The sequence below is a fragment of the Salinibacterium xinjiangense genome, from assembly GCF_014645015.1.
In the GTDB taxonomy this organism is placed as follows: domain Bacteria; phylum Actinomycetota; class Actinomycetes; order Actinomycetales; family Microbacteriaceae; genus Rhodoglobus; species Rhodoglobus xinjiangensis.
In genome coordinates this window covers 460,084-517,754 of sequence record NZ_BMLC01000002.1, presented here as the reverse complement: position 1 = coordinate 517,754, position 57,671 = coordinate 460,084, and the positions used below count along the sequence as shown (strand labels likewise).

Here is a 57,671-nt window from a genome sequence, read left to right as displayed (position 1 = left end):
CGTGATCACTCTTGCCCTGGGGATCAACTACGTCGTCTGGCGCTGGATGTTTTCTCTCAACTTCGACGCGTGGTGGATCGCCATTCCTCTCGTGCTCGCCGAAACTTACAGCCTCATCGACGTCTGCTTGTTCGGTATGACCGTGTGGCGCTCCCGCATCCGGCCAGCGCCCCCGCAGCCTGCCGAGGGTGCCACGGTGGACGTGCTCATCACCTCGTACAACGAACCTGTCGAGATGGTGATGGACACCGCCCTGGCAGCGCAGGCCATCCGACACCCGCACAATACGTGGATCCTCGACGACGGCTCGCGCCCCGAGCTGCGCGCCGCGGCCGAGGACGCCGGGGTCGGCTACATCACCCGGGGCGATGAGTGGATCGGCCAGCCCCGGCACGCGAAAGCCGGCAACGTCAACAACGCGCTGATGCAGACGTCCGGGGCGTACATCCTGATTCTCGACGCCGATCAGATTCCGCGGCCGCAGATTCTCGACAACACCCTCGGGTACTTCACTGATGACAGGGTTGCCCTCGTGCAGACGCCCCAGGTGTTCAAAAACGTGCCGCTGACCGACCCGCTGGGCAGCCAGGCCCCCCTGTTCTACGGTCCGATCCAGCAGGGCAAAGACGGTTGGAACGCGGCGTTCTTCTGCGGGTCGAACGCCATCCTGCGCCGGGACGCCCTCATGCAACTGGGCATCATCGATTACGTGAAAGAGCTGGACGGGTCTATCCGGGCCACGCTGCGCACGGCTGCCAGGGTAGTGCGGCGGGCCCGTGCCCATGATGCCGCCGGGCAGCCCGCCATTCAGGAGGCCCTCAGCCACGTGCACGACGCGATCGCACACGCCCGCTCCCGACTCAGGAAAGGAGACCACTATGCCGAAATCACCTACGACCTGCAGCGCCAGGTTGATACCGCTGCGTTGTCAATCGTGACCAGCGACCTCGTCGAATTGCAGAGCGACCTGGCGGAGATCCGGGAGCTCGCCGCCGTCACCAGCGGCGACGGGGGCCCTAACATAGAGCACTTCCTCAACCTGGAGTCGACCATCGCGGTGCTCGCTACCCGGGAAATGTCGCCGTTGAACGCCCTGGAAACCGTGCAGGCCGTGCTGCGGGCCATTGACATCGATCGCGCCGATGAAGCGCAGCCGGTGATGCCGCTGGCCACGATCTCGGTGACCGAGGACATGGCAACCTCGATGCGGCTGCACGGGTTGGGCTGGAAGAGCGTCTACCACCATGAGACTCTCGCCGACGGCCTGGCGCCCGAGGATATCGGCACCATGCTGACGCAGCGGTTGCGCTGGGCGCAGGGCACCATGCAGGTGCTGCTGCGGGAGAACCCGCTGCTGCAGCGACGGCTGAGCTGGCCGCAGCGGCTGATGTATTTCGCCACCATGTGGAGCTATCTGAGTGGCTTCGCCGCAGTCGTGTACCTTGCCGCACCGATCGTGTTCCTGGTCTTCGGCATCCTGCCTGTGTCGACGTTGGCGCTCGACTTCTTCATCAGGTTCATCCCGTTCATGATCGCCAACCAGGTGCTGTTCCTGGTGGTGGCCCGCGGCATTCCCACCTGGCGCGGCCAGCAGTACAGCCTCGCCTTGTTTCCCGTGTGGATCGAGGCCTGCCGCACGGCTTTCAACAACGTGGTCCTGCGCATCCCGCTGGGCTTTGCCGTCACCCCCAAGACCCGGCCCGTTTCGACCGGACCGCAGTGGCACCTCATCAAGACGCAGATCATTGTTGCAGTCATGCTTGTGATGGCGATCCTGATCGGTTGCGTGCGCCTGTTCCTGGACGGCGCGGAGCCGATCGGCACCGCCGTGAACATTTTTTGGGCCGTGTACGACCTCATCGTGCTCGGTATTCTTATCACCGCAGCTCGTTATACCGGGCACTACGTTACGGAGACCGACGCATGAAATTCGAAACTTCACCGATCGGCGACGGTATCGCAGCCGTCCGCGGCGTCGGGCGATTGAATATGGTGTCAGCCCCGGCGCTGCGCGAGACTGTGGCCGTGGCACTCGCGGCCGGCCGGACGCGCATCGTGATTGATCTCAGCGGGGTTGACTTCGTTGACTCGTCGGGCTTAGGCGCGCTGATTGGTTGTCTGAAGAGCGCCCGCCAGCTGGGTGGTGACCTGCGTATCGCGCAGCCCACCGCGCAGGTAGAAATGGTGTTGCAGCTGTCGAACCTCGACCGGGTGCTGAAGAGCTACGGCTCGACAGAGGAGGCCTACAGTGATTGAAGGTGCTTGCGTGCTGCGGTTGACCACGCCGCCCGCCAACGTGAACGACGTGCACGATTTCATCGTCGCGGAGCTGGACCGACACCCTGACTTGAACGCGATGGACCGGATGGTCTTCTTGACGGCGCTGGTCGAGCTGGCGACCAATGTCATCCAGCACGCCGACACCGGCTTTGGCGTGACCTGCACGTTCTCCCTGCGCGTCGGGCACGATCGCATCGAAGCTGAGCTGAGCGACACCGCGGAGGACGGGGGTATCAAACTGGTCGCTCGAGAGATGCCTGCCGACGAGCTGGCCGAATCCGGCCGGGGGATCGCGCTCATCCAGGCCCTCGTCGACGACCTTCGCTACGAGCGCGTCGGCGACCGCAACCTGTGGAGCATCACCAAAAACACCGCACGTCCCGGCTTGACTGACGTATCCGCTGTTTCCTGAGTGCCCTCGACGAGCGCACGCCGCCTTTCGTCCAGGTCTCCGACTGTCGAGAAACTATGCGGAATGTAGCGTGAGGGAAGTTCTGCCCGGGCTCGAGAAACCCTCGTTTAGGACGTCGGTTGAGACGATTGTGCCGCCACCGTCGATGACGCGACGGTGGCCTTGCCCCCGTTGGGTGAACATCTCATAAGTGGAAATGTTCGCCAGGCAAGAGCACGTCGGGAATTCACTTCCGAGCACGAAGACGAGGCTGTAAAGCTGATCCTCACCGTGGAACGGGCGGTCGCGAGCGTAGCGCAAGGGCTCGGAATTAACGAGGCGACCCAGGTCGGTGGGTGACCGCGTTCAAAGCCCTTGACGACGCTGGTGAGACGGATGTCACGAGGTCCGAAGGGGCCCAGTTTCTGCGGGTGCGGGTGCGGGTGCGGAAGGAGAACACGGACGTGAAAATGGACCGGGCGTTCCTCAAGAGCGTCCATCTGCTTCTCCCTGGAAGCATCGGATACGAACGTCATGCGTTTGGGCTGGATCACAACGCTCACCGGGGCGCCCTGATCACTGCTCAGGCGATTAGCTCCTCAGCTACGAATTGATCGCCACCCTCCGCAGCTGACTCATATCCCAGGGTCGTCTGCGCGACCTCACGCTCGCGCGCTTCGGCGCGACCAGCCTGCGTGAACCTGGCGAAGCTAGATCGAGTTCGGACATCCGCTAGCCTCCGCGCCCGTTGCTTCGACGAATTCTTCACGACGAGCATGATGTCGACTTGGCGACGCAGCAGACATTGCGTTATTCCTTGGGCCGAACTCCAGCAATCATGACTAAATCAGGACTCCAAAGGAAAAGGGTCCCACTCGATCGAGCGGGTCCCTTTTGCACACGGAATTCGTTGGTGCACCCCCCCGGACTTGAACCGGGAACCCACTGATTAAGAGTCAGTTGCTCTGCCAATTGAGCTAGAGGTGCCTGGGCGCGAAATGAATTTTCAGGCCGACAAATAAGATTAGCATGGCAAAAATGGATGTACGGACCGTACGCCGACCCTGATGCGGAGAACCATGACAGACCGACTCGAATCCGGCGAAACTGCCCCGGCTTTCACCCTGCCCGACCAGACCGGCACCCCGGTTTCCCTCGCAGATTTCTCCGGCCAGAAGGTGATCCTCTACTTCTACCCCGAAGCAATGACTCCCGGATGCACGACCCAGGCCTGCGACTTCCGCGACAGTCTGAACTCGCTCAAGTCCGTGGGGTACAGCGTCATCGGTGTCTCACGAGACGCCCCCGACAAGCTCGCCACTTTCGCCCACGAAGACAACCTGAACTTCCCGCTGCTGAGCGACCCCGACCTCACTGTCCACAACGCCTATGCGACCTGGGGCGAGAAGAACCTCTACGGCAAGACCGTCACGGGGGTGTTGCGCTCTACATTCATCATCGACGAGAGCGGCTCCATCACCCTTCCGCTCTACAACGTGAAGGCCACCGGCCATGTCGCCTCGCTGCGCAAAAAGCTCGGCATCGACAGCTAGCCGCGTTCGACCGGGCGCTCAGGATGATTCGACCATGCGCTCCACGAACCCGGGAACAGTGCAGCATCCACCCCGGCGATCGCCAGCGCGAGCACATCGTGCGCTGCGGTGATTCCTGAGCCGCAGTACGCACCGACCGGAGTGCTGGCGGTCACACCGAGGGCTTTGTAGCGCTCGGCCAGCGCGGTTGCGGGCAGGAACCGCCCGTCAACGTCCACATTCCCGGCCGATGGTGCGTTGACAGCGCCCGGAATATGCCCGGCCCTAGGGTCCATCGGCTCCACATCGCCACGGAACCGTTCCGGCGCCCTCGCGTCGAGCAGAACCCCGCGCTCGGGGAATGCCGCGGCCTCGTCGATGGTGAGCACCGGCAGATGTCCTGCTTCGAGCACGGCGGTGCCGACATCCGGAACCACATCCCCCTCGTCGAGAGCGCGGCCTGCCGCGGCCCAGGCCGGCAGCACTCCATCGAGCACGCGCACGTCGTCGAGCCCGGCCCACCGCAGCAGCCACCACGCCCGCGCGGCGGCCATGCCCTTCAGGTCGTCGTAGACCACGACCACGCTGTCCGGGCTGATCCCCCAGCGCCGCGCAGAGGCCTGCAGGTCGGCGATATCGGGCAATGGATGCCGCCCGTCCCCCGGGTCACCGTGCCCGGCCAGCTCGTGGTCGAGATCCACGAACACTGCACCGGGGAGGTGCCCTGCGAGATAGCTGTCCTTTCCGTCAGTACGGCCCAGCACCCACCGCACGTCGAGCAGCACGGGCGGCCTGGGGCTGGCGAGCGCCGCGACAAGTTCGGCGACGGAGATGAGCTGTGACATGTGCTCCTTAGCGTGACGGTGAGCAGACTATGGGCGGCGCACCGTGGCTGCCAGCACCGGCGACGTGAACAACAACACAAGCGCGGCGACGGCCGGGATGAGCAACAGCCATCCGAGATCGGGTCGTGCGAACGACCCCTGGAATGCACCGATGGCGACAGCGATCTGCAGCACCTGCACCACGATCGTGGCCCCGCGAACCCACGGGCTTCCGCGCAGCACGTTCACACCGATGATGGCGAGCCACACCGCAGCGATGGTCGTGAGCACGGCGAGTGCGACGGCACTCGCATAGGAATCCGGGGTATCGATGATGAGCTCGATCACGAGATACCCGGTTGCCGCAGCCAGCAATGCGCACTGGGCGAAAATCAACACGGCCAGGGCGACCACGAACGGATGCCTGCCAGAGCCTCTCCGTACATCATTCACAGTGTGGCCCCATATACAACCATTGATTTGCATCTACCGATATGAGAGTCTATATGAGGTTGATTTCCAGCTCTCAGTGTTGCGAGCGGGTCCCCCATTTCTACGAATCCGATAAATCCGGGTCTGAGCAGTCGCTACGAAACCCCAGCCTTTCGCGGCGGGGGGTCTCGATACAACTGATGCAGGCCTGCCAGCGGGCCAGCCCCCCGCACGCACTGAAGGAGCATAACTATGGATTGGCGCGACAGAGCTGCTTGCCTCACAGCAGACCCAGAGCTTTTCTTCCCCGTCGGTAACACCGGCCCCGCTGTCGACCAGATCGACAAGGCGAAGGCCGTCTGCGGCCGTTGCTCGGTGACCGAGATGTGCCTGCAGTACGCCCTCGACACCTCGCAGGACTCGGGTGTCTGGGGTGGCCTCAGCGAAGACGAGCGTCGCGCGCTCAAGCGTCGCGCTGCTCGCGCTCGCCGCGCGTCCTGATCACCCCGCAAGCTAGTCGCCTCGCGAACTAGCTACATCCACATTCATCGCCGCCACGATTGGCGTAGTCGAATGCGGGCTGAGTGCTGATCGAACCGCCCACTAACGTCGGTTGAGCCACATCATCGGAACTTCGATGGTCACTTCGGTACCACTGCCGACCAGCGTGTGCCAGTCGATTGTGCCACCCAGTTCGCCCTGGATGAGGGTGCGCACGATCTGGGTGCCGAGACCGGAACCGACTTTGCCCTCAGCGAGTCCGACCCCGTTGTCCCGTACCTTGACGCTGAGGTTGTCGTCGGTGCGCTTGGCCACGATCTGCACCTCGCCGTCCTCGCGGTCGGCGAGGCCGTGCTCGACGGCATTGGTGACGAGCTCGGTGAGCACGAGTGCGAGCGGCGTAGCGTATTCGCTGGGCAGGTTCCCAAAACTGCCCTTGGAGATGGGCCGCACGGTCGTGCTGTGGCTGGATGCCACCTCCGCGATGAGCATCAGCACGCGATCGAAGACCACGTCGAAGTCGACATCCTGTGTCAGTCCCTCCGAGAGGGTGTCGTGCACGACCGCGATGGCCGCCACCCGTCGCATGGCCTGGCCGAGGGCGTCGCGCGCAACGTCTGAGTGGGTTCGTCGCGCCTGGATCCTGAGAAGCGACGCCACCGTCTGGAGGTTGTTCTTCACCCGATGGTGAATCTCACGGATCGTGGCATCTTTCGTGATGAGTTCGCGCTCCTGGTGCCTCACCTCCGTCACATCGCGGCACAACACGATCGCACCGACCCGTTTACCGTGGTTGCGGACGGGGATTGCGCGCAACGACACCGTCACTCCGCGCGCCTCGATGTCGGTACGCCATGGTGCCCGGCCGGTCACCACGAGCGGCAGGGATTCGTCGACGGTCAGTTGGCCGCTGATGAGGCCGGTTGTGACCTCGGCGAGTGATTCAGCCTCGAGCTCGTTCGGGAAGCCGATGCGGTTGAACGCCGACAATGCGTTGGGGCTTGCGAAGGTCACCAGTCCATCCACATCGAGCCGGATCAGGCCGTCGGATGCGCGTGGTGCACCCCGGCGCGGCCCACTCGGCGCTCCCAGATCCGGGAAGTCGCCCGAGGCGATCATCGCGAACAGGTCGTTCGCGCATTCGTTGAACGTCAGCTCCTGGCGGCTCGGGGTGCGGGCCTCGCTCAGGTTGGTGTGGCGGGTGATCACGGCGATCGGCTGGTCGGTGGTCTTGTTGCCGGTGGGTGTCAACCTGCGAAGAACTGGCACGGCGCGCACCCGGGTAGGGGTTTCTTCGTACCAGTCGGGAGCGGCCGTGTCGACGATGCTCGCGGACTGGAATGACTCGTCGATCTGGGCTTTCCACTCTGATTTCACGGCCTGGCCGACGAAGTCACGGTAGAAGAGCGTCGCCGAGCTGGACGGCCTGGCATGGGCGACGGCCACGAATCCACCATCCGTGGTGGGAACCCACAATACGATGTCGGCGAAGGCGAGGTCGGCGAGAAGCTGCCAGTCACCGACAAGCAGGTGCAGCCATTCGATGTCTTCCTCACTCGCGCGTCCCTGGGCCTGCACGAGTTCACTGAGCGTCGACATGCTTTCAGGTTAGCCCGTGGCCCGGGCCAGCCTGAACCGGCTGCGCAGGCTCCTCCGCTCCGGTGGCGGTTCCGGCACGAGCCGTGACATCACCATCGACCGGATCGCGGTGCGAGCCGGTGACCGTGGCGCCGAATCCGCGAGAGTCCTGCCGCTCAAGACGGCCCCATCGAGACCCGCCTGATCGTGCGGCACGAGCACGGGCGACTCGATTCCGCCGAATCTCGACAGCGTCTGGGTCACCTGGGCGTGAGGATTCATTCCGATCGCGGATGCCCGAATCCGGTTCATCACGACCGTCACATCGTTCGTCGAGGCCGTCTCAATCATGTCGACGTGTGCCCGCAGGAATCTCGACAGCCCCACAGGATCCGCCGACCCGACTGCCACGATGCTGTCGGCCTCACGCACGGCGGTCACTGCCGCGGCATTGCGTCGGGGCGCGAAGAGGTCACTGGAGATCTCTTCATCGTTCTCCAGGCTCGAACTGGTGTCGAGGATCGTGTAGTCCACCCACGAGCGGCACCGGGCGATCGTGGTCGCCACCCGCTCTCCCGACAGTTCGGGCCATCGACTCGGCCGCCCGATGCCGGTCAGCACCCAGAACCCGCCAAGCGTCGATTCGTAGCGCTGGGCTATCCGCTCGAGTTCGAGCTGGGTGAGAGTGTCATTGCCGGCGAGGCGACAGGCTGCAGCAAAACCGGGTGCCTCGTCGAGCATGCCGAGGGCGGGAGCGATGGATGCTCCGTGCGTGTCCACGTCGGCCAGCGCGACACTGTGCCCCATCGCTGCGAGTTCTGCAGCGATTCCGATCGCGATGGTCGTGCGGCCAGGGGAACCGGCGGGACCCCATACCGCGATGACGGAACCACGGGCGGCCCGTCGTAGCGCGGGGATCAGCTCGCGGCCCGCGCCCGCGATCACCTTTTCGATGTCGGGCCAGGGGGACGCGGCATCCATCGACTCGAAGATTCCGAGCGAGGCAGCATGCCTGCGCCCGGCATCATCGGTAGCGAGAGCGATGAGTCGCACCCCGGCGTCGTCGCAGGATGCGAGCACCCTGTCGGTGAGGTATCGCGGCTCTGAGGCGACAATGACGATATCCGGAGCCACCGGCCCGACGAGGGATGCAAGCTCAAGCGCACTGGCGCTGCGGGCAACAACGTCGTGCCCGTGCCTCACGGCGTCGTCAGACACGCGGTCTTCAAGCGCGACGGGCAGCGCGATCGCGATGCGTGCCATCTCAGCGCCGGCCGGGAATGGTGGCGGGCACGATCGACATCGCATCGGAGTTAGACACAGCCTCCAGCACCCTGGCTATCCGCGCCTTCGGCACCAGCACCTCCACCGCCATCGATACCCCGCCAGCCATGATCGTCTCCGACTGCACGAGTCGTACGACCGTGGCACCGGCTACGATCACTGCGGGTGGCCCGAACTGGCCGTTCGCAACCTCTCGGGACGACCACACGTCGACTATTGAGCCTGATTCGATGGATGCCGCGAGCGCGCCATTCACGTTGAGCACGAGCGAGGTCAACCGCAGTCCGCTCACGCTGCCGACTGCCGACGCTGGAATCAGTTCACCCTCGTCGACAGCCCGCGTGACCACGAAACCACCGTCCGGAACGTCTCCCGGCAGCAGGTAGAGCGAGCCGACCCCGGCCAGTCGCACGTTGCTGGTGTCGAGGTCGGCCAGCGAGATGCGGTCCCCGGGCGTCAAGGAGGTGCTGGCGGAGTAGACCTGCACGGTTTCGTCGGCCGTCGACACGATGGCGACGACCGCAGCTACCGAACCGATGACCAGCACGAGACCGATAAGAAGCCGCGGGTCTACCGCGAAGCCGCGCCCCTGCCGTGAATGATTCTTCATGGGTCCACTCCCTGCGGCGTCCCGACTGGCGCCTCGGAACTATGGTCGCGAGTGCAGCATATTCACGGCGAAAGTTATCCACATGCCGCCCACGGACGCCGCTCCCGTTTCATACTCGATACATGGATGACGCGACTTCTACCGAACAACTCGGGCGGTTCCTCACGCTCGGCGACACGGCCGAGCTGCTCAACATCTCGGCAAACCAGGCGTATGCGCTGGTGCGATCGGGCGAATTACCTGCGATCAAAGTCGGAGCGAGCGGGCAGTGGCGCATCGAACGCAGCGTGCTCGAGTCGTACATCGCTGCGATGTACGAGCAGACGAGGCGTATAAATCTCTGGAACCAGTCCGACTACTCGAACCTCATCGAGATCCCGTTCGGTCAGCCGAACGGCACCTGACCGGCAGCGGCACCTGACCGGCAGCGGCACCTGACCGGCAACGCCACCTGACCAACGGCGGCACCTACGAGAGCCGCACCATCATCACAGAGACGAGGGGCAGCAGACGCAGCTCCTTCACTTCGGATGCTCGGCGCTGTGCTCCGGGTTCATGCATGGCCAGGTCGAAGTGGTCTTTGCCTACCCTGTCGATGGTGCCGTGCAGGGTTCCAGCCGGGGTGACGACATCGATGGCCCGACGCCTGCGGCACAGGTCTCTCAGTACGAAGGTGAGACCCAGCCGAGCAGACAATTCCGGATGCGTGGTGCCCTCGCTGTCCCGAAGACTCCCCGGTGCTCGTGCAGCTGGGATGCTGACACCCAGCACCGAATACAGCGGGATGATGCACTGCCGCTGACGGCTCGAGCCATCGATCACGTCGGCCGAGAACCAGTCACGCCCGACGAGCACCGGACGCACAGCAAACCGCTCGCCATGCGCGAGGGTCACCCCCAACTGCACGGTGTCGCCGCGGGCCGCGGCGTTGTGCAAAGCCACCAGGCGATCACGAAGTGACAGCCTTCCCAGCCGCAGTCGTTCTTCCTCAGCGTCGACGTCGCTCTCCTCGATAGAGATCTCGCGCTCGAGCTGACTCTCGAGGTCGTCGAACAAACTGTCCCAGCGCATGACGGCGACGCTAGCGGCGCGGGCGCGAACATCGCGGAGGTTATCCACAGCGCCAAAATATCTATGGACACGGGGGCCCGCGTACTGCTTTAGTATGCCTACCCCCGTACGGGGGTGGAACGATTCGCAACTCCACAGATCCATCGATTGGGGCATCGCGTGACCACAGCAGCTCAACCCGATGGCCCCATGTCAGCGACCGCGCCGTCCGCGGCCGCGCCCTTACACGCCACGCGCCAGAGGTTCGTTCCGGACGAGTTCTTCGGGCAGCAACCGAGCAGCACCTCGGCGCTTCCCGACCCGTCACCGCTGATCGAGAACCTCACTCGAGCTGTAATCGAGATACTGGCCGGAGCGCGGGATCTCGAGCAGATCTCCCGGTGGGTGACCGACGACGTCTACCGGCACCTGCTCAAGCGCGTTGTGCTGAGCGCCCGCGCCCGCCATGCCACCGGGCGCGCGGTTACCCGGCCGCACTTCTCGATCGGTTCCATCTCCCAATTCGAACCGCGGGATGGCGCGGTCGAAGCGGTCGTCATTGTGCACAACCGAGTGCGCACCAGGGCTGTCGCCCTCAGACTCGAGGGTTTAGACAGCCGCTGGCGCGCGACGGCGATCAACGTTCTTTAGAAAACCGTTCTACAGGCGGTCAGACCTTCGCCCCGACGGTTGCCGAAGCGTTCGACTCGTACGACGTGTTCGTCGACTCGAAGAAGTTCACCAACTGAAGGGTGTCATTGGCTGCGGCCATCCACTTCGCCGGGTTAGACACGTTGTAGTGAGTCTCGAAACCGAGCTCCTCGAGACGACGGTCGGCCAGGTACTTCACGTACTGGTTGATGTACGTGGCGTTCAGCCCGAGGATGCCGTTCGGGAGGAGATCGCGGTTGTACTGCTCTTCCATCTCGACCGCATCCACGATCATCTGCTTGATCTCTGCCGCGAATTCCTCGGTCTGGAGGTCGGGGTTCTCTTCGAGGACTGTCAGGATCAGGTTGATGCCGAATTTGAGGTGCAGGCTCTCGTCACGCACGACCCAGTCCATGAGCGAACCGAAGTTACGCAGCAGGTTGCGCTGACGGAAGCTCAGGGCGACCATGAAGCCCGAGTAGAACCAGACGCCCTCGAGGATGACGTTGTACGCAACCAGGTTGCGGACGAAGTCCTTCTTGCCCTCTGTGGTGTTGATGTCGAGTGTCTGCTCGGTCATACGGCGGATGTACTTGAGCTCGAACTCCTCCTTGCGGGCCATCGACGGGATGTTGACGTGAGAGTTGTACGCGGCCTCGCGGTCAATGGGGAAAGTCTCGAGCACGTACTCGAAGCTCATGCAGTGGTTGGCTTCTTCCCACATCTGCTTCGCGAGGTACAGCGAGCACTCCGCAGCGGAGACGTAAGGGTACACGCCGAAGGCCAGAGCCTTGTTGACGAGCAGCTCGTTCGGGTTGAAGTAGCTCATCAGGAAGGTGACGGCGTGACGTTCCTCATCCGTCATCTTCTTGAAATCGGCGATGTCCTCACCGAGCTGGATCTCGTTCGGGAACCAGGTGTTCGCAACGGCCTGGTCGTAGAGGTCCATGGCCCACTGGTATTTGATTGGCTTGAGCAGAAGGCCGTCCTGGAGGCCTGTTCCGAGAATTCCCATGATTAGTTCCTTTGATCGTTTACTGGCAGCTGTCGCATTGGAGGTCGTCCATCGGATCGACCGGTACGTAATATTCGGTGCTGAGATATTCCGTGTCGAACCGAGGCAGCATCACTGCCTCGGCGCTGGTGTCGCGAGATAGCAGTGCAATTCCCGTAGTTCCAGCGAGCATCAGGCACCCGCCTTGGGTGCGAGTCCGCCGAACCCTCGGCGGGCAGGAGCCGACGACGGAGCAGACTGCGCTGCACCTGCCGCCGGTGTCGCGTTCGACGACGCGATGTCTTCGGACTTGTTGACCTTGACCGTCGACTGCTCGGCGGTGTGGCGCGGTTTCATGTGCAGGTAGTAAGTGGTCTTCACGCCGCGCTCCCATGCCGCGAAGTAGATGTCCATCATGTCGCCGAGGTCACGCGTCTCGAGATACATGTTGCGGCTGATGGCCTGGTCGATCCACTTCTGGGCACGGGCGGCAACCTCCAGGAAGGAGTACGGCGACAGCTGGAAGCTGGTCTTGTACACCGCCTTGAGGTGGTCGGGGATCGATGCGATGTTCTGGATGTCACCCTGGCTGCGAAGGATCGCCTCGCGAGTCGACTCCCAGATTCCGAGCTTCTGCAGGTCGACCACGAGGTTGCGGTTGACCTCCAGGAACTTACCGTTCGAAGTGGAGCGGCTGAAGATCTGCGAGAACTGCGGGTCGAGGCCCGGGGTCGTACCCGCGACAAGACCAATGGATGCGGTCGGCGCGATCGCCATGAGCGTCGCGTTGCGCATTCCCCCCTTGACCTTGACGCGCAGGGCGTCCCAGTCGAGGCGAGTTGTGCGGTTGACCTTGATTTCCATGCCACGGTCGGCTTCGGTAAGCGCGATCGAGTCGAGTGGAACCATTCCCTGTGCCCAGCGGCTGCCCTCGAAGTTCGCGTAGGCACCACGCTCCTTGGCCAGTTCGGTCGAGGCATCGATGGCGGCGTACGAGACGTACTCCATGATCTCGTCGATCAGGTCGTATGCCTCTTCGCTCTCGTAGCTGATGCCGAGCTTCTCGATGACATCGGTGAAGCCCATCACGCCGAGTCCGACGGCACGGTTCTCCCGGTTGGAGAAGTCGGCTTCTGCCACGCTCGAGCGTGTGATGTCGATGAGGTTGTCGAGCTGGCGCACAGCCAGACGTGCACTCTCGGCGATCTTCACGAAGTCGAGGCGCCCGGCGTCATCCAGGTGCCGCGAGAGGTTGATCGAGGCGAGGTTGCAGACCGATACGTTGTCTTCATCCTGCGGCAGCGTGATCTCGGTGCAGAGGTTGGAGAGGTGGATCGTGCCCGTGTTGTTGTTGAGCGCGCGGTTGTTGATCGTGTCTTTCCAGGTCAGCCACGGGTGGCTGGTGGTCTGAAGTGAGATGAGGATCGACTTGAACTGCTCGCGAGCGGTGATCTTTTTGAACATGTGCATCTGGCCCGCTTCGGCCATCGCGACATACTCGTTGTAGCGAGCCGAGAACGCCTTGCCGTACAGCTCGTTAAGATCGGTGACCTCGAGCGGGTCGAAGAGGTACCAGTCGTCGTCGTTCTGCACGCGCTTCATGAACTCATCGCTGATCCAGACCGCGGTGTTGGCGGTACGGGTACGGCGGTACGGGTCGCCCGAGTTGTTGCGGAGTTCGAGGAACTCCGGGAAGTCCATGTGCCAGTTCTCCATGTAGAAGCACAGGGCGCCGAACTTCTTGCCGCCCCGGCTGACCGCCCGCAGGATCGAGTCGATGGTGTGCATGAACGGGATGGGGCCCGTCGACGAGGTGTTGTTCGAGCGGATGGGCGATCCCTGGGCGCGAAGCTTGGTAACCGAGAGCCCGATTCCGCCTGTGCCCTTGGTCAGCCACATGACATCGCGTGTGGTCTTAGCGATGTGCTCCATGTCGTCCTGCATCTCCATGACGAAGCAGTTGGCCAGCTGGGGATACACGGTGCCGGCGTTGACGAGTGTCGAGCCGGCAGCCAGGTACTCGAGGGTCGACATCTTCTTGTAGAAGGCGAGTGCGGCCTGGGTGGGGTCGGCCTCATTGAGCGAGAGCCCCATGGCGATGCGCATCCAGAAGTACTGCGGAACCTCGAGGGCGTCACCATTGCGACCCTTGATGCCGTAGCGGTTGTTCAGCGTGACGACACCGATGTATTTGAGCAGTTCGTCGTGCGCGGGCTCAAGCTGCGTCGACAGGAAGTCGAGGTCGAAGAGTTCGACGAGTCGCGGATCGAGCAGCCCTTCGTCGACACCGCGGACGACGTTGGCGGCGAAATGCTGCCGGTGGAGGTCCTTGAGTTCGGCCGAGGTCTCATAGTCGCCGAGCACACGCTTGTAGATCGTCTTGAGAAGCAGTCGCGCTGCTACGACATCGAATGCGGGATCGTCTTTGACGTTCTGCAGGGCGACCTGGATGACCGCTTCGTCGAGCTGCTGGGTGGTGATGCCATCGAACAGGGTCAACTCGAGCTCCGAGGCGATCTGCGTCACCCAGGTGATGTTGTCATCAAGACCGACCGTCACGGCCTCGATCGCGAGGTTGATCTTGTTCGCGTCGTATGGCTCCCGCTCGCCACTGCGCTTGACGACTGTAATTCCCACAGAAATCTCCCTTGGATGCTCTTTTGCGGGGCTCATGACCCCAAAAACTGCTGTTCGCCGCGACCCCCGGCCAGGCTGTTCTAACACTATATATCGTGCCACCGACATGACGCCAACACCACATCTAGTGGGCGTGTCATCCACAGGTGTGTATAAGTCCGGGGACTTATGCACACCCTGTGCACTACGGGCCGGAGCACGCTGCCTACCCCGAACCTGGCCCCGCCCGACGCTAAGCTTGCACTCTTGTGAAGAGCTACCTGGACCTGCTGCGAACGCCTGGAGTGGCGCGCATCATCGCCGCACAGCTCGCCGCGAGATTCCCCAGCGGCATGCTCTCCCTCGCTTATCTCCTCCACGTCGAGCACATCTTCAACTCTTACGGCGCGGCCGGACTCGTGCTCGCCGCCACCAGCATCGGGCAGGCCATTGCCGGCCCTCTTACCAGCCGATGGATGGGCGCGTGGGGAATGCGTCCCGTGCTCATTTTGACGACGGTGGTGGCCGCGACATCCATGGGCATCGTCGCATTCGTCGCCATGCCGCTCGTCGGATACATGATCGTCGGATTCCTCGGCGGCCTGAGCCAGCCGCCGGTGCAGCCGGCTGTGCGCACCATCTACCCCAAGATGGTGAACTCCCGACAGTTGACCCCCCTGTTCTCACTGGATGCCTCAGCCCAGGAGATCATCTGGATCGCCGCCCCCGTGCTCGTGACGTTCGTCTCGATCCAGATCTCCACAGTGCTCGGAATCGTCGTGGCCATGGTCTTCCTGATCGGAGGCGGTGCGTGGTTCATCTCCAGCCCGGAAGTGGGCAGGGTTCGCATCCCGCGCAGCAAACGGAAGCTCGGCGTCGTGCTGAGCCGGCCGCCGGTACTGCTCGCGACGGTCGTCGGGTTCCTGCTCGTCGGCTCCTGCGCCGCCATCGAGACCGGCGTCGTCGCACGATTCGGTGAAGATGGCCCGCAGGCCGGCATCATGCTCGCGTTCTGGGCGCTGTCGTCGCTCGCCGGCGGCCTCACCCTCGGGCACGTCCCCGTCGGCCCCTGGGCGCTCGCGCGTCGCATGGCCGTCGTGTTCGCCGGATGCACGCTCGCCCTGTTCGCGTGGGACTTCTGGTCACTCGCTCTCGCCCTCCTCGTCGCCGGGCTGTGCATAGCACCGGCTCTCGCCGTGATGTTCGCCATCGTGTCGGCGAGCGTCAAGTTCAGTGACACCGCAGAAGCGTACGGCTGGGTCGGTACCGGGCAGTTGATCGGCGCCGCAATCGGCTCTGCTGTCGCGGGATTCCTGATCGACGGGAACGGCTCGATCGGCGGGTTCATCACGGGAGCAGTCTTCGCGGCCTTCGGCTTCGCTGTGCCGTTGGTGTTCCGGCGAGCGCATCCCGATCTTCGAGGCAAGGATGCAAGTCCCATCGCTGACACCGAACCGGTCGCGGTCCAGCCCAGCTGACCAGCTGGTAACGACAGCATGAGGATTGTCGCAAAATAGAGGTGACGGCGATCTCCACGGCGTCGGTCCACCACGAGGGAGCATGAGATGACCAATTCGCAGGGAGTCGCCGACAAAGCGATCGCGCTGGGCTTCGACACTGTCACGACCGTCCAGCACGTGGCGGGCAACACCGCGCTCACGATCTCAGACACCTACCGGTTGAAGCCCCTGAAATTCTGGGGCCTCGTGGGTGCTGCCGTCATTGCCGTAGCTGCGACAGTCGCAATCGCCCGCCGCTGAGTTTCAACGCTGAGGTTCGCCGCTGAGGTTCGCCGAGGCGGGACGCCCTGGCCCTCGCAACCGGGCTGTCAGGCCCGAGCTATCAGGACCGGGCGATCAGGCCCGAGCGAACATCCGCTCGGCGATCATCCGCCCGATCGGAATCGACGAGGTCGCAGCAGGGGACGGTGCGTTGCCGACATGGATCTGCCGCTGCGTGCTCTCGAACTGGAAGTCTTCGATGAACGATCCGTCGCGGCGCACCGCCTGGGCACGAATGCCCGCCGAGCGCGCACCAAGATCCTTCATCGTCAGCGTGGATGCATACTTGCGGCACTCCTGCAGGTAGCCGGACTTGAGGAGCGAATTCTTCAGCTCGATGACCGCGGGTCGGAGATTGCGAGACGCCATCTTCCAGAAACCACCGTAGGTCGCGAAATCGAGCACGTCTGAGGGCCGCACGGAGCCACGGCGGTAGCCTTCGCGCGACCAGCCGAGCACGGCGTTCGGTCCGACCGTCACCCGACCGTCGATGGTTGGGCTGATGTGCACGCCGAGGAAGGGCATCGAGGGATCCGGCACCGGGTAGATGAGGTGACTCACGAAATCGTTGCGCTCCGGAGGCAGGTCGAAGTACTCACCGCGGAACGGGACGATCCTGAAATCGATGTCGATTCCGGCGATACCGGCGATGCGGTCTGCCTGCAGTCCTGCGCAGGCGACCAGGTGCCTGGCCGCCCATTCGCCGCCATCCGCCGAGCGCACCCGCACGACGCCGCCGCCGATGCCGTCCTCCTCGACGATCGAGACCACCTCGGCGTTGAAGCGCAGCGTAACCCCCGCCTTCACGAGTTCGTCGCCCATGACCGACGCCATCCGGCGGTAGTCGACGATGCCGGTCGTCGGCGACAGCAGCGCATCCACCCCTTGCACGTTCGGTTCGAGCTCCGCGAGACCACCGGCACCGATCCGCTCGACCACGATCCGATTCTCGATCGAGCGGCGCTCCAGATCGTCGAGGCGAGTCTTCGCCGTCTGGTCGGTGGCCACGATGAGCTTGCCGACCAGGGAGTATGGGACGCCGTATCGTTCACAGAATTCGACCGTCTCGATGCGGCCCTGGCGGCAGAGTTCGGCCTTGAGCGAACCCGGCGCGTAGTAGATGCCGGCGTGGATCACTCCAGAGTTGTGGCCGGTCTGCCCGGTCGCGACATCCGATGCCTTCTCGAGCACCGTGATGCGCGCCTCGGGGATCTTCTCCAGGATGGCGCGCGCGGTAGCCAGGCCGACGAGCCCTGCACCGATGACCAGGTAGTCGTCCATATCGCGTCGAACCTTCCCTGATGTCGCCCGATCGGCAGCCTCCCCCGCAGAGTGGAGTGCGAATACGCTACCATTCACCCACCCTCCCGTGGCGGAAAGTCCCGTGCTCCGCATCGACCGGTGAGAGCTGAGACTCGCCACTCCCGATAGGCAGATCGTGTCACCCGAACCCGCTCCGCGAATTGCCACCACCGCACAGGTGGACGACGGGGCGCGCCTCGAATCCGGTGTCGTCGTCTGGGAACTTGCACACGTGCGGGAGCACGCCGTCATCGGCGCGGGATCGAGCCTGGGTCGGGGAGCATATGTGGGTCCCGGAGTGATCCTGGGTCGTAACTGCAAGATCCAGAACTATGCACTCATCTACGAACCCGCGGTCCTCGAGGATGGCGTGTTCGTGGGGCCAGCGGTCGTCTTTACCAACGACCTCTACCCCCGAGCGATCAATCCCGACGGTTCGCGCAAATCCGGAGATGACTGGCACGCGGTCGGTGTCACCGTGCGCACCGGCGCGGCGATCGGAGCGCGCGCGGTCTGTGTTGCACCGGTCGAGATCGGCGAATGGGCGCTCGTCGCCGCTGGCGCGACAGTCATCCGGGACGTGCCGGCCTTCGCCCTCGTGGCGGGAAACCCTGCCAGGCGCATCGGTTGGGTCGGTCACGCGGGCGCCCGGCTGCTCGCCGATGGAGACGGCTTCCACTGCCCGGTGTCCGGCGCGTTGTACCGCGAAGTCGATGGTCAACTCTCCCTCGTCGAATCCGGCGCTTGACGGCCGTGAGCAGTTGACGCCGTGTACATCTCCCTGACCAACAGGCCCGGCGGTTCCGAGGGAACCCCCAAGGGGCCCAAGGCCGCCAATCGCGTATCGTCCGTGGTGATCTCGCTCGGCGTCGTGAGCATGTTGACCGACATCTCGTCGGAGTCGGTGGCAGCGATCCTTCCGCTCTACGTCACCGGTGTGCTCGGGCTGTCGACCGTCGCGTACGGCATCCTGGACGGGCTGTACCAGGGCGTGAGCGCGATCGTGCGCATCGGTGGGGGCTGGGTCGCCGACCTCGGGGACCAACCGAAGTGGGTGGCCTTCTTCGGGTACGGCCTGTCCGCCATCGCGCGCATCGGGCTGCTGTTCGCGTCGGGCTTCGGTGCACTGACCGCCGTGTTGACCGCAGACCGGCTCGGCAAGGGCATCCGAACAGCGCCGCGTGACTCGCTCATCACGGCAGCCTCGCAGCCGCAGAATCTCGCCGCCTCATTCGGAATGCACCGCGCGCTCGATAACACCGGAGCCGCCATCGGGCCGTTACTCGCGTTCATCATCCTGTCGATCATCCCCAACGGCTTCAGCACCGTTTTCATGGTCTCTGTCACGTTCGCTCTCGTCGGCGTCGCGGTGCTCGGGATCATCGTTCCCAACCGGCGCTCGAACACACGTGCTCGTAGTACTGAGGACATCACGGAGACCGAGGACATCGCGGAGACCACGGTCGAGCCTCGCGCGGCTCGCCGCCGCAATCGCTGGCGCGAGCTGAACAATCCCGGACTCAAACGCCTGCTCATCGTCGCCGGCATCCTCGGGCTGCTGACGATCGGCGACGGCTTCATCTATCTCGTGCTGCAGAGCCGGAGTTCGTTCGCTGCGCAGTTCTTCCCGCTCCTGTACGTCGGCACGAATGTCGCCTTCCTCGCCTTCGCCGTGCCGATCGGCCGGCTCGCCGACCGCTTCGGGCGGGCGCGCACCTTCGTGCTCGGCCATGGACTGCTTCTCGCTGCCTACGTTTCCGCGACGCTTCCGATCACGGGAGCCGCGATCACGATCGTTTGCCTGATACTGCTTGGCGCATATTACGCGGCCACCGACGGGATCCTGTCTGTGCTGGCCACCCAGTTCACGACCTCCGAAACCCGTGCCACCGCGATCGCCGCCGCCCAGACTGTCGTAGCGATAGCGCGCTTCATCTCGGCGGCAGGATTCGGCATCCTGTGGTTCGCGATCGGTCGCGAGTGGTCGATGACCGTCGTCTCGATCGGCATCGCCATCGCGATCCCGATCGTCGCGGTCATCCTGCGCGGTGCCCGACGATACCGGGCCGACGTATGACCCCGCGACAGCGCATCCTTCTACTGACGGCGATCTCGGTGGTAGCACTCATCGTCGTGGTGGCGTTCGGTGGCGTCGCCTACCTGCAATCGCAGGCGGAGAGAAACGCTCCCAGTGCAGTGGCCGTGACGCCCGTGACGAGTTTTGCCGGGGCGCGGATCGAGTTCCGCAATACGGCCTTCGGAGCAGACTTCGGCAGAGTGGCGAGCGTCTCGCTCGACGATCCGGCGGGTGAACGCTCCGTCTCCCGGCAGGTCTGCGACCGGGTTTACTCCACGTCGAAGCTCACGATGTGCCTGAAAACGGACGCCGGCATCGTCACCACCTGGAGCGCGCTGCAGACCGGGTCGCAGGAGCAGAACTGGTCGCTGCCCGGTGTGCCGAGTCGCACGAGGATTTCGGCGGATTCGCAACTCGTCGCCGAAACCTCGTTCGTCACGGGCGTCTCGTATGCGGCAGTGGGCTTCGCCACCGAGACGATCATTGCGACCGCCGCTGGCGAGAGTTACGGCAACATCGAGCGGTTCACACTGCTGGTGGATGGCGTGCAGATGACCGCGGCCGATCGCAATATCTGGGGTGTGACGTTCACGGATGACGACCGCCACTTCTACGCGACCGCGGCGACCGGAGGCTCGACCTGGCTCGTGCGCGGAGACCTCGTCGACCGGACTCTCACGTCGGTGCACGACGACGTGGAGTGCCCGTCGCTGTCGCCCGATGGCACCCGGATCGCGTTCAAGAAGAACGGTGGCTCCTTCAGCGCACCTGACTGGCACATCGCGGTGCTCGACCTGCAGACCATGTCCGAGACGGTCGTCTCGGACAAGCACAGCGTCGACGACCAGGTCGAGTGGCTCGACGATTCCACGCTGCTCTATGGACTCCCGCGCGCCGACGTCGTCGGCGACAGCGACATCTGGAGTGTGCCCGCCGATGGATCTGCCCCTCCCACTGTGCTCATCCAACACGCGTGGTCGCCCTCGGTAGTGCGGCCATGAATAATCTCCAGCGCTGCCCCGGGCAGGCATGATGACCGCACCGAGGGTCGCTATCTGCGTTGTTACCTACAACAGCGCTCCGCTCATCGCGGATCTTGCCAGCTCGCTCGAGCGGGGAACGGCAGGAGTCACGTTCACCCTCGTCGTGGCCGACAACGCCTCCGGCGATGACACGGTGTCAGAGATAGAGCGCCACGCCCCTCGGGCGACAGTGGTGCGTAATCCAGGAAATCTCGGGTACGCCGCCGGAGTCAACGCTGCGGTGAGAGCCGCAGGGCCGCAGGATGCCTACCTGATCCTCAATGCAGATGTCCGGCTCGATCCAGGGTGTGTGCGCGCACTGTTCGAGACCCTGACGCCGGAGATCGGCATCGTCGTCCCCCAGCTGAGGGATGCCCGCGGGGTGCGAATCTCGTCGCTGCGTCGTGCACCGACCGTGCTTCGCGCCTGGGGGGACGCGTTGCTCGGCGCCGAGCGCGTCGGTCGTTTTCCTTGGCTCGGAGAGATCGTCACCGATCCGAATGCCTATGACACCGAGCACTCGACAGACTGGGCAGAAGGATCGACCCAGCTGATCAGTGCAGCATGCTGGCAGGCGTGCGGTGAGTGGGACGAGTCATACTTCCTCTACTCGGAGGAAACGGAGTACGACCTCAGGGTCCGGGATTTCGGTATGGTCGCGTGGTACCAGCCTCGGGCGACGGCCCAACATCTTGAGGGAGGATCGGCCGACAACCCCCGACAGTGGTCCCTGCTCGTCGCTAACCGCATCAAGCTCTTCCGATCGATGCACGGTAGGGTCTCGACGGCCGCGTTCTGGTGCGCCGTAGTGCTTCGGGAAGCCAGCCGATCACTGATCGGCAAGCAGACCAGTCGGGCTGCCGTTCGTGACCTCATCAGCCCGGCCCGACTCCGTGAACGCCGCGGCCCTGACTGGCTTGCCCACGTCAAGGCCTGAGCCCTCGCGGGTGCGCCCGGCTCCTAAGTCCCGGGTTCCAGCAACGTTACCTTCGTCGCCTCAGCTGCACTGATCACCTCGATGGCACCGCACAATCCTGCGATCAGGATGAACATCCCGCTCGATTGCGGAAATGACAGTCCATCGAAGAAGGCAAACAGCACGGCAATGTTCACCACCGACGCGGCGAGAGCGTAAGCGAGGAGCCGGGTTGCAGGATCAGTCGAGCGTCTCCGGGCAGTGATGCCGCTCCAGATCGCGGTCACGAATATGCCGCCGAACGCTATGACGCCCACGATTCCCAATTCGATGGCGACCAGCACCCACTCGTTGTCGAAGATGTAGTACCTCGGCAGGAAGGTGCCGAATCCTGCGCCCACGAGGGGCGAAGCGGCGATGAATCCTGGGGCGCGGGCAAGACCACCGGTGCGGGACTGGGTACTTGGGTCGTTCGATGCTCCCGCAAAGAGGTTCAGGGTTGTCGTGAGCAAGCCAGGAATCACAACGACGGCGGCAGCCGCCAGCACGATCCCGCCGACGATGACAACGCCTCGATAGCGACGCGGTAGCACGGGGATCATCGTCACTGCAGCGACCCCGAATCCGATGATCGCTGACCGGGACACGGCGATCAGTGCCGACAGGGAGATGAGCGCGACCGGAACCCACCAGCCGATCCTGCTTTTGGTGAGTTGCCACTTGAAGCCGTGGGACACCGCCGCGGCAATCACCAGCGGAAGGGCCGCGTTGAGTACCGTCGCATATTCGAGCGGGTGGACTGCCGTCCCGGGAACACGAGCAACTCCGCCGCGCTCGGCGACATCCATGATCGGCACAGTGATGCCGGGGATCAGACCGAAGAAGTCGAGGAGGGAACTCTTCGTGATGAACTGTACGATGCCCAATGCTGCCAGCAGACCGGCAGCGACGCCGATGCGACTCACAATTCGCTCGAGATCACCCCTGGTGCGAATGCCGTCGATCGTGATCAGGAGCACACCCGCCCACGACAACAATCGGATGAGGGCGGTGAACGCCGGACTGACCTGGTCGTCTGGCTGGCCGCGCAACATCGCCACGGCAAAGCTGACCAACGCGACGATAAAGAACAACAGGAACGCGAACCGGACCGGCTGGCGCACGGGATGCAGCTCGCCCACACGCACCTGAAGTTTTGCGATGACCCACCACGCCAGCATGACGACACCCCACAGCATGGCAGGTCGACCAAGGGATCCGAGTGCGCCGATGGCTGCGCCCGACGGCATCCCCAGCAGCAGCACGAGGTACACCGTGAGCATCGAGACCGCACCCGTGCCGCGCGACGAACGCGATTGCTGTTGCTGTTGCGGCGACGCCGGTGGTGGCCCTGGCGCCCTGATCCCCGTCGCCACGATCAGCGCATTCGTCGAAGAGGTCGCCAGCGCCTCGTGAGCTTAGGCTGCCGAACTCTCCGGCCCGTACTTGGCGCCAGCGCCGATGGAAGCATGTCATCCGGAATGGGGAGGTCGTCGTCATTCAGTTCGAGGATACGAAAATCGTGGAAATCACGGCGATGCCTGCGGGTGCTCAGTCCCTCCACGAGGCCAGCTGTGAGAAGCGTAATCAACAGCATCCCCAATGTCGCCCCACCCGCACCCAGCACCCTGTTTCTCTGGATGAGGGTGCTTTGGTTGTCCACGGTGATCGACTTAATCCCGATCCGATTTCCCTGGGTGATCCCATCAACATCCTGAAGACCGCCGAGCACACGAGTCGTCCTCGCCATGGCGGCATCGAGGGTCTCACCTGCCTCGGCGTTGCTGCTCGCCGTAACGGTGGTGAGAATCTGCGGACCCGAGGTGAGGGGATCCCGGTGGATGAGGATCTCAGCCCCGGGATGGTCCTCCAGGATAGGACCGAGCTCGCGCTCTGACGACATAGCGGTGACGAGAACGTCGGCAGCCTGCGATAGCCCACCCAGGTAGAGGTACGGATTGCCTGCTTCCGGGATGCTCGCCAATCCTGGAAGCAGGAGCTGGGTTCCCGCCCGCTCGTAGTCGGGCTTGATGACCTGCCATGCCGCGATGGCGACGATGATGGTAAGGACGAGTCCCGGGATGACGATGTACCATCGCCGCCACAGACCCCGTAGCGTGTCCGCAAGATTCACTGTTCCACCCCTTCGTGGGAAACCCGCGCGAGCATCTGCTCTCTCGGCACCTTATCTCGCGTGCTCGAGACGCGGTCCAGTGCGACCGCCGCCCAACCGCCGACCATGAGGGCGGCAATCACCAGTGCAACGTACGCGGAAATAACGGCAGTCCGAGACGGGAGAACGTGAAAGATCTGCTTGGTCAGGGGAACTGAGGCTACCTTGATGCGGGCATCCTGAGCGGTAACGGAAGATTGTTGTGCGTCGGAGACCTCGACTACTTTTGCCAGCAGGTCCTCTTGTCGCTGTGACACCCACTGTTCAGATGGGCCGATGATCTGCAGCACGAGTTCGGCGCGCAAGTAACTCGTACTCCATTGGTTACCGGCGTTCGGCAGGGACACGAACGACCCCTCCCGGAGCCCGGCACCGTAGAGCGGCGCGTCATCGGTCGAATAGCTCGCTGGCGCTCCGCCGTCGTTGACCTCGCGGGCAACCACTCCGGCGAACGCAATCACGCTCGCGTCATCGAGCCCACTGTTGAGCGACAGGCTGGTCTTGTCGGGAAGAAGAAACGACACCACAGTCTCGGTGGCATAAAGGCCACCACCGCGCTGGAGAAGGAAGCCACCGACAACAGAAAGGATCAGGGCGGCAGCGATAACGTACCAACGGCGCAGCATGGCCCAGCCCAGGTCACGTACGGTCATCGACTCACCCCCACCCCGCAAGAATAGCGAGCCGGAGGCGGTACGGGCTAGGTAGGCACCCTCCTGAGATGGACGTCGAACTGTTTAGTTTCCCTGCCCCGTGCAATCGATTGCTTTGCCGGTGCTGACAGGCTGCCCTGCGGCATCCAGCTTGACGACCTGGGCCTGGAATGCGGTAACCACAGAACAGTTCACGTCAACCGGCCCGTAGACCCAACTACCGTCGATGACGTTCAGATTCTTGACCGGTCCCGGCATGCCACTTCGGAATGGATATCCACTCGACCCGCCCACGAGCAAACCGTCAATATCCACCTCGGTGTTGCCCTGGTTCTTGGGGTAGAAGAACGGCGATGTGCCATAGCACTCGTTGACGACCTGCATGATTAGGGTGGTGTTGCGTACAGTGACTTTGCTTCCGCCGTACCCCTGGATGCCGTCTCCGTGCCAATCTGTGCACGCGTCAGGGGACTTCACCCGGATGAAGGAGTCGATGACCGACACTGGCCCGCAATTGATGTCAGATCCACCGACTCGAAGCCCTTCGGGAACCCCATCGACGACGATGTTGCGCGCCGTGTAGCCTCCGAACTGGATGACGGGGTTGTCGGTGTCACTCGTCCTGCCGTTGGCGGTGAAGTCCGAGTCTTCGATGAGAAGATTTGGGTAACACGTCGACCCCATCCCATTGATCACGGTGGAGCCTACGTAGTCGATGCGACGCAGCGTCACATTCGCTGCCTCGATGATGATCGTGCCGTCGGTGATGCGGAGATCCTGTACGACTGCGCCAGCCTGGCGCACATAGTAGTTGCCGCTGACCTGTTGGGTCGGTTGCCAACCATTGGGCAACCCTGCGCTGTCCCGAGTCGGGAACCCCTTTGTGGGGGCCGGGGCGGATGGCGGTGTGGGCGTCACGGTGGGCACCGGCAGCGGCATGGGCTTCAGGGGGCCGCTGAAGCTCCGCGTTCCCTCCGCACTGAACACGACGTCAGCCCAGTACTGGCTCGAGCGCCACTGTGAGCGGGGCTGAGTTCCCGGCGCGGAGTAGGTGTAGACGCCCGAGTTTCGCTGTGAGACCGAAACCAGCGACGAAGCGGATCCTCCCGTGAAGTTCTCCGTCGAGGCGTAATAGCCCCCGGCGGGAACCCGGTACGAGACGACATACGGTGTTCCGGACTTGAGCGCCACAGGCTTCGCCAGCGCCGCAGTTTGCCATCCCGATGCGGTTTCGTTTCTGAAGGTCACGTTCGCCATCCGGGTACCGTCTGGCGCCCAGATCGAGCCTGTGTGCACCCCGGTTGCACCGGCTGGCTTGAAGAAGCGGATCGATGTCACCTGGCCACTGACGCTGGGAGTGAACCTGGTACCGAGCTCAGCAGCGCTCGTATCTTTATCCAGGGAGACACCGGTCGGCTTCGAGTTTCCCCAGATGGTCGCGGCGGACGCGGCGGGCCGAAGCTCAGGCCCGGAGGGGGCCGCGATGGCGGCGGATGCGACTGCTCCGGTAGAGAAGACTGACAGCGCAACGATAAGCGCGACTATGGAACGTGGCCGAGAGAAGGTCATGTGAAGCGATGGTGGCACATAATATAGGGGAATTCAAGGCCATCGCCGCACCTGCGCGCGTACTACACAATCTTTCATCTTCCGAGCGTCGGAAAATCCGCCTCGGCCGGCCCGCTACTGCCCAGCGGACTCGCCTCGGTAGACTCGGCTCGGCGGGCTGCACCGCAGTGCGCTTTTCGTGGTCTCGAATGGCGGTTCATCCGCCCGCGAAATCCGGATCGTCGCACGGGAGTGTGGGGCAATGAGCGCACCAGTCAGGTTGCGAACTCCGGTCTCGATCGTGTGTGTCTACAACGACTCTGTCGTGTTCGAGCAATGCCTTTCGCGCTCCGTGGCCGCGGGGCTGAGCGATGCCCCGGATACCGAATTCCTACCGGTGGACAATCGCGAAGGCGATTACCCCAGTGCGGGAGCTGCGCTGAACCATGCTGCGCGCACCGCGCGCAACGACGTCGTCGTCTTCGTGCACCAGGACGTGGTGCTGCATTCGTTGGCCGAACTAGAGCGCGCTGCCCACATCCTCATGAGCGAGACCACTATCGGCGTCATTGGCGCCGTCGGAATCGATGGTCGCCGTCGCATCGTCGGACGTATGCGTGACCGCGTGGTGCAGATCGGTGAGTCCACCCCGGTTCCCCGCGATGTCGACAGCCTGGATGAGGTGCTTTTCATGGTGCGTCGCGAGCTCGTGCTGGCAAGTCCTCTGAGCGAAGATCCCCTGCTGGCCTGGCATGCCTACGGGGTCGAGTATTCGGCGCGCGTCCGCCGAGCGGGCATGAGAGCGACAGCGATGGATCTTGCGATCACGCACAACAGCCTCACCACCAATCTCGACCGGCTGGATCTCGCCCACCGCAAAGTCGGCGTCGACTATCCCGAACTGCTTCCGATCCACACCACATGCGGCACCGTGCACAAACGGAGCAGGCTCGGTCAGCTCGTCCACACACTGCGGCGCGTGCGAGGTGCTGCTATTTGGTGGGGGGAGTCATGGGAGGCGCGGGCAATCACGCGTGAGTCGCACGCCCCGGTCGTGCTGGCCGACATCCGGCTCATCATCGACGAGGCCCTGCGTCGTGGCGAAATGAGCGGCCTTCGGGTGCTTGACCTCGCGTCCACGCCTGGAACGTCGGTGGATCGACTCGCTCGATTCGACCGGGACTACGACGTGAGTGCCGTATCGCTCACCAATGCGCAGAAGATCGTCAACGATCATCCCGTCGACCAGGCGATCCTCCTGACGGGTATGCAACGCGCCGATCTCTCGAGCCTGCACCTGCCCGGCGAACGGACGCACATCATCGGGTTCTGGCGCGCCACCGGACTGTGGATGCTCGTGGGAATCGATTCCGCCACGCTGGCACCGCTGTGGTCGACAGCTCGGAATCGACCATTCGCCGGCATCGTGCCCGAGCGCAGGCCATGAGCGGTCGCAGAGTGATGGGAGGTGCGCACTCGTGACGCCTCGACTCCGAGCATTGTTCTTCGGCACCGTTGTTACGCTGACCGACCTCCTGCCACCACGGCTGCGATACGGATACGCGCATCGGCTGACCAGGATGATGTTCTCCGCTGCGCTCCCGGTCGTCAACAATGCCATCTCGCGGAGTGCCGCCTCGGGTGACGCCCGCGTCGCCCGAACCCCGAATCTCACCTGCGCGATCCTCGCCGACCACCTCGATGTCGGCGGAATCGGTGCCGTGGTCGAGATGCTGGCCACCGGCTTCGCGAGCGAGCGTGTGCGAGTTGTCATCGTCTGCCACGGCGACGGCGATCGCGCGCGGAGGCTTCGACGACTCGGCATCGACGTGCGCAGTGTCACTGACAGCACGTCCGCGCTCGAGGCGCTGGCCAGTTCCGGCGCTGACGTCCTCCAGCTTCACAGTGCACCGGATTATCTCGAGCACGCCGGAATGGCGACCAGCCTGCCGGTGATCACGGTCATGCATAACACGGAGATCCATTACACCGCGGCCAGGTGGTCGTCGTTTTCAGCACTCATGGAACGCTCAGCGGCCGGTGTCGCAGTCAGCGATACCGTTCGCGAATACCACGTTCGCCGCCTGTCGCCCGAACTCGGGAAACGGATCACCGTCGTTGCCAATGGGGCCCTGACGCTCCCCGTTGCATCGGCCGACGACCGGCACAGGGCGAGAGCTGCGGTATCCCAGGTCATCGGTGTGAATATCGACCACGAGGTGCTGTTCGTCTGCCTTGCGCGATACGACTCGCAGAAAAACATCGCTGGCACCGCCGTGGCGTTCGCTCGCGCGGCTCGGCAGGCCGATGACATCCACCTCGTCTTCGCGGGCGATCCGTCCGACTGGGCGGAACTGCGTCGCGCCCAGTCGCTGCGCGATGTGACCGGTGAGCCCCGCCGCATCCACTTCCTCGGCAACTCAGATGCCGTGACACTGCTCACTGCGGGTGATGCGTTCTTGCTGAATTCGTTCTTCGAGGGCTGGCCGGTTGCTGCGACCGAAGCATCGGCGGCGGGACTTCCCCTCATCCTGAGCGAAACGGGCGGAGCGATGGAGCTCCAATCCCGCGATTCTGCGTTCTCGGTCATGGTCCCGAACCCCGCCGGTGATGCCGCCGGAATCAGTGATGCGCTCGTCAGGAAGGCGCGCAGGCGAACCCGCAATCAGCCGGGAACGCACGCCCTCGAGGCCGCGGTGCTCGCTGTCGCTGAGCAGTCACGAAGGGCGACCGGGCCGCCAGTGCCGCGCTCAGCCGCGGGAGCAGCCGACATGCTGCGCTTGCACGCGCAGGTCCTGCGGGGGGCCATCGAGGCGCGAGCTAACGAATCCTCTTCACCAGGCTTGCCGTGACGTTTCGTGCCTCCAACAGCGTCGCCCGGCGACTGAGCAGTGTTCGCATCGAGTCAACGGTGTCCGTGGCAGTGACGCTGTAGCGAGCCTGCAGCCAGGATCCGGCGTTAGCCCGGAAACGATCGCTCGTGAACACCGTGCGATAGCGCGCATCACGCAATTGCGAGAGAGCTCGTCGGTCGTACCGGCCGAGCGGCAGTGCGGCATCGAGGATCTCTCCTCCGCTCGCTTCGGCCAGCAACTCACGAGCGTCGCTAAACTCCCGGACCACATCGGCTGGCGAGAGCCTCGTCCACGGAATGTGCGACCAGCCGTGCGTGCCGACATCCATTCCCTGGGCTCGAAGCTCCCGGAGGTCGACGGGGTTGAGGCTCGCGGAATCCTCCAGTCGCCCTGCCAGCGCAAAGAAGGTGGCCGGCAGGTTTCGTTCCTTGAGCGCAGGATAGGCGATGTCCAGATCGGAACGATTGCCGTCGTCGAAACTGATCGAGACATCCGGCCGATCGAGCACGAGATCGAGAATGCGCAGGAACGCCGGCTCGGAAACCCAGTACCTGGCCTCCCCCGGCTCACGTTCCTGTGCGCACACGCCCACCCCGTGGAAGCAGAGATTGGTGATCATCGATTGTCACCTTCCCGAATTACTGGGCCCACCCGCGTGCTTTCATCCCGACCCCAGTCTGAACTCGACATCGTTCTGCGGGCGCGTCGCGCTGCGACGAGCGTGATCGCCACGTAGGGGATGATCGCGAGAACCAGGTGCGGCTCGCGGGCAACGACCTGCAGCCAGGCACGCTTGTCAGATTGCCGCACCGGAAGGCCAACCTGGCCTGTTCGTGCCGCGTCGCGCAACTGGCGATTGCCGCGGCGAACCCGGACGAGCCGATTCATCAGGTCGCGGAGGGTGAACGGCGCTTCGACGACGACCTCCACCGCGGTGACGATTACTTTCTCGTCTGCCAGGAACAGTGAGTCCAGAAAGAGATCGTCGGCAACCATCTCAGGAAACGCGGCGAATCTGGCTCGCCCCTCGGCAGACAAAGCGATCATCCCCCGGCCGAAGAGCCCTTCGGTGAAAGCCGGAAGACACCCGTTGATAGAGAAGTAGGCGCGCACGAGCCAGGGTCGCCCGGCCATATTCAGCCGTCGGCGCGGCACGGCCGCGAGGATGCCGGGCGTTTCGGCCAGAACCGCCGCGAAGTCCGTCACTGCGTTCGGCGGGACGACGATATCGGCGTCGAGATAGATGCGGGGAAATCCGGAGGTGACGAGCTCGCCGGCATTGAGGGCTGCGGCTTTCCCGGGCTCCGGCCGGTCTACGACCGTCACCTTTCGAGCCCGAGCGATGTCGACCGTGGCATCCGAACAGGCGTTGGCGCTGACGACGATGTGCAGCTGATCGGAGGCAGTCTGGTGAAGCAGCGCATCGAGACACGCTCCGATCACGGCTTCCTCATTATGGGCCGCGATGATGACGCTCGTCATCCGGCGCCACCCTCCTCGGCGCCGACCCGTGCTCCCCCTAGGCTGGCGGCATGGCGAACCCCGGCGTGCATCCGATAACCTCGGCGGATGCCGGCCGCGTGAGCGCATTCCTGCACCAGAACCTCAACAGCAGGGTGTCGTCCGAGGCGTGGCAGAAACTCCTGATGCCGCCGTGGGAAGACACCGGCCCCAATCGCGGATTCCAGCTCACCAGTGATGACGGCGCTGTCGTCGGCGCCTATGTTGCGGTCTACTCGCAACGGGAGGTGGACGGGACCACGATCGACGTCTGCAACCTGGCGGCATTCTGTGTGCTCGAGGGCTTCCGGGCGCACAGTCTCAAGCTCATCCGGGCAATTCTCAAACAACCCGGGTTCGTCTTCGTCGACCTCTCCCCCAGCGGGAATGTCGTCGCCATGAACGAGCGACTCGGCTTTAAGCGCCTCGACACCTCGACACGACTCGTGGTGAACCTCCCGCACCTGCCACCTCGTCATCGTCAACTGACAAGCGATCCGGCGACTCTCGAACGCGTTCTCGTCGGACGGGATTCGCTCGTCTACCGAGACCATCTCCATGCTGCGGCCGTGGAACATCTGCTCGTCGAGGGTGACGGTGAGTACGGATACCTGATGTTCCGTCGCGATCGCCGCAAAGGGCTTCGGCTGTTCGCCACACCGTTGTACGCGGGCGGCAGCACGGAGTACATCGAGGGCGCGTGGGGGGCTATCCGGTCTCACCTGCTGGGAAAGGGGCTGCTCTTCACCCTCGCCGAACATCGGGTGCTCGGCTTCTCTCGCGGTCCAGGCACCGCGCTGCGCAACCCGCGACCCAAAATGTTCCGCGGGGATGGCATCGACGCCCGGGACATCGATTACCTGTATAGCGAACTCACACTCGTCGCGTGGTGAGAGCAGCACGAGGCCGTTATCCCCTCGCGCGCTTGCCATCGACGAAGTCGGTAAGGCTTCCTACCGTTTCGAACAGATCGGCACCGAACTCGTCATCGTCGATCGTGATATCGAAGCGCTGCTCGAGCTCGGCGACCAGCTGCACGACACCGAAGGAATCGAGTTCGGGGAGTGCACCGAAGAGCACGGTATCGCGCTGAAGGTCGGACGGCTGATGCGCAAGCTCGAGCGTGTCGATCAGCACGCTTCGTACGGCGTCGAGAGTATCGGTCATGGCTGCTCCGTTCAATGTCAGACAAGCACTTCTGCAGGTGCAGGGTGCCCCAGGAATGCGGTCGGGCTGGCGGTCAGGCCGTAGGCGCCCTGTTGGAAGATGACGATGAGGTCGTCGATCCCCGCGAGCGGCAGCTCGATATCGTCTGCGAGCAGGTCGAGGGGAGTGCAGAGACAGCCCACGACAGTGGCATTCTCGTCGGCGGGAGTGTCTGTACGGTTTCCCACGATCACAGGATAGTTGCGCCGAATCGCCTGCCCGAAGTTGCCGGTCGTCGCCAGCTGGTGGTGCATGCCCCCGTCGACGACGAGGTAGGTCTTGCCGCGAGAGACCTTGCGATCGAGCACGCGGGTGACGTACACCCCGCACTCGCCGACGAGGTAGCGGCCGAGCTCGATGACCGGCGTCGCCTCGGGCATCCGCTCGGTGATCGGCCCGTCGACCAGAGCGTGGAGGCCGGCAGCTACCGCATCGAGATCAAGGGGCTGATCCTTCGCTGTGTAGGGGATGCCGAAACCGCCTCCCAGGTTCAGGTACCGCACCGGTGCGGCGAGGTGCTCGGCGAGCTGGCTCACGAGGTCGACCGTACTGCGTTGCGCCTCGGCGATGATGGCAGCGTTGAGATTCTGCGATCCGGCGAAAATGTGGAACCCGATGATGTCGAGCCCTGCCGTGGAGTACCTACGCAGAACAGCCGGCACGAGCTCAGCATCGATGCCGAACTGCTGCGGGCCACCGCCCATGCGCATGCCCGACCCTTTCACCGCGAAGTCCGGATTGACCCTGATGGCGATCCTGGGTGTCAGTCCGAGCTCCTCAGCAGCCTTGATCACCCGCTCGATCTCGGTGGTGGATTCCACTTCGACGATGATCCCCGCCGCGACGGCCTGACGAATCTCCGCTGGCGACTTCCCCGGCCCCGCGAAGCTGACCCGGTCGGCGTGGATCGTCGAGTCGAGCGCTACCTGCATCTCCCCCGCGGATGCCACGTCGATGCGGTCGACCCGGGTGGCGAGGTGCTGCACCACCGCTGGCATCGGGTTGGCCTTCATCGCATAGCTGAGCTCGACGCGGGGCGGCAACGCCCCACGGAGTCTCGCGACACGGTCATCCAGGATGTCGCGATCGTAGGCGAAGAAGGGGGTCGACCCGACGCGCGCCGCCAGTCGCGACAGCGGCATCCCACCCACGCGAAGCTCGCCGTCCAGGGTGCCGAACGTGGCCATGTGCTCGTGGGGCTTCATGCGGACACCTGTGCTTTCAAGAGATTGCGGTCGAACTTACCGTTCGGTGAGCGCGGCAGCTCGTCGCGGACATCGATCAGCGACGGCACCATGTACAGCGGCAACGCCTGCCGGAGCGCGGTGAGCAGGGCTGTCGTGTCCAGGACCCCGTCCACGGCCGTCGCGATGAGGACGATCCGATGTCCGATCCCGACCTCTTCGATTCCGAGTGCGACGGCATCCCGCACCACACCGGTCGCATACGCCGCCTCCTCGATCTCGCTGGGGCTCACTCGGTACCCCGAGGTCTTGATCATGTCGTCGGTCCGGCCGACGAAGTACAGGAATCCCTCGTCATCGGCAACCACGGTGTCGCCCGACCAGACGGCCAGCTCCGGCGCGCGCCACGGCTGACCGGTGTGGTGCACAGGACGGTACCGCTCGGCCGTCCGTTCGGGATCGTTCCAGTACCCCAGCGCGACGAGTGCTCCACGGTGCACCAGTTCGCCCTCTTCGCCGGGTTCGCACCGCGTGCCGTCGGGTCGCAACACGAGGATCTCCGCGTTGGGGATCGCTTTCCCGATCGAGTCCGGACGGCGGTCGACCTCCCTCGGGTCGAGATACGTCGAGCGGAAGGCCTCGGTCAGCCCGTACATCAGGTACGGGTCGGCATTCGTGAAGATGCCGCGGAGCCGATCGAGGACGGCGCGCGGCATCCGACCACCCGTGTTGGCCCAGTAGCGCACGCGCAGGGCGACCTCCTCGGGCCACGCCGCGTCGGCGATCTGCAGCCAGAGCGGAGGCACCCCGGTGATGCCGGTCACGCCGTGCTGCGCGCACAGCCTGGGCACGTCCCGCGGCAGCAGGTAGTTCATGAGGATGCAATGCGCACCGACCGAGAATGCGGTCGTCACCTGGCTGAGCCCCGCGTCAAAACTCAGCGGCAGGATGCTCAGAATCACGTCGTCAGCGGTGTTGCGGAGATACGTGCTCACGCTCTCCGCCCCGACGACGAGGTTGCGGTGGCTGAGCACGACCCCCTTGGGCTTGCCCGTGCTTCCCGAGGTGTAGAGGATCGCTGCCGGGTCGAGGTCGATTGCCGCAGACTCGCGCGGCTCGGCCTCGCCGTCGACGCTCCCGCGGTCGATGCGGTCGCGCAGCAGCGAGACGCGATAGTGCGAGGAAGCCGCCTCCGCCGCAGGGCCGACCACCACGACGTGCTCCACCGAGCCGTCCTCGAGCACGGCGGACAGTTGGGCGAGCCGATCGGCCGAGGTCACCAGGAATCGCGCGCCGCTGTCCGCGACGATGTGCCCGACCTGCGCGGGCTTGAGGACGTGATTGATCGGGACGAATACGCCGCCTGCCACCGATGTCGCGAACATCGCAACAACCAGCTCGAGGCGCTTCTCGAGGTAGATCGCCACGCGGTCGCCCGGCTGGAGCCCGAGCTCTTGCAACTGTCCGGCGGCGGCGCGCACCGTGTCCCAGAGGTCACCGTAGGTGAAGGTGTTTTTCTTGTACGTGAGCGCCGCCGAGCCCGGCGCCTGTTCGGCCGCCTGCGCCAGCAGATGGTGGAGGTTCGTTCGGATCCGGCTCACTGTGCCCTCCGCTCGCGAAGGAAGCGAGCGAACTCGGCGGGATCGTCGAGGTCGACGTACCGTCGTCCCTGCGCGTCGGATTGCGGCTTCGTCCCGTCGTCCGGAACGGCCGGCCCCGGCTGGCTGAATCCGGAGACGAGGTCGAAGACCCCGACGTAGGCCTCCGCCTGCGGACGCCAGTCGAGCTGCGACGACACCCGCTCGCGCGCCTTCTCTCCCAATTGAACGCGCAGCACCGGATCGGCGATCAGCTTCTCGACGGCGTCGGCGAAGGCGCCGATGTCGCCGCTCGGCACATAGAGCAGCGTGTCCGCGCCGGACACCCGCGTCTCCACCAGGTCGAACGAGACGGCGGGCAAGCCGTACGCCATGTACTCCATCGTCTTGTTCATGGTGGACAGGTCGTTGAGTGGTGTCTTGAGGTCAGGGCAGAGGCCGATGTCGGTGCGGCTGAGATGCTCGGCTATCGCGACCCGATCGACCCGCCCGGTGAAGGTGACGTGATCGTCGAGCCCCAACGCCGTCGACTGCCGCTTGAGATCCTCGAGGCAGTCGCCGAATCCAAGCAGGGTCGCGCTCACCTGCGTGAGGCCGCGATGGTGCACGAGCTCATCCATGACCAGGAGGACCTGATCGACGCCGTCCTGCGGCCCCATGATGCCGAGGTACGCGAGGTTGATCCCGTCCACGGGGCGAGGGTTCGCCGGATAGATCGGGCGCATCTGCTTCGTGTCCGGCCCGCTGCGAACGACGGTCACATGGTCCGGACGGCGCCCGCCCCGACGGATGGCGATCGCCTTGTACGACTCGTTCGTCGACGTGATGCGGTCCGCGGTGCGGAAGGATCGCCGCTCCAGCCACTTCAGCCCCGCGTACTGGAGCCTCTGCCCGATGCTCTTCGGCGCGCCGAACCGGGAGAGGAACAGCTCGGGGTTGAGGTCGTGATGGTCAAAAATGAACCGGACTCCACGACTGCGCCAGATGAGCGCCAGGAGCCAGAACGTGTCCGGCGGGTTGCACGCCTGGATGACCTCGAACGGTTGGCGACGCCATACCGCCAGCGAGAGCCATGCCGTGCACACCCAGCTGTACGCGAATTCCCAGACGTATCCACGCAGCCCCCGCGCTTCCGGAGCCGGCATGTACTTGTAGATGTCGACGCCATCAATGCGCTGGCGCGCGGGATCCCCTGGACCCTTGGGACAGATCACGCTCACGGTATACCCACGCGCGATGAGCGCCTGGCACTCCAACCACACCCGCCGATCCAGGGGCACCGGGAGGTTCTGCACGATGATGAGCACGTGAGGTGTGATGTCAGCTCGTCGCATCACTGGTGACCCGTCTGTTTCGAAGGATCGGGATGCGTCGCCCCCACCGGGAGCGAGCGATAAATATGAGCCCCTCTGAGATCACCTGTGGCGCGAGCATCCTGGTCACCGTCACGTGGACCAGGGTCACGGCCGCTCCGACCAGCACGATCGATACCACGTCGGGCAGGCTGGTGGTGATCAGCATGACCCCCCATCCAGCAGCACCGGAGGTCACGACCGCGGTGATCATGAACAGGAAAGGACCGACAATCCGACGAACAGGCGCCGACAGGATCCGCGCGACGAGGAACCATCGGCTGATCGTGGCGACCACACACACTCCGAGGAACCCCCAGGCCACGGCGATCAGTCCACTGTGCACGAGTATCGCGGTCATACCGAACGTGATTCCATCGATGACGAGGGCGTACACGAACCACTTTCCCGGCTTCCCCACACCATAGAACAAGCCATGGTCGAGCCACGCGCCAACGGTGAGAGCACCCGCCATGGCCAGGATCTGAGCGACCGGGTAACTCGTTTCCCAAGCCGCACCGAACAGAATCGGGACGATCATCGGTGCGGCCACCGCGACGATCGTGAGGGGAAGAGACAGCGCGGCATACGACATGCGCAGGGCACGCAGGTAAGCGCTGAGCAGGCGATCCTGGTTCTCCCGGATTCGAGCGAACGCGACAGTCGTCACCGGCACAATCGCGCCCCCCGTGAGGTCCTGGACGACCTGCACGAGGCGTTGCGCGATGTTCATGTAACCGAGGGCCGCGAGCCCGAGCGTCGACGAGATGACCGCGGCCTCACCGGAGGCCCTCACCATCGCAACGAACTCGACTCCGAGAACCTGCCCACCGAAGCGGGTTAGGGTCGCGAACTCGCGCCGCGAGAACATGAGGTTGGGATGCCAGCGTGTGCTGATCCAGGCCAGGATCGTCGTGATCGTCGGCGCCACGAGGCTCTGCCCGACGAGGGCCCACACCCCCATGCCGCTGAACGCCATCACCATCGCGACCACCTGGGCGATGACCGCAGCGATCGCGCCCTGCCCCGCGAGCACGGCGAAACGCATGCTGCGCCGGAGCATAGCCATGGGGACGGAACCGAACGCGGTGAGGATCACCCAGAACGACAGGGCCTGCAGCACTGGTACGACTCCGGGATCTCCGAACAGGGCTCCCATCAGCGGCGCGATGACGAACAGCACGGCGCACAGCACCGCGCCAGCACTCACCGAGAACCAGAAAGCCGTGCTGAGCATCCGCTGGTTAACTTTCGCTGCCTGCACGATGTATGCGGCGAACCCCAGATCGGCCAGAAGGTAGAAGAACGGCAGAATCGTGGATGCCGCAGCAACCGTGCCGAAATCTTCTGGGCTCAACAGTCGGGTAAGCACAGCAATGGTCACGAAGCCGAGAAGGCGTATCGTCCACTTCTGCGCTGTGAGCCACAGCACGCCGGAGGCCGCCTGCCGCCCGACAGCCGCCTCTTCCACCGCGTCCGTCGATCCGGGCGTTGCACTCGGGATAGCGCTGGGTGGTGCCCACTCGTTCTCCGCGGATCGCTCGAGATCAGCGTCCCCGCGCCGACCGTTCATCGGTGGGTCCCCCGGGGGGTCCGGAGGGATTGTGTTGCTGCAGCTCCAACACCCTGCAGGAGGCTCGCGTGACGGGCGACCATGGTGTCTGCTCCCAGCCAGACCGAGGCATCGGCTGCGAGTTGCTCGCGACGGGCCCGCCACACTGAGATGTTCTGGCAGATGACCCCGAGGGCAGTCGCGAGTTCGATACGGTTCGACTGCACAGCCCGCCGTCGGGCTGCCCGGATCTGAGCGAGGGTGGTCGCGGCCGGATCCGCCGCAGGGTTTCGGCACATCAGGCCTCGATCGCCCCTGTCACCCACAAGCTCCAACGCTCCACCGACATCGGAGAGGACGAGCGGCAACCCGGCCATCGCCGCCTCGGATGCCGCGACGGGCCATCCCTCGAAAAAGGAATCCAGCACGAATGCGTCCGCCGCATCGAGGATGTGTGGGGAAGAGCTCGACCCGAGCAGATGCACGCGACCGGAAAGTGGGTGCGCCCGGCGGATCGCATCGGCGTGCGCGTATTCGAGCCAGTCTTCGACCGGACCGGCGACGACCAGCAGCGCATCATGCCCCGCAGCCGCCATGTCGAGAAACGCGCCAACTAGTCCCGGGATGTTTTTTTGGATGTCGTAGCGGGCAAGACAGGCAATGACCGTCGTCTCGCCGATCTCGGTGCCAAGCGCATCGCCCAGGTGCGCGCGGGCGGCTTCTGCATTGCGGGTAGCCCCGACAGCGACGCCGTTGGGCACAACCGTCACCGCCCGCTGCGGACGACGCGAAAGGCAGTGCTCAGAGAACGCTCTGACCGTTTCGCTGACCGCGATGACGGACGCAGATCGATCAAACAGGTCACCCTGCCCCTCCCAGTCGGCGGCGGTGAGATTGATGTCGGTTGTGTGAATGACTGGGACGATCGGGATGCGGCGCTCCATGCAGGCGGCAATGAGGTGATCCGGTGCGTTGTGCAATTGGGCGACCATGATGTGCCCCATCTCCGCGAGGGCAGAGTTCGCCGACCCCAGATCACGTGCTTCGACGACGATGACGCCGCGGTCTCGCAGCACATCAGCCGTCGGCCCGCCCCGCTCACACAGCACCACGCAATCGAGCCCGTGCCCGGGCAGCCCCTGGGCGAGAGTCGCGACGATGGCCTCGACACCCCCGGTGCCCAGAGTTCGAGTAACAAGGGCGACAAGCGGTCGCGTGGTGTGACGCTTCTGCCGCGGCCGCGGGACGGATGCTGCGGAATCGGGGTCCGGAGCGGCGGTGAACGTGACCAGTTGACGCTCCAGTAGCCGCCGCCGCACCGCGTGTCCGATCCCGAATCGCACCGCCGGAGAGCCCGCGTCGACCACGACTGTCACGGCTTGGAACACCAGCATCTGCAGGCGTGCGCCCAGTCGAGCCCAGCGCGAAACCTCTCGCCGCATCATCCCGGCAACCCGACCTTGAGGGTGCGCCGCTGTGAGGCGGCGCTCCGGATGCCGAGCATCTTCTCGCGCGCGACGAAGAGAGGGTTTCGGTGCGACAGCCGCACACCGAGCCGCAGCCTGCGACGGAAGGCGCGCCCTCCGACGGTGTCGTCGATCGCAGGATCGCAGCGGCGCGCAAAATCGAGCAGCGCAGCCACGGGCCACGACTCGGTCAAGCCCCAGACGTAGGCGCGCGATGCGAGATCCATGGCTTCGATCGCCTCGACCCGCCGGATGGTCACGACAAGTTGCTCGGCATTCTGGAACGACATGGCCGCGGTGGTGAAGGCGTCGAATCTATGTTGCAGGTCAGTCATCATGCCTTGAGCCTGATCGGTGGCGAAAACAGAGCTGTGCATGTTCTGGTCGTGCTGCCGATAGAACGCCTGCACGGAGCCCGCGAGATAGCCAACGTCTGAGACTGCCGCGACGCGGAGCCACATCTGGAGATCTCCCGCGTGCGGGTGCTGGGGATCGTACAACCCGACCTCCCGCAGCACGCTGCCACGCACGATGGCCTCCGGCGACTTGATGACATTAACGCCGTATTCGAATAGACGGCTGGCCCAGTCCCGGCCATCCCAAAGCACCCAGGATGTCTCGTCAGAAGCCGCAAGTCCCGGCACGATCTCGTCGAACACGATGACGCGCCCGTAGACGAGTCCGACCTCGGGATGACGCTCCATCAGAGCGACCGCCCGCGTGATGGAATTCTGCGCGAGCAGGTCGTCAGCGGAGAGAAGCACGACGTAGTCGCCGGCCGCCTCGGCGAGACCGTCGTTGTAGGTCAGGATGTGCCGTTTATTGGTCGAATGCGCTATGAGGCGCACTCGCGGATCGCGATCGGTTAGCCCGCGAGCAACTTCGGCGCTACCATCCGGCGATGCATCGTCGACGATGATCACCTCGACATCCACACCGTCCTGGTCTAGTGCGGATGCGACGGCAGCAGGCAGGAAATGCCCGTAGTTGTAGCACGGGATCACCACCGTCACGAGGGGACGGGTGTCGAGCGCACCAGGTTTGAGGATTTGCATGTCGTCAGCGCTCGGTCATGCCCTGAACGGGTTCACCGCGGCGCGCAGCGCAGAGACGACCCGCTCCTGCTGCCCAGCGTTCAGGTGCGGGTGCATCGGCAGCGACAGGATCGCGTCGGCCGCCGCCTCGGCTACCGGGAACTGGCCGCGCTGGTATCCGAGCCCGGAATATGCTTCGGTCAGATGTACAGGCGTCGGATAGTGGATGCCGACGCCGATGCCCGCCGCGGTGAGTTCCGCCATGACCCGCTCACGGTCAGGCAGGCGCACCACGTACAGGTGCCAGGCATCGATGTTGCCGGGACGCACCGTCGGCGTACGCACATTGTCGAGGTCGGCAAGCAGGGTGGAGTAGCGGTCCGCTGCCTCGCGACGCGCGGCGTTCCAGCCGTCGAGCCTGCGCAGTTTCGCGCGCAGCACCGGCGCCTGGATCGCATCCATCCTCGCGTTCATACCGATGTGTTCATGTACATACTTCGTAGAACTGCCGTGAGCGGCGAGCTTGCGAACCAGCGCAGCGGCGTCCGCATCATCGGTCATCACGGCTCCAGCGTCTCCCGCGGCTCCCAGGTTCTTGCCCGGGTAGAAGCTCGTGGCGGAGATATGCGCCATGGCACCCGCCCGCCCGGCCGCCGACGACGCGCCCTGCGACTGTGCGGCATCCTCGACGACGGCGATTCCGTGCCTGTGAGCGATCGGCAGGACACGCTCGACTGGAGCAGTCTGGCCGAACAGGTGCACCGGCAGGATGACCCGTGTGCGGCTCGTGACAGCGGCCTCGACGGCATCGGGGTCGATGAGCAGGTGCTCGTCGTCGACATCCACGAAGACAGGTATGGCGCCGATGCGCGAGACGGCCTCCGCGGTGGCTATAAAGGTGTTGGCCGGCATGATGACCTCGTCACCGGGGCCGACACCGACCGCACGACAGGCGAGCTCGAGGGCATCCGTCCCGTTGGAGACGCCGATCACGTGGCCGACACCGAGGTAGTCCGCATACTCGCGCTCGAAAGCGTCAATCTCGCTGCCCCCGATGAATCCAGCGGAATCGAACAGTCGCTGCCAGGCGGGCAGTACCTCCTCGGCGATCTCTGCGCTCTGCGCGGCCAGGTCGAGGAATGGCACGGTCATGCCGTCACCCCCAACGGCCGGGCCGGGACGCCCGCCCAGATGCCCGAATCGTGGATGTCGGTGAGCACGACGGCACCCATGCCGATCGTGGCTCCCGGGCCGATCGAGACACCCTGGCGAACCGAGGCGTTCATCCCCAGGTAGGCGCCGCGCCCGATGTGTACGCCCCCGCCGAGCACGACACCGGCAGCGAGGGTGACGAAATCGTCGACGAGGCAGTCGTGGGTGATGGTCACGTGCGGCATCGCGACAACATGCGCACCGATGACGGCATCCGCGGTGATGACGACGCCAGGGAGCAGGATGGACCCTACCCCGACCGGACTCGCGCCGACGTTTCGCACCGACGGATCGACGATCGTTGCGTACCTCGTGGCGTCGACGCCGAGCCCGCTGAGCATCGCGACGACCCGCTCGCGACCGGTTCCGGAACCGATGCAGACGAGCACATCGGCATCCGGATAGAGCCGGATGCTGTCGAGACTTCCGAGCACTGGTGCACCGCCGATCGTTCGCGGTAACTCGCCGTGCCGGTCGTCGAGGAATCCGAGCACGGCCCGGCCGGACTCGTGCAGCACTGGCAGTACCTCACGCGCGAGACCACTCGCGGCAATGAGCAGCAGCGGTCGGTTCATGCCGCCACCCCGGCCGAGCCCGTCGCCGCGCCGGACAGCACGTCGACGACCTGCCGCAGTTCAGCGTCGGTCAGCTGGTGAAACACCGGGAGGATGAGCGTGTTGTCGCTCAAGTGCTCGGTGATCGGCAGCGGCACGGATCCGGTGTCCCGGTGCGCGTAGGCGGGCTGGCGGTGTGCCGCCATGATGCCGCGTCTGGCCGAAACGTCGGCCACGGCGAGCGCTTCGATCAATTGCTCCCGGGTCAGAGGAAAGCTCTGGTCGACCTCAACCCACAGCGACTGGAAGTTGGAGGTGCCGAACTCGGGATCAGCGACGAGCCTCAGTCCCGGAATCCCGGCGATGCGTGCCCGGTATTCCGCCGCGATCTCCCGGCGCCTGGCAACGATCGCAGGCAGCCGGCCGAGCTGCACGATCCCGACGGCGGCCTGGAGGTCGGTCATCCGATAGTTGAATCCGACCTCGCCGTATTCCTCGGGCGGCGCGATGACGCTTGCGGCACGATCGGCGGCCGAGACACTCATCGCGTGCTCGCGCAGCCGGCGCGCGCGCCCCGCCCACTCACCGTTCGAGGTCGTGAGCATGCCACCCTCCCCCGTGGTGAGTAACTTGCGCGGGTGAAACGACCAGGTCGCGATGTCGGCGCCCGTTCCGACCGGCCGGCCCTTGTAGGTGGAACCCGCTCCGCACGCGGCATCCTCGATGAGCAGGATGCCACGGGGTTCGGTGACCGCACGGATCGCGTCCAGGTCCACGGGCATCCCGCCCTGGTCGACCACGATTACGGCGCGCGTTCTGTCGGTGAGTGCAGCGACCACACTGTCGGCTGTGACGTTGCCGGTGAGCCGATCGACATCTGCGAATACCGGCCGTGCGCCGACATACGTGGGGGCGTTGGCTGTGGCGATGAACGAGAACGAGGGGACGACCACGTCGTCCCCTTGACTGACACCACCGACCACCAACGCAAGATGAAGGGCTGTCGTGCAGTTGGATGTCGCAACCGCGTACTCCGCCCGCATAGTCTCCGCGAAGGCAGCCTCGAACGCCGCTACCCTCGGGCCCTGCGCTACCCAGCCGGAAGCGATGACCTCGGCCACGGCCTCCGCCTCTTCGGTGCCGAGCCACGGCTTCATGACATTGACCCGGCTCATGCGACGGCCTCCGACTTTCCGGCCGAGATTTCGTCGCGCAGTGGGCTCCACCATTCGACGAGCGAGCGGAGGCCGTCTTCCAGCGAGATCCTGGCGGTGAAGCCGAGATCGACGTGGGCCGCCATCGTGTCTGCGAGCCGACGTGTCACGCCGTTGACCGCGCGTTCGGGACCGTGCTCGACGCTGAGCTCTGAGTCCATCGCTCGCAGCAGCGCCTGCGCGAGCTCAAGCAGGCTTGTCTCCTGGCCGCTCGCCACGTTGTACACGCCGTCGACTACATCGCTCTGGGCGGCGAGGATATTGGCGCGGGCGATGTCCTGGGTGACGACGAAGTCCATAGTCTGCTGGCCATCCCCGAAAATCAACGGAGGCTTTCCGTCGGCGATGCGCTCCATCCAGCGCACCAGCACCTCGGTGTAGAGGCCGTGCACGTCCATGCGCGGGCCGTAGACGTTGAAGTAGCGCAGGATGACGAAATCGAGTCCGCTCATGGCGCGGAAGCTGCGGATCATGCCCTCGTTGAAAGACTTGGCCGCGCCGTAGAAGGTGTCGTTGTTATGGTGATGATGGCGCTCGGTCGTGGGGAACTCTTCGGCCAGCCCGTATACCGAGGCACTGGACGCGGAGACCAGCTTTCCGACGCCGAGCTCCGACGCCGCCTCCACAACATTGAAAGTGCCATCCACAAGGACCTCGAGGGCGAGGCGTGGGTCTTCGGCGCATTGCGTGATGCGGATGGCCGCCTCGTGGAACACGAGGTCCTTACCGGCCGTGAGGTCGCGAACGAGGTCCCTGTCGCGGATGTCGCCGTCGTGCAGCATCACCCTGCCACTGGCGAGCGCCTCCTCGAGGTTGGCGCGGCGGCCGCGCACGAGGTTATCGAGCACGTCGATGTGGGCCGCACCCGCGTCGAGCAGCTGGTCGACGATGTGTGATCCGATCGTGCCTGCGCCGCCGGTGACAAAAACTGACGAACCCATGATGGTGGTCATGATGCGAGCTCCATGGGAATGGGGATGAATTCGATAGGGCTGGGGGCGCCCGACAGGGCAAGACTCCGAGTGGCGGCTTCGAGCACGGAGAGCACGCGAAGTGCCGCATGACCGTCGGTGCGCGGCGCTCTCGCAAGGCGGATGCTGTCAGCGAATTCCGTCGCCATCGCAGAGAGCGCCTCGCGTTCGGGCAGCGCCGGCGACCAGGTATCGCCCAACCGGTATGACACGGTGGCGGCCGCGCGGTCGGCTGCCGTCGTCGAGACCTGGGTGAGATCGACCCCCCTGTCGTACACGCTAAGGCGCTGCTGCGGATTGAGGTCGTCCCACACCAGCGTGCGCTTGGTGCCGCCGACAACCATCTGGCGGATCTTGGTCGGGCTGAGCCAGTTGACGTGCACGTGCGCGATCGCGCCGCCCTCAAGCGGGAGGCTGAGATAGCCAACGCAGGACTTTCCGGCTCCGAGCGGGTCGGCACCCTGCGCCGCCGCCGTGGTCGCGTTCAGGCCGCCCGGCAGGATGAAATCCATGATCGAGAGATCGTGCGGGGCAAGGTCCCAAAAGACGTCGACATCGGGCTGGATGAGCCCGAGGTTGATGCGCACGGAATCGATGAACAGTATGTCGCCGAGCGCGCCATCCTCGATCAGTTCCCTGATCTTCATCACAGCCGGGGTGTAGCAGTAGGTATGGTCCGCCATCAGGATCAGACCGCGTTCATCTGCCTCGCGCACCATTTCGAGTGCATGCTCGCGACTGTCGGCCAACGGCTTTTCGACGACGACATGCTTACCGGCATGCAGCGCGCTGATGACCACGGAGTGATGGGTGCGTGCGGGGGTGGCAACGGCGACGGCGTCGAGTTCAGGATCGGCGAGCAGCTGGTCGAGGTCGGTCACAACCGGGATGCCGCCGAGAGAGTCAGCCAGCTTCTCGGCGCGCCCGCGATCGAGGTCGCAGATCGCCGCGAGCTCCCAATCGGTGCTCGCGCGGAAGTTTCTCGCGAGGTTGGGACCCCAATATCCGGCCCCGATCACGGCCACACGCAGCGGACGGTTCATCTGCTTCCCCAATCTGTTCTGCAGGCACCGGTGATGACCTGCGATCCGTGGTCACGACATCGGAACGAAAGCCACATCGACCCAGTAGTTGTGGGCAGACGTAGTGCTCAGGAACGCGTTTCCGGAGACATAGGCGCCGCCGTTTGCTGGTGTGCTCAGCGAGCCGCGCGTCATCGCCGTCCCGAGACCATTGAGGTCGACCGAGTACATTCCTGTGGTGCTGAGCAATCCGACGCGGTATTCGAGACCCGGCTCCAGGATTACCGGCGTGCTCAGGGAGGCTTGCTGCCATCCGCTGGCCGACTCACCTGAGAACGAGACCGTCGCGAGCAGCATGCCTGTGGCAGACCACAGGTATCCGGTGTGGGTGCCGGTATTCGTCGGCCCCTTGTAGAACCGGATGGTCGTCACCGTGCCGACGACCGACGTCGAGAACCGAGTGCCCACCTGTATCGTGGCCGTGTCGTTCCAGTTCACGTTCGCTGGCATTGCATCAGCAGCGAAGATCGACTGGGCTGTCACGGTGACCGGCACCGTCGTCGTCGTGAACGACCAGGATGATCCGATCTGCGTCGACCCGGAGCTTACGGTTGCGGTGTACCCCGTCAACCAGCCAAGAGGCACAGTTGGCGTGAAGGTGACACGGCCGGAATCGACGGAATACGTGCTCGTCCCTGGCACCGCACTCGTGGAGGATGTCACCGCGATCGATGCGGTTGCGGCATCCGCTCCGCTGACCGCCGCCGCGATGGAGATTGTCGGCGCGACATCGGTGGCCCCCGCCGCTGGCGACACTACCCCGACGGTGACATCAGAAGCGGTCGGCACTGGGGTCGTTGCAGGAGCCGGCATCGTTGCAAGCGTCGAGGTCGTTGCCGATACAGGAGCCGGCATCGTTGCAAGGGTCGAGGTCGTTGCAGGAGCAAAGACGATGTCCACGAAGTAGTTCGTCGAGTTCCACACGGATGCCGGCATGCCACCAGCCGCGCCGTAGAGATATCGTCCATTGCTGGTGTCTGCGGTGAGAGGACCGCTGGTGCGCGCAGCGGTGAAGTAGGACGGGGTGCTCGAATACCCGCCGTTCGGCGCGAGGTACGACACGATGTACGTCGTTCCGGCCGAAAGTCCGTACGGCGTCGAGAGAGTCGCGGTCTGCCATCCGCTCGCCGTCTCCCCGCTGAAGGTAACACTGGCAAGCCTTGCTCCGGAGGTCGACCAGAGCGACCCGGTGTGGGTTCCGGTGTTACCCGTGCCCTTGTAAAAGCGGATCGCCGTAACCGAACCTGCCTGGGAGGCACTAAATGCCATGCCGAGTTCGACGGCGCTCGTGTCACTGTTCGCTGCGATGGTCGGTGTGCCCGAGATCAACGAATACTGGGAACTCGGCGCAGTGGTCACCCCGGTGGTGAACGTCCATGTTCCGCCGTTGACAACTGTCGCGCCCACAGACACCGTCGCCGCGTACGCGGTGGATTCAGCCAGCACCACACTCGGGACGAATGAGACGGTCTTCGTGGCGGAAGAATAGGCTGAGGTTCCGGCCACCGCCCCGCCCGGACCGGTGAGGGTGATGGCCGGCGTTCCGGTGGTGCTGTCCCCCGACATAACGGCGGTCACCGAAGTCGAGGTCGGGACTCCGACCGCAGCGGGCGTGGGAGTCATCGACACCACGCTCACGGGAACCGGCGTGGAGGTGACGAACGTCACATCCACGAAATAGTTCGTCGCCTGGTAGCTCGCTGTCGGGAATCCACCAGTTGAGCCGTAAACATATCTGCCATTGGTCGTGGCGGTCGCGGTCAGGGGGCCGCTGGTTTTTGCGACGCTGAAGTAATTGGCCGTAACTGAGTAGCGCCCGACCGGCGCAAAGTAGGAGACGATGTACGTCGTTCCCGCTGTGAGCGCGAGAGGACTCGCCAACGTCGCGGTCTGCCATCCGGTCGCGGTTTCACCCGTGAAGGTCACGCTAGCGAGCCGCGTACCGGTCGACGACCAGACCGATCCGCGGTGCGTGCCGGTGTTGCCGGCGCCCTTGAAGAACCGGATCTGGGTGACCGTGCCGGCCTGGGACGCAGTGAAAGCCATTCCGAGCTCGACCGCGCTGGCATCGGTGGATGACTCGGTCACCGGGAGGCCCGAGATCAGACTGTACGACGTTCCCGTGGGTGCCGATCCAGCCGTCGTGAACGACCAGGAGCCCCCGGCGAGCGGAATTGATCCGGATGCGACGACGGCCGAGTATGTCGTTCCTGCGGCCAGTGGTGCAGTCGGAGTGAACGTCAGCGTGCTCGTGCTGGCGGTGTACGTCGTCGCTCCGGCGACCGCAACAGTGCCAGCCGAGACGGCAATGGACGGCACCGTCACTGGAGAGGTCGAGAGGACGGCACTGATCGTGGTCGACGTGGCGACTCCCGCGGCACCCGCTGCCGGGATGCTCGACGTAACCATCGGAAGCGGCGTGCCGCTGCCGCCAGGAGGGGCGAACAACACGTCCACGAAATAGTTGGTGGACGACGGTGACGAGGGGAAGCCATCGCTGTAGCCGTAGACGGCACCGCTGGCCGGAACCGTCAGGAATCCGCTCTGGTAGGCCTGACCGAAGATGGCAGTGGTCGTGGAGTAGTTGCCGCTCGTCGAGCGGTATGACGCGACGTACTTCGTGCCAGCGGTGATGGCTACCGGCTGACTGAAATAGACACTCTGCCACCCGCTGGCACTTTCCCCCACGAAAGTGGCGGTCGCCAGTGACGTTCCCGTCGACGACCAGAGCGTCCCGGTGTGCGTCGCCGTGTTCTTGGAACCCTTGAAGAAGCGCATGCCCACTATAGAACCGTCGGAGCTTGAGTTGAAGGTAACCCCGAGGGTCACCGGGCTGTCCGAAACCAGCGGTACGACCGGCACTGTCGAGGTCGAAAAGATCGACGTCGGGCAGGATGCAGCGTTCCCCGCTGCTGCGGTTGTGAAGGTCCAGGTCTGCCCGGTAGTAAGACCTCCTGCCGCACCGGTCGCGGTGATCGTCGCGGTGTAAGCGGTGCCCGGGGCGAGGGCCGTGGTCGGCGTGAGTGTGACTTTTGCCGTCCCGGCATCGAAGGTACTGGATCCGGCGACGGAGGATCCGGAGGCCGTCCTGAGTGACAGGGAGACGGTCGAGGGCGTCACCGTACCCGCCAGCCACGCCGTCACCGCGGTTGCGGTGCCGGCGCAGGTGGAGTCGGCGAGCGGGTAACGCGATGAGACAGACAGCGGGGTCACATTCTGCGTCGAGAAGAGCACGTCCACGTAATAGTTGGTGTCACGGTAGCTCGACGTCGGGTAAGTGCCGGGGTTACCAAAGACGCCGGGAGACGCCGCGCCATAGGCGTGCGGCACCGATAACGGCGGCGACAGTCTCGACCAGTACGTCCAGTAGTAGGAGCCCGACGAGTAGCGCCCGGACGGTGCGGTGTAGGACACTGTGTACTTCTGCCCTGCGGTCGCACTGACCGCGTTCGAGAACTGGGCGGTCTGCCATCCGCTTGCCGTCTCATTCGTGAAGGTGACCCGTGCCAGCAGGGCGCCCGTTGCGCTCCACAACGACCCGCTGTGATTCCCGCCGTTTGCCGCGCTTTTGTAGAAGCGCACTCCGGTAACGAAGCCGTTCACATCGGGGGTGAAAGTCAGTCCGAGTTCGGTCGGACTCGGATCGGCAGAGTCAATGACCAACGGCGTCTCCGCGCCGAAGACGCTTGCTGGTCCTGTGACTGCCAGCGGCAGCGTCGTCGGCAAGGAGGTGTTAGCGCTGTCATCGGTGGCACGCACCTTTGTCGCCTGAGCGCCCAAGCCGCTCTGGCTGTACGAGTAGCTCCACATCGACGTACCGGTCGCCCGGTGCCAGGCCGTCCCGCCGTCCGTCGAAACCTCCACGCCGGCGACGACTCCGCCCACATCCTGCGCGGTTCCGGAGACGGTCACGACCTCGCCATTGACCGGGGTGGTGTTCGACGCCGGAGCAACGATGGTGACGGTGGGCGCTGTAACGTCTGAGCTCCTGAGCGCCGCAACGAGGCCGCTCATCAGGGTCAGCGGCTGTGCCGACATGTCGGCGAGAATGTTGACCTGCGCCTGCTGCATCCGAGGGTCGGCAGGGGCACCAGCACCATCGTGATTCTGCGTGAGTCCCCACGCCCACTGGATCGTGCCGGCCCCGAAGACCAGCGCGCCGCTCGGTGCGCGGTACAGCGTGAGGTTATGAGTAGTGGTGCCGGGAGCCACGGTCGAGCCGAAATCCTGCAGAATCTGCGGCGATGGGCCCACCGTCGTCGACAGCGTGACAAGCCCGGCCGGGCTGAACCCGTTGTCGACGACTTCGTTCGATTCGTAACCGACGGTATGAGGGGCAAGAGGCTGGCTCGCCCCTGCAGCCAGAGACGTCAACGACGTACCGCGCCATAGCCTGGTCTTTCCCTGATCGGCCGTCACCGTAATCGGAAGGTCATCATCGTTCGATCTGTACATACTGCCGGTGAGGGCGTTTTCCGGCCTCCCTGCTCCCGCGCTCGGCGAGGCGAATCTTGGATCGCGCCACGTTCCCGTCCAGGTAGAACTCGGATCGAGCTTCGCGTTGCTCCACGTCTCCTTATACGAGACCAGCGTGCGGTAACCGTTGGACGTTGGGTCGACGGTCGACGCCTCGTAACGGGTGTGCCAGTAGACCTCATTGCCGGACAGAAATTGGAGGTTGACTCCCGCGTCGCGAGCCGTCTCGACGTTCGCGCGCTGGCCAGTCGACCAGTATTCGTCATGACCGACGGAGAGGAACACCCTGTGATTGAGCAGCAGCGAGCCGTTCCGATCGGTATCGACTCCGGCGGCATAGGTCAGGTCGTAGCCGTTCTGCTCCAGGAACTGCACCTGGGCGAACTCAGAACTGAAGTAGAAGTCGCGAGCCGTCACGCCCTCCCTGGTCGCAAACGGGCGGTTATAGCTGAGTTTGTATGCTCGGCTGGCGGCACCGCCCTGATAGAAGCTCGATCCGCCGTAGGTGTTGTAGGCCTGCCACGTCGGATCCGAGGTCTGGAACAGCACATCGGAGCGACTGGCGTCGTCGCGCACGACGAAGATGATGTGGCTCTCACCACCCGTATCGTTGCGGTGGAGCACAGCAATGTAAACACCGGATACGGCTGTCGAGGGGACGGCCCACGACGCGGAGATACCCCAGTTACCACAATCGGTCAGGCCGGTCGCGGCCTCGGAGGCACACGGCGGCTGGCTCTGCGGGAGAGTTGCGGAGGGGCTGACAGTGGTGATAAATCTCGCGCCCAGTCCCTGGTAGTAGCCGGTGCGGTAGATGTCGAGTCGGTAGCTCGGGGCAGGCGTGGAGACCTTGAATCCGATCGTCGCGCCCACATTGACGCTGATATCCGTTCCGAAGCCCTGGATCGTCGGATCGCCGGCGCCGCGGATGTCCCAGATCACCGGATCGGTTCCCGGCTTGCTGTTCTCGCAGACGATCCTGTTCGAAGCGAGGCCGCAGGGGTCGACCGCCGCGTCCGCAGGCTCGGCTGTTACTCCGATGAGCAGACTGGCGACGAGTCCGAAGATCGCTGCCGTCGCGACAGCAAAGCGGGCCACGCGGGATCGCGGGGCTGGCGAAACGCTCGCGGCGGGCTGGCGGATCATCGACAGTGGGCGTCGAGCCGGGAAACTCGCCATGGTCAGTACGCCCCTACCGGTCCGATGACGACACCGACTGTGCGCCACATAATGAGAAGGTCACCGAGCAGCGACCAGTTCTCCACATAGTTCAGATCGAGGCGGATGCTCTCTTCCCAGCTCAGATCTGACCGGCCGCCTACCTGCCAGGCTCCGGTGAGACCGGGCTTGATGTAGAGCCGACGCTGTACTCGATCGTCATACTGCTCGGCCTCGCGCACGAGTGGAGGGCGCGGGCCAACGATGCTCATGTGCCCCACGAAGATGTTCCACAGTTGGGGAAGCTCGTCCAGCGAGTAGCGGCGCAGCACGGAGCCCACTCGGGTTACGCGCGGGTCGGAGCGCAGCTTGAAGAGCAGACCGTTGCCCTCGTTCTGCTCGAGCAGCGCGGCAAGATCCGCCTCGGCGGTCGTGGTCATCGAACGGAATTTGACCATCGAGAACCTGGTGCCGTCCACACCGACGCGCTCCTGCCGGAAAAACACCGGACCGGCGGTGTCACGGCGGATAAAAAGGGCGATCACTCCGAAAAGCGGCGCGAGGAAGAGCAGCGCCAGCCCGGAGGCCACCACATCCATCGCCCGCTTCGTGCGGTGCTTGCCACCGGAGAATGTCGGAGTGGCGACATGCATGAGAGGAAGTCCATCTATCGTGTCGAAGCGCACCCGAGATCGGTCGACCGAATCGAGGCACCACGCGAGCACCAGCTCTGCCTGACTGGATTCCAGCCGCCAGGACAGCGCGCGCACGAACTCGCCCCCGTCCCCCGGGTGGCTGGCGAGAATGACGAGGTCAGCGTTCGCGACGGCGATCGCGTCAGTCACGGCACTCGTCCTGTCGACGGGGGACAATCCGGCCGACGCCGCGGCGCCAGTTGCCAGGAGACCCTCAGACAGAACCGCACCCGCGACCACATACCGGGGGGTTGTCGAGCGTGCGAGTTGCTCGACCACGAAATCGATGTCAGCAGCTGCACCGACGACGACGACCCGAGGCAGGCTCAGCCCGAGCGCTCGATCCGCGTCCAGCCGACGTCGCCAGAACGTGCGGCCCGCGACGAGAAGCAGAAGTCCGATGGGAAGGCCGACCAACAGATACGCTCGCAGCCCGTCGACGCCGACAAATCCGTTGACAGCGGCGAGCACCCCGAATGCCGCGAGGGTTGCGCCGACCACCCGTCCGAGTTCGCTGCTGCGACCCACAGACCGAAGCTCAGACGTACGACGGACACGCAGGGCTCCGAACCAGATCAGGGTGAACGCTGCGGCGATCTCGACCTGGTGCCCCGCTGGGCCCCAGGAGTTGAGCCCGGTCCAGATCCCAGTGGCGACGGACGCCACGACCGCGACGAGAACGACGACCAGATCGGTCAGTCGGCGAGCGTGCACCTGGCGGTGGGCCCAGGAGGCAGAAGCTGCTTTCGGAGCGCGAGTAGCTGAGGCCGTGCGCGAGGGGGCGGCCGCCGGCATGTCGATCGCGCGGGACCGCGACGACGCCAGGCCGAGGCGCAGGATGCCGCTCACTGCGTGCTCCGTGCCTGGGAGTCAGACGTGACTGACGCGAGAGGGGCGAGAAAAATTCTGTGCTGTTCGGGCTGGATTGGGCGCGCGAAAAACACCTCGGGAGGAGCGTTCATGGATTTTGCCTGCTGGGTACAGGTGGTGCACGAGCCAGCGGATTTTTCGGGTAATTGCTGACGCTTCGGTCGGGTTTCCGAAGTAAAGTCAGGTTAGTGCTGAGCGCCCACTGCGTCAAGAAAATTTTGAGTGAGAGCCGGAGCGCAAGTCGACACGCCGTGCAGCAGCATTATTGGTCCGAGATTAGACCAGCACTGTTTGCGCGTTGGTTACACAACGCTGAGGGGACAGGCCCCACTGACGGAACACTCCCTGTACTACCAGCGGTGGTGGATCTCGGCGCGGAACCGACGGTCGTACAGCTCACGGATCTGCGGGGTGAGGTCGAGCAATTTCACCGCACCCGCTGATGCGTTCGATTCGGCCTGGGCGACATTCCGAGCGCCCGGGATCACCGTGGTGACGCCGGGGAGCTGGGAGAGCCACGCGAGCGCTGCGACGGGGGCCGTCAATCCGATCTGTTCCGCGAGCGCCGCGAACTCCTGTGCTGCGGCAACGCCCTCGTCGTAGTCGACGCCCGAGAACGTCTCTCCCACGTCGAACGCCGCCCCGTGGCGGTTGTAGTTGCGGTGATCGTCGGCCGCGAACGTGGTGTCTTTCGTGTATTTTCCACTCAGCAGGCCGGAGGCGAGTGGCACCCTCGCGATGATCGCAACGCCTGCGTCGATCGCAGCAGGCAGTACGGCATCGAGGGGCTTCAGCCTGAAAGCGTTCAGGATGATCTGTACGCTGGCGACCCCGGGTCGCGCAATCGCGGTGAGTGCCTGGTCTGCGGTCTCGACGCTCACCCCGTAATGGGCAATCGCTCCCTCTTCTACGAGGGAGTCGAGGTTGTCGAAGACGGCGTCGCTCTCGATAACGGCGCTCGGCGGACAATGCAGCTGCACCAGGTCGAGGGTGTCCGTGCCGAGGTTGGCGCGGGAACGGTCGGTCCAGGCCCGGAAATTCTCCATCGAGTAGTTCTCGGGCACCTGCTCGAGCCGCCGACCTATCTTGGTGGCGATGAAAACCTCGGGATGCGACGCCGCAAAGCGACCGATGATCTGCTCGCTGCGCCCGTCACCGTAGACGTCGGCGGTGTCGAAGATCGTCACACCAGACTCGACCGACGCCTCAAGGATCGCCGTGGCATCCGTCTCGCTGACATCTCCCCAGTCGGCACCGAGTTGCCACGTGCCGAGCCCGATCGCTGAGACTGAACGGCCGAGCCTGGTCATGGGTGTTGTGCGCATCCCTCCACCCTAGGGGGCTGCGGCTCGCCCGTAGAATTGCCGGGTCGGGAGAGCAGCCGGCGGGCCTCGCCGTCGTTGCGGGGGCAGGAATGGATTCGAACTCGTGGCGCAGCCCCTGGTGCGACCATACGTCGACATCCTCGCCAAACGCGGCGGCGCATGGGCCGGACTCGTGGAGTGCGGCGGCCGCGACTCTCCCTTCCCGCGCGGGAATCCGAGGGCTAGTTGATGACGCCGGCCACGGCCTTCGCGAGCCGTTTGCGGATCAGGTGATCGCTCAGCTCTACCCTGTGGGTGGTGACGTGCCTCATCTGCTCGATGATGCTCATCGTGCCAGGGGTGAGAAATTGGTCGAGCGTGCCATAGATCACGTCGATCGGCACCCTGATCGAGGCGATATCGCTGACGGTGGTCTGGGATTCGATGCAATTCTGGAGGCTCAGGATGAACGGGGTCCAGTTTCGCTCCGAGACCTCGAGCACGTCGTTCAACTGGAAAAGGCTCGCGATCCGTTCCACATTTCCGATCGTGAACTCCTTGTTCTCCCGCATGAATTCGTAGGCGCGCATATAAGCACCGAGTCGCCACCGGGCGCGCGGATCCCCCATCTCGGTAGGCGAGAGATACACGGGCGGGCTCACCAACACAAGCCGCGACACGTGCGCCGGATGCACAGCCGCGTAACGGGCAGACAGCAGGCTGCCGAGCGAGTGCCCGACCAGCACGAACGGTGCCGTCAGATGGAGTGAGCGGATCGTGTGATGGATCGCCGCCACGTGCGCTTCGATCGTGTAGGTGGAGTGGGCGGGTGCCGGGGAGTCCCCGAACCCGAGCAGTTCGATCGAGATGCACCGATAGCGGTCTGTCAACAGCGGCACAAGCCGCTTGAACGTGGCCGCGGACGACGCGATACCGTGGATCAGGATGATGACGGGGCCATCCCCCGCATCGTCGGCGATGTTGAGCAGCGGTGTTGTCACCGGTCGAATTTTCTCGACTACCGTGCTCCACCAACCCATGGGCACAGCTTAACGTCGAAGCGGGAGGCACCGCCGGTCGCCCCCTTGCGCTGAACCGGGCTAGTTACGCAGCTCTTGCTTGACGCCGTTCTCCGCCGCGGTGGCACCAAGTTCAGCCTCGGCGCGCTCGCACAGAAACGTTGGGTATTGCCTTCTCGGCCGGAGGGCTACCGTGTTGCCATGAGGCGAATCCTGATCTTTTCCACAGCGGCAGTATGGGTCACGCTGGCCCTGGCCGGGTGTTCGGCTAGCTCGGGTGCGAGCAGCGACAGCCCAGCCATCGACAGTCCTGGCATCACCACCGAGCAGGCTCCCTTCCTCTCTCGCGACGGCGGCGAACTGACAGGCGGCGACTCGATCGCTGCAGACTCGACAGCAGACTCGGGTCGCCAGGTCATCGTCACCGGTTACGTCACCATCACTGTCGATAAGCCGGTGGATGCCGCAGCAGACGCCGTCCGCATCGTCGAACAGTCGGGAGGCCGGGTCGACGGCCGCTCCGAAACCGCTCCCGTCAACGGCAACGACGGCAGCGCGACCCTGACCATCCGCGTCCCGTCGGACACGCTGACGGCCACCCTCGACAAGCTCAGGAAGCTCGGAGCGGTGCAGGAGGTGTCGCTGAACTCCGCGGATGTGACGATGGAGACCCAGGATCTGGATGCCAGGATCACGGCGCTGAGCGCATCCGTCGACCGGTTACTCACGCTGTTGTCGACAGCCGCTGACACCGAGAATCTCATCACCCTCGAGACGGCGATCTCAGACCGCCAGGCCCAGCTGGAGAGCCTCGAAAGCCAGCGGCGCTACCTCGCTGACCAGGTCAGCCTGTCGACGGTCACCCTGAACCTGGTGTCGGACTTCACCGCCCCGCCCCTGCAGCCCGACAATTTCTTCGACGGGATCACGGCGGGCTGGGCCTCGTTCATTGCGTTCTTCGCTGGACTTCTCGTCGTGTTCGGGGTGCTGCTGCCGTGGCTCACCTTCATCGGCATCACCGCGCTGGTCGTCGTCGTGATCCTGAGACGTCGCTCGGCGAGGGCGCCCCGGCCCGCGGCAGAGCAACCGGCCAATACGCCCGCAACCGATTAGGCGAGCATGTCTTTCACCATCGGGATGACCGTCGATCCGTAGAGCTCGATCGAATGCATCATGAGTTCGTGTGGCAGCGTTCCGGCGCTGTACTTGAGGTCGAATCGCTGGATGCCGAGGGTCGAGATCGTGCTCGCGAGTTTGCGGGCCACGGTCTCTGGCGAGCCGAGGTAGAGGGATCCGTGCTCGATCTCGTTCGAGTACTCAGCCCTGCTCGTCTCGGGCCAGCCCCTCTCGGCACCAATGCGGTCGCGCATCGCCCTGTGGTGCAGCCAGTACTGTTCTGCGGCCTCGGCGTCGGTGTCGGCGATGAATCCGGGTGAATGCACGGCAATCGGGAGGTCCGGCTTCTCGAGCTGCGCGAGTGCGCGATGGAACAGGTCGACATACGGCGCAAAGCGAGCGGGGTCGCCGCCGATGATCGCCAGCACGAGAGGCATGCCGTAGCGGGCGGCCCGCACAACGGATTCCGGGCTGCCGCCCACGCCGACCCAGGTTTTGATACGGCCGCCCTCGGTGTGCGGGTACACGCTCTGCTCGGCCAGTGGCGGCCGGAGTTCCCCACTCCAGGTGACCGGCTGCTCTTTGAGCAGTTCGGAAAAGAGCGCGAGTTTCTCCTCGAAGAGCTGCTCGTACCGGCCGAGGTCGAATCCGAACAGGGGAAACGACTCCGTGAAAGATCCCCGCCCCAGGATGACTTCGGCCCGACCGTTCGAGAGTGCATCGACGGTGGCGAATCGCTGGAACACCCGGATCGGGTCATCCGAACTCAGAACCGTCACGGCAGAACCGAGATGGATGTTCTTCGTGGCAGTGGCGATGCCAGCGAGGACGACCTCCGGGGCAGACACCGCAAAATCCTGGCGATGATGCTCGCCGACCCCGATGAAGTCAATGCCGATCTCATCGGCCAGCACGGCTTCCGCGACGAGGTTGCGAATCACCTGCGCCTGGCTGATCGCCGAACCGTCGGCGTCGACCGTGACGTCCCCAAACGTGTCCAGACCGAACTCGACCTGCTGTGCCACGGTGGCTCCTTCGTATCATTGCACCATATCAATGCAAACGCATGCTTCGATAAACCATCGTTGCAGCATCTGTATTCCACGGTGACACAGAAAAGCCCCAACCCGCATGTAGCGGGTCAGGGCCTCCTGTCGACGACCGACCACCACGACCGGTCGAGGGCTATGATACGGCGATCAGGCCGAAACCGGCCGACGTGGTTTCGTTACGATGATGCCCCGAGGGCAACCATCGGAACGATCTCGACGGCGGCCGCTCGAACGCGAGCGGCGCTCGCGTCGTCCGGCTGGTCTGCGGCGTCCGCATCCGCGGCTGCCCTCTTGCGATAGAGCTCGGTCTCGCGCGCGGCCTGCTCGTCACTCCAGCCGAGCACGGACTTCGCCAGCTCCGCAACCTCAGGAAGGGCATCCATCGCCTCATCGAGGTATTCGTACACCATGCGGGTGCGGCGCATCATGAGGTCGTCGAGATGCAGCGCACCCTCGTGAGTGATCGCGTACACGATCTCGGCCCGCAGATAAGCCGGTGCATGCTCCAGCGGCATCGCGAGGCTGGGGTCGTTTTGCGCGATCTCTGCGATATCGCGGACGTTCGCTCCGTATCGGTGGAACAGGTGATCGGTCATGCTCGACGACCAGCCGAGGCCGTCGATGATGGAGCGCAGCTCCCGCTCCGCCGCCTTGAAGCCGTCTGCGCCGATAAGCGGGATGTGCTCGGTCACCGAGGGGCGGCCCTTCGCGGCTGCCCCGAGGGAAAAGTCGACAGCATCCTTGGCCATCACTCGGTAGGTGGTGAACTTGCCCCCGGCGATCGAGACCAACCCGGGAACGGAGGATGCGACGGTGTGCTCGCGTGAAACCTTCGCAGACTGCGTACCGGTCTTCGTCCCCGGCTGCAGGAGCGGGCGGAGTCCCGCCCAGGTTCCGACGACATCGGCATGGCTGATCGGGCGTGCGAGCACCTTATTGGCCTCGGC

General features: G+C 64.5%; 50 protein-coding genes and 1 tRNA gene (2 of these 51 only partly in view). 17 read left to right on the top strand and 34 right to left on the bottom strand.

What is annotated here, in order from left to right:
* The 3 genes in view from IEW81_RS09175 to IEW81_RS09165 are tightly spaced (at most 10 nt apart) and all read left to right on the top strand, a layout consistent with a single transcriptional unit that may run on beyond the window.
* Positions 1–1,927, top strand: the 3' portion of a protein-coding gene (locus tag IEW81_RS09175; protein WP_229671326.1) for a glycosyltransferase family 2 protein. The gene continues 14 nt to the left of window position 1, outside the view; 1,927 of the gene's 1,941 nt are visible here — the last part of the coding sequence; the start codon falls outside the window, past its left edge; its stop codon occupies positions 1,925–1,927.
* Positions 1,924–2,256 carry an STAS domain-containing protein gene (locus IEW81_RS09170; RefSeq protein WP_097059610.1) on the top strand — a complete coding sequence of 111 codons (333 nt, stop codon included), beginning with the start codon at positions 1,924–1,926 and terminating at the stop codon, positions 2,254–2,256. The genes IEW81_RS09175 and IEW81_RS09170 overlap by 4 nt, the downstream gene beginning before the upstream one ends.
* Positions 2,257–2,266: 10 nt before the next feature.
* On the top strand, positions 2,267–2,692 hold the full coding sequence (locus tag IEW81_RS09165; protein WP_229671325.1) for an ATP-binding protein: 426 nt from the start codon (positions 2,267–2,269) through the stop codon (positions 2,690–2,692).
* Between the two features lie 890 nt (positions 2,693–3,582).
* Here the strand turns inward: IEW81_RS09165 and IEW81_RS09160 are convergent.
* Positions 3,583–3,658, bottom strand: a tRNA-Lys gene (locus IEW81_RS09160).
* A 92-nt stretch (positions 3,659–3,750) separates the two neighbouring features.
* Here IEW81_RS09160 and bcp point away from each other — a divergent pair.
* A complete protein-coding gene (gene bcp, locus IEW81_RS09155) occupies positions 3,751–4,224 on the top strand; it encodes a thioredoxin-dependent thiol peroxidase (protein WP_097059839.1) in 474 nt (157 codons plus the stop codon).
* Here bcp and IEW81_RS09150 read toward each other — a convergent pair.
* Together IEW81_RS09150 and IEW81_RS09145 are read right to left on the bottom strand one after the other, a co-directional pair.
* Positions 4,221–5,048, bottom strand: a complete 828-nt coding sequence (locus IEW81_RS09150; RefSeq protein WP_097059607.1) for a sulfurtransferase — start codon at positions 5,046–5,048, stop codon at positions 4,221–4,223. The genes bcp and IEW81_RS09150 overlap by 4 nt on opposite strands.
* A 27-nt stretch (positions 5,049–5,075) precedes the next feature.
* Positions 5,076–5,480, bottom strand: a complete 405-nt coding sequence (locus tag IEW81_RS09145) for a hypothetical protein (protein WP_218839958.1) — start codon at positions 5,478–5,480, stop codon at positions 5,076–5,078.
* A 231-nt stretch (positions 5,481–5,711) separates the two neighbouring features.
* Between IEW81_RS09145 and IEW81_RS09140 the strand changes: the two genes are divergently transcribed.
* A complete protein-coding gene (locus IEW81_RS09140; RefSeq protein WP_097059605.1) occupies positions 5,712–5,960 on the top strand; it encodes a WhiB family transcriptional regulator in 249 nt (82 codons plus the stop codon).
* A gap of 102 nt (positions 5,961–6,062) precedes the next feature.
* Here IEW81_RS09140 and IEW81_RS09135 read toward each other — a convergent pair whose 3' ends face one another.
* From IEW81_RS09135 to IEW81_RS09125, 3 genes are read right to left on the bottom strand one after another with little or no spacing between them, the layout of a single operon-like run.
* On the bottom strand, positions 6,063–7,559 hold the full coding sequence (locus IEW81_RS09135) for a sensor histidine kinase (RefSeq protein ID WP_097059604.1): 1,497 nt from the start codon (positions 7,557–7,559) through the stop codon (positions 6,063–6,065).
* A gap of 9 nt (positions 7,560–7,568) precedes the next feature.
* Positions 7,569–8,801: a CpaE/TadZ family protein gene (locus tag IEW81_RS09130; protein ID WP_097059603.1), complete on the bottom strand. Its 1,233-nt coding sequence runs from the start codon at positions 8,799–8,801 to the stop codon at positions 7,569–7,571.
* Between the two features lies 1 nt (position 8,802).
* Positions 8,803–9,432 (bottom strand): hypothetical protein, encoded by a 630-nt coding sequence (locus IEW81_RS09125; protein ID WP_097059602.1) that lies wholly within the window; start codon positions 9,430–9,432, stop codon positions 8,803–8,805.
* 122 nt (positions 9,433–9,554) lie between these two features.
* Here IEW81_RS09125 and IEW81_RS09120 point away from each other — a divergent pair, with 122 nt between their 5' ends.
* Positions 9,555–9,836 carry a helix-turn-helix domain-containing protein gene (locus IEW81_RS09120; RefSeq protein WP_097059601.1) on the top strand — a complete coding sequence of 94 codons (282 nt, stop codon included), beginning with the start codon at positions 9,555–9,557 and terminating at the stop codon, positions 9,834–9,836.
* Positions 9,837–9,900: 64 nt separating this feature from the next.
* Here IEW81_RS09120 and IEW81_RS09115 read toward each other — a convergent pair whose 3' ends face one another.
* Positions 9,901–10,551, bottom strand: a complete 651-nt coding sequence (locus IEW81_RS09115) for a hypothetical protein (protein WP_229671324.1) — start codon at positions 10,549–10,551, stop codon at positions 9,901–9,903.
* A gap of 111 nt (positions 10,552–10,662) precedes the next feature.
* Here IEW81_RS09115 and IEW81_RS09110 point away from each other — a divergent pair, with 111 nt between their 5' ends.
* Entirely contained in the window at positions 10,663–11,133 is a 471-nt protein-coding gene (locus IEW81_RS09110; protein WP_229671323.1) for an Rv3235 family protein, read from the top strand.
* A 19-nt stretch (positions 11,134–11,152) separates the two neighbouring features.
* Here the strand turns inward: IEW81_RS09110 and IEW81_RS09105 are convergent, their stop codons facing one another.
* Positions 11,153–12,148, bottom strand: coding sequence for a ribonucleotide-diphosphate reductase subunit beta (locus tag IEW81_RS09105; RefSeq protein WP_097059599.1), 996 nt, complete (start codon positions 12,146–12,148; stop codon positions 11,153–11,155).
* A gap of 171 nt (positions 12,149–12,319) precedes the next feature.
* Complete coding sequence (locus IEW81_RS09100) at positions 12,320–14,764, bottom strand: ribonucleoside-diphosphate reductase subunit alpha (RefSeq protein WP_179691753.1); 2,445 nt, start codon at positions 14,762–14,764, stop codon at positions 12,320–12,322.
* A 248-nt stretch (positions 14,765–15,012) separates the two neighbouring features.
* Between IEW81_RS09100 and IEW81_RS09095 the strand changes: the two genes are divergently transcribed.
* The gene (locus tag IEW81_RS09095; RefSeq protein WP_097059597.1) at positions 15,013–16,221 is read left to right on the top strand and encodes an MFS transporter; all 1,209 of its coding nucleotides are present in this window, start codon (positions 15,013–15,015) and stop codon (positions 16,219–16,221) included.
* A gap of 87 nt (positions 16,222–16,308) precedes the next feature.
* The gene (locus tag IEW81_RS09090) at positions 16,309–16,503 is read left to right on the top strand and encodes a hypothetical protein (RefSeq protein ID WP_097059596.1); all 195 of its coding nucleotides are present in this window, start codon (positions 16,309–16,311) and stop codon (positions 16,501–16,503) included.
* A 96-nt stretch (positions 16,504–16,599) separates the two neighbouring features.
* On the opposite strand, the gene lhgD is transcribed toward IEW81_RS09090, so the two are convergent.
* Positions 16,600–17,883 (bottom strand): L-2-hydroxyglutarate dehydrogenase, encoded by a 1,284-nt coding sequence (lhgD, locus tag IEW81_RS09085; protein WP_308421894.1) that lies wholly within the window; start codon positions 17,881–17,883, stop codon positions 16,600–16,602.
* A gap of 79 nt (positions 17,884–17,962) precedes the next feature.
* On the opposite strand from lhgD, the gene IEW81_RS09080 reads away from it, so the two are divergent.
* Genes IEW81_RS09080 through IEW81_RS09065 form a run of 4 tightly spaced genes read left to right on the top strand, consistent with a single transcriptional unit; the run spans position 17,963 to position 21,862 of the window.
* Positions 17,963–18,574: an acyltransferase gene (locus IEW81_RS09080; RefSeq protein WP_229671322.1), complete on the top strand. Its 612-nt coding sequence runs from the start codon at positions 17,963–17,965 to the stop codon at positions 18,572–18,574.
* A 21-nt stretch (positions 18,575–18,595) separates the two neighbouring features.
* On the top strand, positions 18,596–19,903 hold the full coding sequence (locus IEW81_RS09075; protein ID WP_179691752.1) for an MFS transporter: 1,308 nt from the start codon (positions 18,596–18,598) through the stop codon (positions 19,901–19,903).
* Entirely contained in the window at positions 19,900–20,904 is a 1,005-nt protein-coding gene (locus IEW81_RS09070; RefSeq protein ID WP_179691751.1) for a TolB family protein, read from the top strand. The genes IEW81_RS09075 and IEW81_RS09070 overlap by 4 nt, the downstream gene beginning before the upstream one ends.
* 31 nt (positions 20,905–20,935) lie before the next feature.
* On the top strand, positions 20,936–21,862 hold the full coding sequence (locus tag IEW81_RS09065; protein ID WP_097059834.1) for a glycosyltransferase family 2 protein: 927 nt from the start codon (positions 20,936–20,938) through the stop codon (positions 21,860–21,862).
* A 23-nt stretch (positions 21,863–21,885) separates the two neighbouring features.
* On the opposite strand, the gene IEW81_RS09060 is transcribed toward IEW81_RS09065, so the two are convergent.
* From IEW81_RS09060 to IEW81_RS09045, 4 genes are all read right to left on the bottom strand, one after another.
* Entirely contained in the window at positions 21,886–23,256 is a 1,371-nt protein-coding gene (locus tag IEW81_RS09060) for an O-antigen ligase family protein (RefSeq protein WP_143544610.1), read from the bottom strand.
* Between the two features lie 2 nt (positions 23,257–23,258).
* On the bottom strand, positions 23,259–24,014 hold the full coding sequence (locus tag IEW81_RS09055; RefSeq protein WP_097059593.1) for a hypothetical protein: 756 nt from the start codon (positions 24,012–24,014) through the stop codon (positions 23,259–23,261).
* On the bottom strand, positions 24,011–24,706 hold the full coding sequence (locus IEW81_RS09050) for a hypothetical protein (protein ID WP_143544609.1): 696 nt from the start codon (positions 24,704–24,706) through the stop codon (positions 24,011–24,013). Before IEW81_RS09050 ends, IEW81_RS09055 begins: the two co-directional genes overlap by 4 nt.
* 84 nt (positions 24,707–24,790) lie before the next feature.
* On the bottom strand, positions 24,791–26,275 hold the full coding sequence (locus IEW81_RS09045) for a DUF4082 domain-containing protein (RefSeq protein ID WP_097059591.1): 1,485 nt from the start codon (positions 26,273–26,275) through the stop codon (positions 24,791–24,793).
* Positions 26,276–26,516: 241 nt separating this feature from the next.
* Between IEW81_RS09045 and IEW81_RS09040 the strand changes: the two genes are divergently transcribed.
* Positions 26,517–27,701 (top strand): glycosyltransferase, encoded by a 1,185-nt coding sequence (locus IEW81_RS09040; protein ID WP_097059590.1) that lies wholly within the window; start codon positions 26,517–26,519, stop codon positions 27,699–27,701.
* 31 nt (positions 27,702–27,732) lie between these two features.
* On the top strand, positions 27,733–29,106 hold the full coding sequence (locus tag IEW81_RS09035) for a glycosyltransferase family 4 protein (RefSeq protein ID WP_143544608.1): 1,374 nt from the start codon (positions 27,733–27,735) through the stop codon (positions 29,104–29,106).
* Here IEW81_RS09035 and IEW81_RS09030 read toward each other — a convergent pair.
* Both IEW81_RS09030 and IEW81_RS09025 read right to left on the bottom strand, forming a co-directional pair.
* Positions 29,075–29,728 carry a polysaccharide deacetylase family protein gene (locus IEW81_RS09030; RefSeq protein ID WP_097059588.1) on the bottom strand — a complete coding sequence of 218 codons (654 nt, stop codon included), beginning with the start codon at positions 29,726–29,728 and terminating at the stop codon, positions 29,075–29,077. The two genes, IEW81_RS09035 and IEW81_RS09030, sit on opposite strands and share 32 nt — an antisense overlap.
* Entirely contained in the window at positions 29,725–30,591 is an 867-nt protein-coding gene (locus IEW81_RS09025) for a glycosyltransferase family 2 protein (RefSeq protein WP_097059587.1), read from the bottom strand. The genes IEW81_RS09030 and IEW81_RS09025 overlap by 4 nt, the downstream gene beginning before the upstream one ends.
* Positions 30,592–30,641: 50 nt before the next feature.
* Here IEW81_RS09025 and IEW81_RS09020 point away from each other — a divergent pair, with 50 nt between their 5' ends.
* A complete protein-coding gene (locus IEW81_RS09020) occupies positions 30,642–31,502 on the top strand; it encodes a hypothetical protein (protein ID WP_179691750.1) in 861 nt (286 codons plus the stop codon).
* 16 nt (positions 31,503–31,518) lie between these two features.
* On the opposite strand, the gene IEW81_RS09015 is transcribed toward IEW81_RS09020, so the two are convergent.
* From IEW81_RS09015 to IEW81_RS08940, 16 genes are all read right to left on the bottom strand, one after another.
* The gene (locus IEW81_RS09015; protein ID WP_097059586.1) at positions 31,519–31,776 is read right to left on the bottom strand and encodes an acyl carrier protein; all 258 of its coding nucleotides are present in this window, start codon (positions 31,774–31,776) and stop codon (positions 31,519–31,521) included.
* 17 nt (positions 31,777–31,793) lie between these two features.
* Positions 31,794–33,020 carry a pyridoxal-dependent decarboxylase, exosortase A system-associated gene (locus IEW81_RS09010; RefSeq protein WP_097059585.1) on the bottom strand — a complete coding sequence of 409 codons (1,227 nt, stop codon included), beginning with the start codon at positions 33,018–33,020 and terminating at the stop codon, positions 31,794–31,796.
* A complete protein-coding gene (locus IEW81_RS09005) occupies positions 33,017–34,600 on the bottom strand; it encodes an acyl-CoA ligase (AMP-forming), exosortase A system-associated (protein ID WP_229671321.1) in 1,584 nt (527 codons plus the stop codon). Before IEW81_RS09005 ends, IEW81_RS09010 begins: the two co-directional genes overlap by 4 nt.
* Entirely contained in the window at positions 34,597–35,931 is a 1,335-nt protein-coding gene (locus tag IEW81_RS09000; protein WP_097059584.1) for a glycosyltransferase family 4 protein, read from the bottom strand. Before IEW81_RS09000 ends, IEW81_RS09005 begins: the two co-directional genes overlap by 4 nt.
* Positions 35,918–37,522, bottom strand: a complete 1,605-nt coding sequence (locus IEW81_RS08995) for a lipopolysaccharide biosynthesis protein (RefSeq protein WP_097059583.1) — start codon at positions 37,520–37,522, stop codon at positions 35,918–35,920. Before IEW81_RS08995 ends, IEW81_RS09000 begins: the two co-directional genes overlap by 14 nt.
* A complete protein-coding gene (locus IEW81_RS08990) occupies positions 37,519–38,946 on the bottom strand; it encodes a glycosyltransferase (protein WP_097059582.1) in 1,428 nt (475 codons plus the stop codon). Before IEW81_RS08990 ends, IEW81_RS08995 begins: the two co-directional genes overlap by 4 nt.
* A complete protein-coding gene (locus IEW81_RS08985) occupies positions 38,943–40,022 on the bottom strand; it encodes a glycosyltransferase family 2 protein (protein ID WP_097059581.1) in 1,080 nt (359 codons plus the stop codon). The genes IEW81_RS08990 and IEW81_RS08985 overlap by 4 nt, the downstream gene beginning before the upstream one ends.
* A gap of 15 nt (positions 40,023–40,037) precedes the next feature.
* Complete coding sequence (locus IEW81_RS08980) at positions 40,038–41,153, bottom strand: DegT/DnrJ/EryC1/StrS family aminotransferase (protein WP_097059580.1); 1,116 nt, start codon at positions 41,151–41,153, stop codon at positions 40,038–40,040.
* Entirely contained in the window at positions 41,150–41,788 is a 639-nt protein-coding gene (locus IEW81_RS08975) for an acetyltransferase (protein ID WP_097059579.1), read from the bottom strand. The genes IEW81_RS08980 and IEW81_RS08975 overlap by 4 nt, the downstream gene beginning before the upstream one ends.
* Positions 41,785–42,942: a DegT/DnrJ/EryC1/StrS family aminotransferase gene (locus IEW81_RS08970; RefSeq protein ID WP_179691749.1), complete on the bottom strand. Its 1,158-nt coding sequence runs from the start codon at positions 42,940–42,942 to the stop codon at positions 41,785–41,787. Before IEW81_RS08970 ends, IEW81_RS08975 begins: the two co-directional genes overlap by 4 nt.
* A complete protein-coding gene (locus IEW81_RS08965) occupies positions 42,939–43,934 on the bottom strand; it encodes an NAD-dependent epimerase/dehydratase family protein (protein WP_097059578.1) in 996 nt (331 codons plus the stop codon). Before IEW81_RS08965 ends, IEW81_RS08970 begins: the two co-directional genes overlap by 4 nt.
* Positions 43,931–44,995 (bottom strand): Gfo/Idh/MocA family protein, encoded by a 1,065-nt coding sequence (locus tag IEW81_RS08960; protein WP_097059577.1) that lies wholly within the window; start codon positions 44,993–44,995, stop codon positions 43,931–43,933. The genes IEW81_RS08965 and IEW81_RS08960 overlap by 4 nt, the downstream gene beginning before the upstream one ends.
* Positions 44,996–45,046: 51 nt before the next feature.
* Positions 45,047–50,689: a DUF4082 domain-containing protein gene (locus tag IEW81_RS08955; RefSeq protein WP_229671320.1), complete on the bottom strand. Its 5,643-nt coding sequence runs from the start codon at positions 50,687–50,689 to the stop codon at positions 45,047–45,049.
* Positions 50,690–50,691: 2 nt separating this feature from the next.
* A complete protein-coding gene (locus IEW81_RS08950; RefSeq protein WP_097059576.1) occupies positions 50,692–52,212 on the bottom strand; it encodes a sugar transferase in 1,521 nt (506 codons plus the stop codon).
* Positions 52,213–52,583: 371 nt separating this feature from the next.
* Complete coding sequence (locus IEW81_RS08945; RefSeq protein WP_218839957.1) at positions 52,584–53,558, bottom strand: aldo/keto reductase; 975 nt, start codon at positions 53,556–53,558, stop codon at positions 52,584–52,586.
* 221 nt (positions 53,559–53,779) lie between these two features.
* A complete protein-coding gene (locus IEW81_RS08940) occupies positions 53,780–54,538 on the bottom strand; it encodes an alpha/beta fold hydrolase (RefSeq protein ID WP_229671319.1) in 759 nt (252 codons plus the stop codon).
* 219 nt (positions 54,539–54,757) lie between these two features.
* Between IEW81_RS08940 and IEW81_RS08935 the strand changes: the two genes are divergently transcribed.
* Positions 54,758–55,669 carry a DUF4349 domain-containing protein gene (locus tag IEW81_RS08935; protein ID WP_097059573.1) on the top strand — a complete coding sequence of 304 codons (912 nt, stop codon included), beginning with the start codon at positions 54,758–54,760 and terminating at the stop codon, positions 55,667–55,669.
* On the opposite strand, the gene IEW81_RS08930 is transcribed toward IEW81_RS08935, so the two are convergent.
* Both IEW81_RS08930 and IEW81_RS08925 read right to left on the bottom strand, forming a co-directional pair.
* On the bottom strand, positions 55,666–56,697 hold the full coding sequence (locus IEW81_RS08930) for an LLM class flavin-dependent oxidoreductase (RefSeq protein ID WP_097059572.1): 1,032 nt from the start codon (positions 56,695–56,697) through the stop codon (positions 55,666–55,668). The genes IEW81_RS08935 and IEW81_RS08930 overlap by 4 nt on opposite strands.
* Positions 56,698–56,900: 203 nt before the next feature.
* Positions 56,901–57,671, bottom strand: partial view of a glycerol-3-phosphate dehydrogenase/oxidase gene (locus IEW81_RS08925; RefSeq protein ID WP_097059571.1) — the 3' end only. The gene runs 981 nt beyond the window's last position; 771 of the gene's 1,752 nt are visible here — the last part of the coding sequence; its start codon lies off the right edge, out of view; its stop codon occupies positions 56,901–56,903.

What these genes read in the sequence shown, in the direction of transcription:
- IEW81_RS09135 (WP_097059604.1), bottom strand. Translation starts at nt 7,559, where the DNA reads ATGTCGACGCTCAGTGAACTCGTGCAGGCCCAGGGACGCGCGAGTGAG.
- IEW81_RS09105 (WP_097059599.1), bottom strand. Translation starts at nt 12,148, where the DNA reads ATGGGAATTCTCGGAACAGGCCTCCAGGACGGCCTTCTGCTCAAGCCA.
- IEW81_RS09065 (WP_097059834.1), top strand. Translation starts at nt 20,936, where the DNA reads ATGACCGCACCGAGGGTCGCTATCTGCGTTGTTACCTACAACAGCGCT.
- IEW81_RS09125 (WP_097059602.1), bottom strand. Translation starts at nt 9,432, where the DNA reads ATGAAGAATCATTCACGGCAGGGGCGCGGCTTCGCGGTAGACCCGCGG.
- IEW81_RS09040 (WP_097059590.1), top strand. Translation starts at nt 26,517, where the DNA reads ATGAGCGCACCAGTCAGGTTGCGAACTCCGGTCTCGATCGTGTGTGTC.
- IEW81_RS08970 (WP_179691749.1), bottom strand. Translation starts at nt 42,942, where the DNA reads ATGAGCCGGGTCAATGTCATGAAGCCGTGGCTCGGCACCGAAGAGGCG.
- IEW81_RS09170 (WP_097059610.1), top strand. Translation starts at nt 1,924, where the DNA reads ATGAAATTCGAAACTTCACCGATCGGCGACGGTATCGCAGCCGTCCGC.
- IEW81_RS08990 (WP_097059582.1), bottom strand. Translation starts at nt 38,946, where the DNA reads ATGATGCGGCGAGAGGTTTCGCGCTGGGCTCGACTGGGCGCACGCCTG.
- IEW81_RS09020 (WP_179691750.1), top strand. Translation starts at nt 30,642, where the DNA reads ATGGCGAACCCCGGCGTGCATCCGATAACCTCGGCGGATGCCGGCCGC.
- IEW81_RS09010 (WP_097059585.1), bottom strand. Translation starts at nt 33,020, where the DNA reads ATGAAGCCCCACGAGCACATGGCCACGTTCGGCACCCTGGACGGCGAG.
- IEW81_RS09130 (WP_097059603.1), bottom strand. Translation starts at nt 8,801, where the DNA reads ATGGCACGCATCGCGATCGCGCTGCCCGTCGCGCTTGAAGACCGCGTG.
- IEW81_RS09070 (WP_179691751.1), top strand. Translation starts at nt 19,900, where the DNA reads ATGACCCCGCGACAGCGCATCCTTCTACTGACGGCGATCTCGGTGGTA.
- bcp (WP_097059839.1), top strand. Translation starts at nt 3,751, where the DNA reads ATGACAGACCGACTCGAATCCGGCGAAACTGCCCCGGCTTTCACCCTG.
- IEW81_RS08955 (WP_229671320.1), bottom strand. Translation starts at nt 50,689, where the DNA reads ATGGCGAGTTTCCCGGCTCGACGCCCACTGTCGATGATCCGCCAGCCC.
- IEW81_RS08935 (WP_097059573.1), top strand. Translation starts at nt 54,758, where the DNA reads ATGAGGCGAATCCTGATCTTTTCCACAGCGGCAGTATGGGTCACGCTG.
- IEW81_RS08985 (WP_097059581.1), bottom strand. Translation starts at nt 40,022, where the DNA reads ATGCAAATCCTCAAACCTGGTGCGCTCGACACCCGTCCCCTCGTGACG.
- IEW81_RS08945 (WP_218839957.1), bottom strand. Translation starts at nt 53,558, where the DNA reads ATGCGCACAACACCCATGACCAGGCTCGGCCGTTCAGTCTCAGCGATC.
- IEW81_RS08960 (WP_097059577.1), bottom strand. Translation starts at nt 44,995, where the DNA reads ATGAACCGTCCGCTGCGTGTGGCCGTGATCGGGGCCGGATATTGGGGT.
- IEW81_RS09150 (WP_097059607.1), bottom strand. Translation starts at nt 5,048, where the DNA reads ATGTCACAGCTCATCTCCGTCGCCGAACTTGTCGCGGCGCTCGCCAGC.
- IEW81_RS08980 (WP_097059580.1), bottom strand. Translation starts at nt 41,153, where the DNA reads ATGACCGTGCCATTCCTCGACCTGGCCGCGCAGAGCGCAGAGATCGCC.
- IEW81_RS09140 (WP_097059605.1), top strand. Translation starts at nt 5,712, where the DNA reads ATGGATTGGCGCGACAGAGCTGCTTGCCTCACAGCAGACCCAGAGCTT.
- IEW81_RS08965 (WP_097059578.1), bottom strand. Translation starts at nt 43,934, where the DNA reads ATGACCACCATCATGGGTTCGTCAGTTTTTGTCACCGGCGGCGCAGGC.
- IEW81_RS09050 (WP_143544609.1), bottom strand. Translation starts at nt 24,706, where the DNA reads ATGACCGTACGTGACCTGGGCTGGGCCATGCTGCGCCGTTGGTACGTT.
- IEW81_RS09000 (WP_097059584.1), bottom strand. Translation starts at nt 35,931, where the DNA reads ATGCGACGAGCTGACATCACACCTCACGTGCTCATCATCGTGCAGAAC.
- IEW81_RS09030 (WP_097059588.1), bottom strand. Translation starts at nt 29,728, where the DNA reads ATGATCACCAATCTCTGCTTCCACGGGGTGGGCGTGTGCGCACAGGAA.
- IEW81_RS08975 (WP_097059579.1), bottom strand. Translation starts at nt 41,788, where the DNA reads ATGAACCGACCGCTGCTGCTCATTGCCGCGAGTGGTCTCGCGCGTGAG.
- IEW81_RS08995 (WP_097059583.1), bottom strand. Translation starts at nt 37,522, where the DNA reads ATGAACGGTCGGCGCGGGGACGCTGATCTCGAGCGATCCGCGGAGAAC.
- IEW81_RS09025 (WP_097059587.1), bottom strand. Translation starts at nt 30,591, where the DNA reads ATGACGAGCGTCATCATCGCGGCCCATAATGAGGAAGCCGTGATCGGA.
- IEW81_RS09015 (WP_097059586.1), bottom strand. Translation starts at nt 31,776, where the DNA reads ATGACCGATACTCTCGACGCCGTACGAAGCGTGCTGATCGACACGCTC.
- IEW81_RS09045 (WP_097059591.1), bottom strand. Translation starts at nt 26,275, where the DNA reads ATGACCTTCTCTCGGCCACGTTCCATAGTCGCGCTTATCGTTGCGCTG.
- IEW81_RS09120 (WP_097059601.1), top strand. Translation starts at nt 9,555, where the DNA reads ATGGATGACGCGACTTCTACCGAACAACTCGGGCGGTTCCTCACGCTC.
- IEW81_RS09090 (WP_097059596.1), top strand. Translation starts at nt 16,309, where the DNA reads ATGACCAATTCGCAGGGAGTCGCCGACAAAGCGATCGCGCTGGGCTTC.